Origin of the sequence: Stenotrophomonas acidaminiphila (assembly GCF_001431595.1) — a bacterium.
Lineage (GTDB): Bacteria > Pseudomonadota > Gammaproteobacteria > Xanthomonadales > Xanthomonadaceae > Stenotrophomonas > Stenotrophomonas acidaminiphila.
Genome location: NZ_LDJO01000004.1, coordinates 1 through 57,671 on the forward strand (window position 1 = coordinate 1; position 57,671 = coordinate 57,671).

Genomic DNA, 57,671 nt, shown 5'->3' on the forward strand with positions numbered 1-57,671 from the left:
ACGAGCCCGATCGAGTGAGTCCGGTGCCCCATGGGCTCGAACTCAACCACACCACCAACCAAACGGGAGGAACACCATGCACATTCGACCCCTTCTGGCCGGACTCCTGGTCGGCTCCTTGTTCAGCGGTTGTGCCCGTTCTACCGAGCCCACCTCCAACGACGCGGCGCCGCCGATGCCCAGTAAGGCGCTGACGTACGATTTCGACAGCGCACCGACAGGGCAGATGCCGCCGGGGTTTACCGCCGCGCTGACCGGTGCGGGCGCACCGGGCGAATGGCGTGTCCAGCAAGTGGACGACGCCCCTTCGGGCCGTCAGGTCCTGGCCCAGCTCAGCGACGATCGCACCAATGCCCGCTATCCGCATCTGGTGCGCGACGATGCGAGCGCCCGGGATGCTGATATTTCCGTGCGCTTCAAGACCCTCAGCGGCGCAGTGGACGCATCGGCGGGCATCGTCTTTCGCTACCAGGATCGTGGGAACTACTACGTCGTCCGTGCCAACGCCCTGGAGGACAACGTGGTGGCCTACAAGACGCAGAACGGCAAGCGCAGCAACATCGGGGTCAGCAGCAAGGGCGGCGCGTATGGCGTCGAGGCCGAAGTGCCGCATCAGCAATGGAATACGTTGCGCGTGATCGCGAACGGCCCGGTTTTCGAGGTGTTTCTCAACGGCCGCAAACTGTTCGAGACCGAGGACACGACCTTCACCGCCCCCGGCAAGATCGGCGTGTGGACCAAGGCCGATGCCGTCACGCAGTTCGATGACCTGAGCGTGACCTCGCTGGACAAGAGCGAGTGATGCGGACAGGCGGTGTGCCCGCACGACGCTGCGCCGCGACGGCGATGCCGTTCGCGCTCGTCGCCTCGCTGCCCGTGCATGCCGCCGGACCTCCGCTGATCACCGATGACCCTGGCACACCCGGCGACGGTCGCTGGGAAATCAACCTCCCGATCACCCTGGAACAAACGCGCAGCCAGCGGCTTTTCGAGGCCCCATTGTTCGACATCAACTATGGGCTCGGCGAGCGCACGCAACTCAAGTTCGAGGTGCCATGGTTGGTGCTCGACAGCCGCGACAACGGCACGACGGACGGGCTGGGCAAAGCCAAGATCGGCATCAAGCATCGCTTCCTGGACGAGGATCGCCATGGCCTGTCCCTGTCGATCTATCCGCAGCTTGAGTTCAATAACCCGACATCGTCGGACGAGCGCGGTCTGGTCGATGAGGGAGCGCGCTTCAAGCTGCCGGTCCAGATGGCGCGCTCGGCCGGGCCTTTCGAACTGTATCTGGAGCTGGGTTACGAGTTCGTCGAGGCCGACGAGGACGAATGGCTTTACGGTGTCGCGACCAGCTATCGCGTCAATGAGCAACTTGAACTGTTGGCCGAGGTGGCCGGGGTCGCCAGCCAGGACTTCGATGACGATGTGCTGGTCTTCAATATCGGCACGAAGATCGGCGTCAATGACCATCTCAACCTGCTGTTGTCCGCCGGACGCAGCTTCCGCGGATCGTCCAGTGGAGAACCGGAGTTGCTGGCCTACTGCGGGCTGCAGTTCCTTCTGTGATGGAGAGACTCGACATGACCCGAATGACTACCGCATTCCTGACAGGCATTGCCGCGATGGCGATCCTGATCGGCTGCTCCGAAGACAGCGGGGCGCCCCGGCCATCCGGAGAGGTCGTCATCTACACCTCCGTCGACGAGATCTTCGCGCGCCCCGTCGCCGAGCAGTTCGAGCAGGAAACGGGCATCCGCGTCAGACTCGTCCCGGACACGGAGGAAACCAAGAGCACGGGCCTGCTCAATCGGCTCATCGCCGAGAAGGATCGGCCGGTGGCCGATGTGTTCTGGAGCGGCGACCCGGTCCGCGCGGCGATCCTCAAGGACAAAGGGGTGTCCGCGGCCTATCGGCCGTCCACCGCAGCGGGGCTGCCGGCGCGCTATTCCGATCCCGAGCATCATTGGACCGGCTTTTCCGCCCGTGCGCGCGTGCTCATCTACAACACCCAGTTGGTCAGCGACGATCGCAAGCCGGCTTCGGTCATGGATTTGCTGGACGATCGCTTCAAGGACCGGGCGTGCATCGCCAATCCGCTGTTCGGTACCACCTCGATGCACGCCGCGGCATTGTTCTCCGTGCTGGGCGAGGCGGGCGCGAAGCAATTCTTCGATGGGTTCATCGCCAACGGCGGAAAGATCCTGTCCTCCAACGGCGAGGTGCGCCGGCGCACGGCGACCGGTGAGTGCGCGGTCGGGCTCACCGACACCGACGACTTCAATGTCGCCCGCATCGAGGGCAAGCCCGTGCGCGCGGTCTATCCGGACGCCACCGGCATGGGGACGCTGATCATCCCCAACAGCGCCGTGTTGATTGCGCGGGCGCCGCACGCCGATGCCGGCAAGCGGTTCATCGACTACCTGCTGCGCGAGGAAACCGAGCGGCGGCTGGCCGAAAGCGAGGCCGCCCAGATGCCGATCCGGCCGGGCGTGCCGGTTCCGCCGCATGTGGTGCCGCTGGCGCAACTCTCGCCGATGACCGTGGACTACGCACAGCTCGCCCCCTTGCAGGAATCGCTCTCGCGCGGCTACCTCAAGCAGTGGGTGGACCTCAACCTGCGATGATCTCGCCCCTGCGCCTTGAGCAGGACGGCCACTGGCGCAGTGCGGGGCTGGCGATCTGCTTCCTGCCCGTCTTCGCGGTGGTGACGATGTTGCTCGGCCGTGCGCTGCTGAGCGCATCCGGGGCCTGGCCCGATGCATCGTTCGTATCGGCGTTGGGCGGCAGTCTGCGCATGGCGCTGGCCGTGGGGGCGATCGCCCTGGGCCTCGGCCTGCCGACGGGCGTGATGGCGGCGCTCTATCGTTTTCCAGGTCGAACCTGGCTGCTCACGCTGGTCATGCTGCCTATCCTGGCGCCCTCGTTTCTCTGGGCCATTGGCTGGTCTGCGTTGGCGTCCCGTTGGAGTACGGCGACGGGCCTGTTGGAAGGCATACCGGGGTTGGTCCTCGCCCATGCCGGGGTCGCCACCCCGATCGTGGCGTTGACCACATTCGCTGCCGCCGGCAGCCTCACCGCATCACAGGTGGATGCAGTGCGCGTCAGCAACGGGGAGACGGCGGTGGTGTGGCATGCCGCCCGCCACGTGGCGCCGCCGGCGGCGCTTGCGACCGTGCTGGTCGCAGTGTTGATGCTTTCCGATCCCGGCCCGGGGATGATTTTCGGCGTGCGCACCGTCGCCGGAGACCTGCTCACCAGCTTTTCGTCCCAATACGATTTCCTGCTGGCCGCACGCCAGAGTCTTGGGTTGGCGGCCGTGGTGGTGGTGCTCACCGTCCCGATACTCGCCGTGGCGACACCGCGCCTAGCGGATGCGATCCTGGCCAGACAACTCCGACCGCTGCAGCCCGTGCCGCGGCGGCTGCCGGGCAGCATCGCAGCGGCAATGCTTGCGTTGGTGATCGTGGGCGGGTTGCTGGCGCCGCTGACCGGTCTGTTGCTGCCGCTGCGTCCGGGCGCCAGCCTGCAACTGGCGACCGAAACCCTGGCGCGAACCGGCATGGATACGCTTCTGTATGCCTTCGGTGCCGGAGTACTGGCGACTGCACTCGGATTCGCTGTCGCCCTCTGCGCCGGGCGCACGCCACGCCTGCGCATCGTGACGTTGGTGCTCGCGCTGGTCGTGCTGGTGCAACCGCCCGCGTTGCTCGCGCTGGGCGTCGTCGAACTCGCCGCATCCGCGCCCGCATCCGCCGATCCGGTGCTGCGCGGCCCGCTGGTCGTGTGCGTCACATTGGCGCTGCGTCTGTTTCCGCTCGCGGTGCTGCTCGGCCTGCGGGCCTGGGGCGGATTGGCCCCCTCCTGGGCGCAAGCCGCCGCCGTGCACGGCGTTCCGCTCTCCCGTTATCTGGGCCGCGTCGCCGCGCCCTTGCTGGCGCCCAGCGCGCTGGCCTCGGTGCTGCTGGTGGCATTGCTGGCCAGCGCCGACGTGAGCACCGTGCTGCTCCTGCACCCGCCCGGCCACCCCTCGCTGCCACTGACCATCTTCACCGTCATGGCCAATGCCCCGGAGGCCTGGACCGCAGCGCTGTGCCTGATCTACGTCCTGGCCGTGATGGCGGTGCTGGGGATGGTGCGATTCGGCCTTGGCAGGTGGTCACGATGAACCCAGCGGCGTTCCGCCTCGAAGGGATCGGCAAGGTCTTCGACGACCATGCCGTGCTGGCCGATGTCTCGTTGGATTTCGAGTTCGGGCAGCACACCGCCATCGTCGGCCCTTCCGGCTGCGGCAAGACCACGCTGCTGCGCTTGCTGGCGGGCCTGGATGCGCCGACGGCCGGCAAGGTGCTCCTCGGCGGCCAGCTCCTGTCCGCCCCCGGTCGCATCCTGGTACCAGCGCATTCCCGCCGCATCGGCCTGGTATTCCAGGACCTGGCACTGTGGCCGAATCTGAGCGCTCTGGATAACGTGCTGCTCGGACTACCGGGCTTGAGGCGTGCGCGATCAGGCGCCCGGGCCCAGGCGCTCGATGCACTGGAGCGCTGCGGAATCCAAGATCTGGCCAACGCCCGGCCTGGCCGCTTGTCCGGCGGCCAGCAGCAGCGGGTCGCGATCGCCCGCGCCATTGCGGTGCGACCGCAGTTCCTGTTGCTGGATGAACCGTTTGCCGGATTGGATCTGGTGACGAAAGACGCGCTGTTCGGTCAGATCGCCGAGCTGTGCCGAGCCCTCGGGTCCACGGTCATCCTGGTCACGCACGATCCGGCGGAAGTCGCCCAGCTCTGCGAACGGGTCGTCGTGCTGGAACGCGGCCAGGTCGTCGAGGCCGGTCGCTTCGGGGAGTTGCTGCAGGCTCCCCAGTCCGCGCTTCTGCGCCGATTCAAGGCGCACCAACAGGCGTGACACTCGCAGTACGGCACGATCCCGATTGGGCCACCAACGGCCCTGCCGTACTGAAATTCCCGCCGCCGCACCCGACAAACAAGCTTCAGGCGGGATAAGCCACTATTATCCCGTGTGAAATTACATCAGCATTCTCCGCGATTGTGTAATTTGATTGGTATGTAATTACGTGGTATGTAATACATTACGAAATAATCAGAGGAGGCGGCCATGGCCCGCAGCGGGTTGTACAAGAGCGAGGTGCAGAAGGCTCGCGACGCCCTGCGGGCGCAGGGCAAACACCCGTCGGTGGACGCGGTGCGGGTGGCGCTGGGCAACACCGGCTCCAAGACCACGATCCACCGCTACCTCAAGGAACTGGAGGAGGAAGAAGGGCAAGGCATCGGCGCCAAGGTCGCTGTCAGCGAGGCCCTGCAGGACCTGGTCGGCCGGCTGGCGGCGCGCCTGCATGAGGAGGCCGAGGCGGTGGTGGCCGAAGCACAGCAGCGCTTTGCCGCGCAGTTGCAGGAGCACAGCGAGGCGCTGGAACAGGCGCGGCAGGAAGCGACCGCCTTGAGCAACCAACTGCAGCGCACCGAAGCCGCACTGCACGAGGAGCGGACCGCCCACGCTTCGGCCCAGCAGTCCTTGGCGGAGCGGATCACGGAAATCGCCCAGCTCAGCGAGCGCATCGCCGGCCTGACCGCCCGCGTGACCGAGCACGAAGCCCATGCGAAATCGCTGGAAGAGAAGCATGCCCACGCCCGTGAGGCGCTGGAGCACTACCGGACCTCGGTGAAGGAGCAGCGCGAGCAGGAACAACGCCGCCACGAGCACCAGGTGCAGGAACTGCAGGTGGCACTGCGCCAGGCCAACGAGGCCCTGATGGCAAAGAACCACGAGCTGCTGCAGCTCAACCGCGACAACAGCCAGTGGCTGGAGCGCCATGGACGCGTGGAGCGGGAATTGGCCGAAGCCCGCCGCGGCATCGAGGCGCAGCAGAAGGAACTGGATGTCTTGCGGTTGACGGCCGCGGAGCATCATGCGCTGCAGGGGCGCTGGGCTGAAGACGCACAAGCGCTGGAGGATGCGCGGGCTGAACTGGTCAACTCCCGTACGGAAGCGATAAAGGAAAGGGAGCGTCGCGAGCAGGCCGAAGCCGATGCCTTGCGTGCCGGCGTGCGCCTCGAAACACTGGAGCAGCTACTGGCACAGCTGAAACCCGATCAGGCCGCTGCCGACACGGCGTCAGGCGGAAAGGGCCGGGGGCGTGGGCAGCCCCGATAAGGGGCCATTTTTATCCGGCAACCATATGTTTTCAAAGAAGAAATTAGATTCTGCGAGTCATTTTTACACGTATGTCGGCTGAACCCCGTCTCGATTCAATGCACCTGGACGCCCAGCACGTTGAACACGGCCTCGGCCACGTCATCGATCGTGCCATGCGTCACCGCATCCACCGGCGAGCGACCGCCCAGGCCTTCGAGCGGTTCGGACAGCGCGCGGTAGATCGTCCAGTGGTCGATGCCCTCGACCTCCTGAAGCACGGTTTGGGTCAACTGCTGCTTCACCGGGTCGAGCTGCCAGTCGGGCAGCTTCTGGCCGCGCGGCCCCACGTTCAGCGCCAGCAGACGACGGGCGAGGATGTCCTTGTAGATTTGCTGGCGCGACTTGTCCGCCAGCTTGGCGAACTCGGCGGGCGGCAGGTTGTGCGGCTGGTTGAAGGCTTCCAGCAGCACGGCGCGGCCTCGCTGGACGTCGGTTTCAGTCGGTGCCCAACGCGTGTCGGCGCGCAACGTGGCCGCCTTGCGCTGCAAGGCCTGCGCTACCGTTTCACCTTCCAGGTTGGCGGGCAGCGTCACCGCCTCCACGCGCTCGTGGATGAACGCCTGCAACTCGGCCGCGAAAGCCGGGGCATCCCGGATTTCGACGGTATCGGCGAAGCGGCGCACATCCTCCACCGTGACGCGCGGCAGCCGGTCGGCAATGAATTCGATCGCAGTGGGCATGGTCAGCTCCCAGGTAGGTTTGAGACAGGGTTCACTATAGTCGCCTTTGTCGCTTTTGTCAACTTAGTCGCCTGAGTGGGAGCCTACCTGTGTGGTGTAGCGTCCCGGCAGCATAGGCCGGGGGCCAGCACCAGGTCGCCGTCCAATCCATTCGTGCGGGTTCCACATTGACGCTGGAGCCGCAGCCCAGGCCCCGCTATACCGAAACGGTTAAAGGCCAAAGGGTCGAAACGGCAAGGGAATGGGGTGCAAGGGGAAAGGCCCTACCTCGAAAAGGCCAAAAGGCCTCCCGCCCGGCCCACCATCAGGACATCGACATGCTCTCCCTGTTCCAGCGAAAACGGCCCCCGGTCGCTGCCGCGCCGTCGCCAGCCCCCGCCGTCGATCTCCCGAAAGGGCTGATGCGGCCGGAGTCGGCCGCATCGCTGCTGGCCACCCCGCGCCGGCAGAAGCTGATGGAGCACATCTGGCAGCGCACCTCGCTTTCGCGCCAGCAGTTCGCCACCCTGTACCGCACGCCACTGGAGCGCTACGCCGAGCTGGTCCAGGCTTTCCCGGCCTCCGAAGCGCACCACCACGCATACCTCGGCGGCATGCTCGACCATGGCCTGGAAATCGTCGCCTACAGCCTGAAGCTGCGGCAGTCCCATCTGCTGCCCATCGGGGCCAGCCCCGAAGACCAGGCGGCGCAGGCCGAAGCCTGGACTGCGGCCGTCGCCTATGCCGCCTTGCTCCATGACATCGGCAAGGTGGCGGTCGATCTGCATGTCGAACTGGCCGACGGCAGCGCCTGGCACCCGTGGCACGGCCCCCTGTGTCAGCCGTACCGCTTCCGCTACCGCGAGGATCGCGAGTACCGGCTCCATAGCGCCGCGACAGGCTTGCTCTACCGGCAACTGCTCGACCGCGATCTGCTGGACTGGCTCAGCGGCTATCCGTCCCTGTGGGCGCCGCTGCTCTACGTCTTGGCCGGACAGTACAAGCACGCCGGGGTGCTGGGCGAACTGGTCGTGCAAGCTGACCGCGCCTCCGTCGCTCAGGAATTGGGCGGCGATCCCGCGCGCGCCATGGCTGCACCCAAGCACTCGCTCCAACGCAAGCTGGTCAACGGGCTGCGCTACCTGCTCAAAGAAGAGCTGAAACTGAACCAGCCCGAAGCCTCCGATGGCTGGCTCACGGACGATGCGCTATGGCTGGTGAGCAAGACCGTTTCCGACAAGCTCCGCGCGCACCTGCTGTCCCAGGGCGTCGATGGCATCCCTGCGAACAACACCGCAGTGTTCAACGCGCTCCAAGACCACGGCATGTTGCAGCCGACGCCCGATGGCAAGGCGATCTGGCGCGCCACCGTAACCAGTGCCACCGGCTGGTCCCACTCGTTCACCCTGTTGCGACTTGCGCCGGCGCTCATTTGGGAGCCTGGCGAGCGGCCAACGTCGTTCGCCGGAACGGTGGCGATCGACACGACGCCGGCAGACAAAGATGCCGATGCCTCGGTGCCAACGCCAGCGATCGCGGCGATGCCCCCCTCCGAAGATCAGCAGCCCCCTCCCTGGGAGGACGCCGGCGGCGCTACCCCGGCTCACCCACCCGACGCCCGAGCCGCGCCCGATGTCATGGAAGACATGCTGGCGATGGTGGGAATGGATGATGATTTGCCTGTCGGTCGACTGGATGCAGAAGCCGTCTCGGGCGAGGTGCCTGCCACAGATCCTGAAACACCTGCGCCGCCCCTGGCCAAGCCTTTGCCTCCGTCACCAGCGCCTGCGCCGACGGCTGCGCAGCCGTCTGGCGAGCACTTCATGGCGTGGCTGCAAAATGGCATAACCTCGCGGCGTCTGATCATCAACGACGCAAAGGCCCTTGTACATACCGTCAGCGACACCGCTTACCTGGTCAGCCCAGGCGTGTTCCAGCGGTATGCGCAGGAGCACCCGCAGGTAGGTACGCTGGCCAGGCAGGAGAGCCAGCAGGATTGGCAGTGGGTTCAGAAGCGCTTCGAGAAGCTGGGTTTGCACCGAAAGCACTCCAATGGGCTGAACATTTGGACCTGCGAAGTCACCGGCCCGAGGAAAACGCGGCGCTTGCATGGCTATTTGCTCGAAGAGCCGTCTCGGCTGCTACATGACGTCCCTCCTAACAATCCCTACTTGTCCCTCCACCATTGAAAATGGTCTGCCAGCGCTGTTCCTGAAGGCATCTCGCCCAGGAGTGAAGCGCACGCCTCAAAGCCACCCGAAGAAATCACAGACTGCCTGCCGTTGTGCCAACGTGTCGCGCTCACCCAGCGCCATTACCTCCTGAGTGAAAGGAGCCTCGAACAACAGGTAGCTCGCCAGAGCGGAACCGCTCAGGTCACTGCTCGCGCTGGACGAACCCACGCCGCGCAACAGCGCGCGCACTGTTCGCGGCAGGTGCTTTTGGTGCCGAGCCGCGATGTCGTCAATGCGCTCGCTTGGCGCTATCACCAGCGCCTTCACCGACCGCAGTGAGGTGGCCAGGCGCTGCCCCAGCGTCATCATTTCCAGGGTACGGTTGACGCGCTCCATACGCTCGATGTCCACCGCGAGCGAATCGAGAAAGACATTCGACAGCACGTGCCCACCAACTTGAGCCAGTGTCGGATAACCGCCATCACGCACGATTCGCCCACGCGGTTCATGCAGCCGACCGACACCAACGATGAGCATACGCTGCGCACCGAGATGGATGGCCGGCGAGATCGGTGAGGTTTGCCGCATCGAGCCGTCGCCGTACCAGCCGGCGTGCTCCGCATGCTCGATACGCTGTGCTGGAAATACGAAGGGGATAGCCGCCGAAGCGAGCAGGTGTTCCAGCCCCAGTCGCATGGGTACGGCCAGCCGCTGCGATCGCTCGTAGCCCGTCATGTCGCCGGTGGCCTCAAAGAAAGTGAGGTGTTCGCCGCTGGTGTAGCTGGACGCGCCTAGCGCAAGCGCGTGCAGATGACGCTCGGCCAGCATGCGCGGTAGCAGTTCCAGCGGCGCCCAATGTCGCAGCAGCTCGGCCAAAGGTTCATTGTCCAGCAGCGAACGTGGCCCTTCTTTACGCCAGCGCGCCAACATCCAGCCTACCGAAATCGCGCTCAGCCACTGTGCGCCGCTGCGGGCAATACCAAGCGCATCGGTGCGATACACCTGATCAGCGCGAAAGTTTCGCCAAACTGCGGCGATTGTCTCCACGCCCGCATCAAAGGAGTCTGCTCGGCAGGCCAAAGCGGCGGCATTGATTGCACCTGCCGAAGTGCCGCAGAGAATACCAAATGGGTTGGGCGCCCCGTCGCCCAGACGTTCGCGGCGCAACTTCACCAGGCCCTGCAACACGCCAACTTGGTAGGCAGCGCGCGCGCCGCCTCCGGACAGGACCAGCGCCGTCTTTTCAACGCTAGTGACTGGCTTAATGTGTGCCATCGCAGGCCCCCGTGGACGCTGACTCACTCATAGACGAGCATGATGCTGGCGTAGTTGACCGACGGCGGGTTCGGCATGTCAGGCGTGGAAAACTCGGCACCGCGCCATGCCATCAGATATGTGACCGTCCATCGGCCCATCCCGTAACTGAAGCCTGGGCGCAACTCGCCAACCAGATGCTTGGAACCGACGTGGGAAGCGCCTCGGCGTAGCCGCCCGTCGATCACTTCGTTCGAGGCCAATATCTGACATCGACGCCTATAAAGCCGAAGTAGCGCGCCGCATTGGAGGCGCGCTGACAGGGAACACAGAACCGCCGCCGGAATAACGACGATGGCCCAAGCAACTCGGCGTTGGAGCAAATTCAGGGACATCAGCCTGAACGGATGGGAACCATCGCGTTCACCATGGAAGAGAGAGACGCAAGAACATGAAGTTCTCACCTGGGTTTGGCTTCTTGATGCCGGCATTCGAGAAATGCTGTACACGCAAGGAAACCTCATAGGCCTTTGCCGGCCCAAAGCGGTAGCCCACTGCCAGCACTTCCGTGAATTGGAAGGCCGTGCTGAATCGACGCTGCCCTGAGTTGTAGAGGCCGTCCGAGACGCTCCCTCCCAGGCCTGCCTCCAAGAACCAAGGAGATTGCGGCCCTGCAGGCTGGTAGCGCCAAGCCATCAGGGCTCCGAGCTGGGAATAGCCCCCTGTTGTGCCATCAGCATGGTGCGACCTCCAATGGCCACCCCATAGATCCCAATGCAGGGTCAGCGGACCCGCATCACGACTGATGCCCTTGAAGAGGCCAGAAGGCACCATCACGCCCACGTTCATTGCGTGCGTTGCGTCGCCTTGCAAAGATGTGGCTCCGGCCTGGACATACAGCTTCGCGTCGGCAAAGCGGCCCTGGGCCGCAGAAACAGCCGGCAGAGCACCTATAGCCAAGGCCAAGAGAATGCGCATACCGCGTCCGGCGGCTATGCCGGGATCCACCTCACCGTTGCATGCCCTCAATGTGGCCGACTTTCCTGCCGTGTATGGACAAGGCGTCATCTGGACAAGCGTCCTTTCTTCTCCTTGGTTGCGTGGGCCGCCGAATCATTGGTCGGTCTTGGAACCAGCCTTCAGGTCCTTCACGAACTGATAAAGATGCGGCAGGAATGAAGACAGAAGCGGGTTTTCCTTGTTTGCCAGGATTGCCCCGGCCAACAGCTTCAACCCGACCGCAAATGCCGCCGCGTCATCCTGGCTACTGAAGTCACCTCGGCTGCGAAGCCACGTCACGACGGAAATGATGTCGTCATGATTTCCGGCCTCAAATTGCAGAGGCTTGCGATCGCTGGGGATGCCATGCGAATCAGTCAACTGCTCCACAGTTACGCGATAACGGTATTGCCTCATTTATATGGCTCCTCATGCTGGACGAATGGCGCTATTCACCGATGCGGATCTTCGGCGTCACGGACATACCGACGCGCAAATTCGCGGCATCAGGCTGGTCGGGGTCGATGCGAATGCGCACGGGCAGGCGCTGGACGATCTTGGTGAAGTTACCCGTGGCGTTGTGCGGCGCGACGGCCGAGTAGCTGACGCCACTGGCCGGCCCCAGGCTCTCCACGGTTCCCTTCAGTACGGCACCGGGCAAGGCGTCCACCTTGATGTCCACAGATTGCCCTGGCTGCACACGCGCTAATTGCGTTTCGCGGAAATTGGCCGTGATGTAGACCGCGTCGAGCGGAATCACCGCCACCAACGGCTTGCCGGCATTCACGAATGCGCCGACGCGCACCGATTTCTGGCCAATCACGCCGTCGATGGGCGCCGTGATTTGGGTATAGGAGAGCTTCAACTCCGCTGCGGCCTGCGCCGCCTGCGCCTGGGAAAGTGCAGCCTTGGCCTTTTCAAGATCGGCTTTCAGGATGTCCGTCTGCTGCCGCGCCGCTTGCAGGCCCGCGCGATTCTTGTCCCGGCTGGCCAGCCGAATGGCCAACTGCGCCTCGGCCTGTTGCTGGGCTTGGATCGAGCCTGATCCGTCGGAGGCCAGATTCCGATAACGTCTTTGGTTGGCCTCGGCCAATTTGAGTTCTGCATCGTCCACCGCGACGGCCGCCTGCGCCTGACGTATCGCGGTTTCCTGCTGTGCCACGCGCGCGGCAAGCCCCGCGACGCTGGCCTCGGCAGCGGCGACTTGTGCCTTGGCCGCGTCCACCGCAACGATGAAATCCCTATCGTCGATCGCGGCGAGAAGATCGCCGGCCTTCACTGGCTGGTTTTCCTCGACCAGCACTTTGCCGATCACTCCCGACACCTGGGGGGCGACGAGGGTGAAGTCGGCCTGTACATAGGCGTCGTCCGTGGATTGGGTCGATGCGCTGGATTCGGGGCGATTCAGATAAATGACACAGCCCACTGCCACTGCGAGCAGTAGCAGGGCACTGGTGATCTTGGCTTTCTTCGGCATGGCCATGGTGGAACTATCCTTGGGACGACGATATGGATTGAGGGGCAGCGGGCTGCAAATCGGGGGCGGGAATGTAGGTCAGCCGCAATACGAAGGGGACCATCACCAACGCCAGAACGCCCAGCGCGCGATAGGCATCCGCGACCGATAGCACCAGTGCCTGCTGGCCGATGATTCCCATCAGTTGAGCGGGCTCCGGGACAAGCGGAACGGAGTTGCCTACGGACGCGGCGTGATCCAGCAGCATTTCCGCGTGGAACCGCTGTCTCACGGTCACGAGCTGCCCGACTACCGCGCCCCCGATCAGCGACCCCAGGGCGCGCAGCGTGTTGATGTTCCCCGACACATACGGGCCTTCGCTTGGGTGCACGACACTGGTACACAGGAACAGCAGCGAGACGACAGCCATGGGCTGGCCAAAGGCTTGCAGCGTCTGCGTCAGCACAAACTGGTCGCGGTTCCAGTCAGAAGTCAGTTGCGCGCCAAGGAAGCACGCCAGGGCGATCAGCAGCAAGCCGCCCGCGAACACAAATCGAGCATCGACCCATTTCCGGTACAGAAACAGCGCCACCACGGAACCCAGGACCAGTTGAGGCAGCGCGACGATCAGACCGATCGGTGCCATCTGAAGCGGTCGGTAGCTCTGGAGCGGCCCGAGAAAGGTCATCGGCAACATCACGCCGGAGGTCAGCACGACTAGAAGGCAGATGAACAAGGTGAAGCCCAGCGCCAGGTTGCGGCGGCTGAGCATCTGCAACTTGATGAACGGCGTCGGGTGATACCACTCCGTCAGCAGATAGGCCCCCAGCAGCGTCAGCCCAGCCACCAGCGAGACGACGATGAGGGGTGAATTGAACCAGTCCAGCCGCACGCCCTGATCCAAGGCGACGGTAATCAGGGCGAATGCGGGCACGCCGAAAGCCATACCGGGCCAGTTGGCCTGCGGGAAACGGTCTGTCTGGATGGGGTCTTTGGGCAGACCCCATCCGATCAGCAAGGCGGCAATCGCCGCGAGCGGAAGAATCTGCCAGTACACCCAGCGCCAATCGAACAGGCCATCCGTCCATTGCCCCGCCAGCCAGATCGAAAGGTTGGGCGCGAAGGTGGCCGTCAGTGCATACAGCGCCAATCCGTGCAGCCGGATGTGGGGCGGCAGGAACTTCAATGCCGCCATCATCAGCACGGGGATCATCGTGCCGCTGGCGATGCCTTGCAGGAAGCGCATGACCAGCAGCAGATCGAGGTCATGGATGAAGGGGATGCACACCGCCAACAAAGTGCATGCACCGATCATCCACAGCTCGAATCGGCGCACCGAGAGGGTGATGGCGAACCATGCCGAAAACGGCATGGCGATCACTTCGCCCGCGCTATAGACGGTGGTGAGCCAGGAGGCATCGTCCAAGCCGAAGCCCAGCGCGCCGCGCACGTCCGCCAGGGCCAATGCGCCCACGCGGTTGTTCAGGCCGGCCATCATGGCCGCGATGAGGATGCCGACCAGCCCCGCAATCGCCCGCTTCGGAGGGGCTGCCGCAGCGGCGGGTGCGGGCGGCGCCGCTGTCGGTTGCAACGCTGCGGCACTCATTGCTCAACCTTGGGTTGCGAGGTAGCCGACGACGCGATGGTCGTCAGGGGCGCATCGCCGCCGGCCTGCCGTTCGGATGTGAGTGCGTCGGGGTCCCAGCCGCCGCCCAGCGACTTGTAGAGATTGACCAGGGTGAGCGCAGCGTTGGTGGCGCTGGCATTGAGGCTGGTCTGGCTGGCAAGAACGCCACGCTGCGCGGCCAGAACATTCAGGTAGTCGGCAGCGCCTTCCTGATAGCCGCGCTCGGCAGCATGCAGCGCCTGCTTGTTCTGTTCATACGACACCAGCAGTTCGGTATGGCGGTTCTGCTGAGCTGCCCAGGCATCGAGAGCGTTGTCCACTTCATGCCAGGCTTGCAGCACCGTCTGCCGGTAGGCAATGGCGGCAGCTCTTTGCCGTGCCTCGTTCAGCGCCAGGCGCTGCTTCAGACGCCCGCCCTGAAAGATGGGAAGATAGACCGTCGGGCCGACGGAGAAGAACCGGGAATCCCAACTGTCGAGGTCGTTGAACTCGAAGGCTTCGACGCCGACCCTGCCTTTCAGGCCGATTCGCGGGTAGAAATCGGCTTTGGCAACGCCGATGGCTGCCGTCGCAGCATGGAGTTGAGCTTCGGCGCGCTGTATGTCCGGCCGCCTGTGCGCCAATTCGGAGGGCAGGCCCACCGGCACATTGGAAGGAAGCGACGGCAAGGGCATCGCTTCAAGCAACTGCGTATCGAGGGCGCGCGGCTGCTCCCCCAGCAGCAGTGCCAAGGCGTTCATCAGCGTGTTGCGGCGCTGGACCAGTTCGGGCACCAGCGCCTCGACCGTTGCCAGTTGCGCGCGCGCCGAAGCGGTTTCAAAACGTGTGGCGACACCATTGCGCTCACGGCTCTCGGCAAGGCGGAGGGTGCGATCGGCGACCTCCAAGTTCTGCCGGGTGATATCCAGTTGCGCTTGCGTACCGCGTAACTGGAGATAGGTGCGGGCCACCTCGGCGGACAAGGCCACCCGTGCCGCTTCGCGTTCATATACCGTGGCCTCGAAAGCGGCTGCGGCGCCTTCGCGCGATCGCCGCGCACGGCCCCATAGGTCAAGTTCCCAACTGGCGTCGAATCCCAACTGCCAGAAGTCGCTCGCGCTCGTCGGTGCGCCCAACGCGGCAAACTTGCCGTGCTCACTGATGGCCTCGCGGGAATAGCCCGCCGAAGCGCCCACGCTGGGCAGCAGCAGCGAGGAGGCAATCCCCAACTGCGCCCGGCTTTGCTCGATGCGCTCGGAAGCTATCTGCAGGTTCAGGTTGCCCGCCTGCGCACGGGCTTGCAGATCCGTCAGCACGCCATCGTTGAACAACGTCCACCATGAAGATGGGAAGTTCGCGGCGGATGTTTCCTGAGTCTGCGTGTAGTCCGCCCTGGGCGACAGTTGGACGGCTGCGAGCCTGTCGTCGGGTTTCACGAAGTCAGGACCAACCGCGCAGCCGACCAGTGAGATCGTGAAGAGCGCCGAGCCTGCTTGTCGCAGCAGTTGTGAGAGCAGCGGTTGTGACGTCATGAAGGCTCATCCAATATGCGATTAGTACCGAACCGCTCGGTTTACTATAGAGGCAAAAATTAGGCCACCAGCTCATAGGGGATTTCAGCAACTACTTAAGTGCAGCTACCCGTGAGATGGTTGGCTAAGTTGATTCGTACCGAGCGGTTTGGTACTATACCGAAATCAAGCCACCGTGTCAAAACTTCCAAACCAAGCAGACCAAGCAGATGCCACGCACCAACCAAGTCATGACCGCCCCGCCGCCGAGCAACGGCGAGCTGAACGCCAAGGCGCTCACCGTCCTGCGTGCAGCGCGCAACATCTTCCTGACCCATGGGTTCAGCGCGGCAACCACCGACATGATCCAGCGCGAGGCTGGCGTGTCCAAATCCACGGTGTATGCGCACTACGCGAACAAAGAAGCCCTCTTCACTGCGGTGATCGAGGCCGAATGTGCGGCATTCACGAAAACGGTGCATGGCATCGAATTCCACCCGGGAAAGCTGCGAGAGACGTTGACCCTGTTGGCCAAGGCCTACCTGGACATCGTGCTCTCACCTAGTGGACTGGCTGTCTTCCGCGTCGTGATTGGCGAAGCACCGCGTTTTCCCAAGCTCGCACGGACGTTCTACTTGGCCGGCCCGCAGGTCATGACGACGTTGGTTGCCGAGCAACTCTCCAAGGCGGCAGCATCCGGCGAGGTTGATCTTGGCGAGATCGGCCGCGAGACGGCCGCCAATCTGTTCATCAATCTAGTTCGGGGTGAGCCTCAGCTTCAGTGCCTGACTCATCCGGATGCCGCGCCTTCCTCGGCGCAGATCGACCAGTGGGCAAACGCAGCCGTGGTGACATTCATGCGTGCCTACGGCCGCGGTGAGGAAGCGACCAGTAAACGTTCCCGATCATGATGCCGAATGGGTCAACCGAAACGGGAAAAGCAAGCGATGCCCTTCGGGTGATGGAGCTTTCTACAGCCATCACGCGGCTTTCCACAGCCAGAAATCAAGTGCTGAATCGCGTAGCTGCTCCGTTTGGTTTGACCGCTGTGCAGGTCATGGCACTACACCATGTGTCGGCCACTCCGGCATCTACGCCTAGCACTTTGGCTCGTAGTCTGGAAGTCGATTCAGCCTCGGTGACGAGGCTGTTAGACCGCCTTGAGAAGAAGGGCATGATCCAGAGAGCGGCGCAGGAGCGTGTGGATCGCACGCATGACCGAAGAGTTATCGAAATTGTTCTGACTGAGCGTGGAAACAATGCAATACGTGAATTGAAATCGCATTGGCACTCCGCGCTCTCGCAACTGATGGAGGCGTTCAAACAAAGCGAAATACATGGCTTGTTGCGCTTGCCGGAACTGTGCAACCAGGACGCCCTTCATCTCGCCCTCGATTGCAAACCGTTGTCTGTCACAGAACCACGGCCGTGAAACGGAAATCGGGGGCACTTCATGGAGCTACGTCACCTTCGCTGCTTTGTCGCCCTCGCCGAAGAACTGCATTTCACCCGAGCCGCCGAGCGCCTGCATATCGAGCAGCCACCTTTATCCCGGGCCATCAAGGAACTGGAGGATGAGCTGGGCGTCTTGCTCTTCGACCGGGACCGTAGAGGAACCCGGCTGACCGCAGCAGGTACCGCGTTCCTGCAAGACACTCGCCGACTATTCGCCGTCCTGGAACAAGCACGAGAGAATGCCAAGGCCGTCGCAGCGGGTTCGCGAGGCAGCCTGCGCATCGCAGTGTCCGATGGCGCGATCGATCCTTGGCTATCGGATTTTCTCGCCAGTTGCCGCGCTGAAGAGCCAGACATCGAGATCCGCTTGTCCGAGGTGCCGTTGGCCGAGCAGTTGCGCGGCCTGCGTGCCGGCGACTTCACCATCGGGTTCGCGCACACGGCCGAAGTCGGCGACGACATCGTTGCCGAGCCGATCTGGCAAGACCCGCTGGTGATCGCCGTACCAGTCAGGCATGAGCTGCTCGTCCACAAGGCAGTCCCGCTCCATGAACTCGGCGGCCACCCACTCGTACTGTGCGATCCACAGGTATGCGAAGGTTACTGTCGTGAACTGGCTCGGCTTCTACGGCTTCTGGAACGCGAACCGAATGTGGTCGAACACGTCTCCTCGCTGGAGATGATGCTTACCCTGGTCAGCGCGGGTTTTGGTGTCGGTTTCACGACAGCGACCAGGGTTGCCATCAGTTCACGACCAGATGTGCTTACCCGCCCTCTGGCGGTGGATTCCGCAGTAATCACAACCTATCTGCTCCGGCTCGGCGGCGGCGACGCACCGGCTTCGCTGGAGCGATTCATCGTTCGTCTGCGCGATCTCGTCCGCCTACGTGACAGTCTGGGTAGCTGACAGCGCCATCATCGACGGTCACCCTCAAGAATTGGTGTTGCCGCCGGTGCCAAGGTAGCGCTCCGTTGCAGCCATCAATTCAGCAGCGCTTATTCCGAGCGCCATGGCAATTTTCAATATGAGAGGAAGCGTGGGCACGTGCTCCCCGCGCTCAATCTTGCCCATGTGCGAGCGCGAGATGCCTGCTCTAGATGCAAACTCGTCTTGAGCGATGCTTTGAGCGACGCGCGCAGCGCGCACGGCCTGCCCAAAGGCTAACGCTGGCTCGGATTCATATGTCGATGTGCCAGAGGGGCGGCCTGGCTGAATAGTGGGCTTCTGCATTAGCAGAAGCGTCGAACAATCTTCCGAAATTAACCACGTTAAAGTTATAGACGTTAAAGTTCTCTCTTAACTATCATGTCGGCTTGTTCTCGACCTGCTTAGCCGCCTTTGCGGCGCCATCATGTTCAACGCCACCGGCCAGTTCTCCCGTCTCAGGCTTGCCATAGCGCCAGGCGTACCGTCGTCAAAGCTCTCGGCACTGCTGGCGCTGCAACGCGCGGAAGAGCCGGATGTCACCCTCGCATTCTTCGAGGTTTCAGATGAAGATCTGCGTGAGGGACTCCATGAGAGCCGCTACGACGCAGGGCTATCGGTTCAGGCATCGAACGACGCAGCCTTGAAAATCCAGCCGTTGTGGATCGAAGACATGGCCGTTGCCGTGCCTCCACGGTTCCCTTTGCTTGACCAGGCGACACTCACGATCGCCGATCTGTTGGACTACTCGCTGTATCGCTGGCAGGCGGAAATCTGCTCCAAGTTGGATGAGCAGCTTTCCAACCTCCTGCCGACCGGTCGGCAGAACATCCAGTACGTGACTTCATTTGGCCTTTTGGCCACGTGGGTCGCGGCCGGCTATGGCGTGGGAGTGTCCGCGCAATCGCGCATCGCGCATGCCCATAGATGGGGGATCACGATGCGGCCGCTCATCGATGGCCCCTACGAGATCGTGACGTATTTGCAGCGTCCCCAGGAAGAAACCAGTTCAGTTGTGGACCGGTTCGAGCGTAGAGCGCTGCAAGTTGCCAGGACGGGGGCTGCATAGTTGACGTCCCCTATGGCCGGGGTAACAACCCCGACCATAGGTTCCAGCGCGAAGTTAGGCCCCCTCTAACACCGCTGCGCTATCCACCAGCCGCCGGACGCTCAGCCGCACATCCTCGGGGATGGGCCGCATGGCAATGGCTCCGGGCACATCCTCATGACGCTGGTAGTCGCCCATGATGACCCGGATGATCGCGGGCACGTTGGTCGGCTTGACCGCATCGATAGCCGCACGATCACCCAGGTCGGGATGAGGCTGGGTCAGCATGCGGTACAGGTCCCACGAATCCGCGTGCGGGCACTGGTTCATGAGCATCTGGGCCAGCTTGTGCTTGAGCGGCACCAGTTGCCAGTCGGGAACCCGCTGCCCCCGGTTGCCCAGGCTGATGGACAGCAGCTTGCCGGCTTTCAGCTCGCGGTTGATCTGGTCCTTGGACTTCCCGGCCAGCTTGCCGAACAGCGGGACCGGCAGATTGTTCGGCGACTCGTAGATGGCCAGCATTTCCTCGCGCTCGCGCTGGATGGCGGACACTTCCGGCTCCGGGGCATGCACCGGAGGCGGCGGCACCTGCGACAGCCGCTGGAACGTGATTCCGCCGCTGTTGGGGGTCACGACGATGGGCGTGGCCACCACGGGCGGCACGCCGGGGACAGCGGGCTCGGCCGCCGTGGGGGCCACGCCCACCACTTCCTCCACTTCCGCCATCGCCGGCACCCCGTCGATGCGGATGGTCAGGTGCGCGCTCGCGGCTTCGACTTCGCCCTGTTCGAGCAGGTCGAGACGGTCGGCCCAGTCCTGCATCATGCGGCGCCGAGGCTCCACGTACTTGGCATGGTTGTAGGCCGAGCTGACCTTGTTCGGGTCGGAGTGCGAAAGCTGCGCGTCCACCCAAATCTTCGGGTAGCCGATCTCGTTGAGCGCGGTCGAGATGGTGCCGCGGATGCCGTGGCCGGTCAGGCGCCCCTCGTAGCCCATGAGCTGCACGGCCTTGTTGAGGGTGTTCTCGCTGATGCGCTTCTTGAGTTCGCTGCGATGCGACAGCAGGTACTTCTGCGCCGGCCGCATCACGCCCAGTAGATAGCGCACGATCTCGATGGCCTGCAGGGACAGGGGCACGATGTAGGGCGGCACGTCCTGCGGCCGCTTGCCGGCCTTGCGCATTTCGTCCTGGAGTTGCTTGACGACCTGCGGCGGGATGATCCACAAGCCGCGGTCGAGGTCGAATTGCTCAGGCTCAGCCAGGCGCAACTCGCCCGTGCGCACCCCCGTCAGGAACAGCAGCCGGACGCCAAGCTGGGTCTGCCAGCCCCGGGGGTTGTAGCGCCGGAGCTTCTGAAGGAACTCGGGCAGCTCGGGCAGGTGCAGATAGGGGTTGTGGGCCACCGGGGGCTTGGGCTCGGCCACCACGTCCAGGTCCGCGGCTGGGTTGACTTCCAGCCCCTCGGCGATGACCAGGGCATAGCGGAACATCTGGTTGAACCAGGTGCGGACCTTCTCGGCGGTGGTGAACGCCTTGCGTTTCTCGATCGCCGCCACGACGCCCACGAGCTGGGGCCGACGAATGTCGTAGATCGACATCTTCCCCAGGGTAGGCAGCACGTCCTTGTTGAAGATGCGCAGGATCTGCGAAAGCGTGCTCTGACGACCTTCCTTGAGTTCCTTGCGGCGATGCTCGACCCAGGCATCGAAGACGTTCTTGAAGGTGTATTCGCCCGCCAGCCTGGCTGCGTGCCGGCGCTGATCGCGTTCGATTTGAGGATCGATCCCCCTGGCGAGCAGGACCTGGGCCTTGTCCCGCTCCGCGCGGGCCTCGCGCAGGCTCAGGGCGGGATAGCTGCCCAGGGACATGCGCTTTTGCTTGCCCAGCCAGCAATAACGGAAGATCCACGACTTGCCGCCTGCGGCAGAGACCATCAGGCTCAGGCAGTCGTTGTCGTAGAGGGTGTAGCGTTTGCCGGCGGTCTTGGCCTGCCGGACGATCAGATCAGAGAGTGCCATTTCGAGGCTCCTAAGTGATGACTTAGGCCCTATGCTCGTCATGGTTCCCGCTCAGCCCCAGCAACTATCCGGAAGCCGTCTCACCCGTATTCCTGTGCCTAGATTGGCGCCTAAAAAAGGCTGGCTGTGGGTGGATTTCCGTGGCGCTCGCTGGAATGAAAAAAGGGGCCGAAGCCCCTCTTTTCAACGACTTACAGACGTCAGTAGAAGTCTGTAGATCATAACTTGGAGCGGGAAACGAGACTCGAACTCGCGACCTCAACCTTGGCAAGGTTGCGCTCTACCAACTGAGCTATTCCCGCTTGGGAGGCGAAATTCTACATGCAATCGCCTACCTGTCAACAGCCCTGTTTCATCTTTTTTTTGCCTGCGAGCGCGCGGCGATTTCGTCCTCGCGCAGGCTCGGCCAGGCGGCTCGCAGGTACTGCACCGCCGACACCAGCGTCAGCATCGCGGCGATCGCCAGCATCCAGTCGCCGATGTGGAATATCGGCCCGCCCATCCAGATGTCGGTCACCGGCGTGTTGGGCGATACCGAGTACAGCAGGCACAACAGCGCGATCATCTGCGCGGTGGTCTTGATCTTGCCGATCATCGCCACGCGCACCTTGGCGCGCTGGCCGATCTCGGCCATCCATTCGCGCAACGCGGACACCGCGATCTCGCGGCCGACGATCACCGCGGCCCAGAACGCCATCCATGCGGTCGGATGGCCCTGCACGATCAGGAACAGTGCCACCGCGACCATCAGCTTGTCCGCCACCGGATCGAGGAAGGCGCCGAACGCCGAATGCATCTGGTAGCGGCGCGCGACCCAGCCATCGAGCCAGTCGGTGATCGCCGCCAGCCCGAACACCGCGGCGGAGGCGAAGTTCGTCCACGTGTACGGGAGGTAGAACACCAGCACCAGCACCGGGATCATCACGATCCGCAGCAACGTCAGCCAGGTGGGTACGGTCAGGGTCATTACAGCTTTACTCCGCTGCCGGATCCGGGATCGACAGTCCGTGAAGGTTAGCGTAGATGCGCGTTGCAAGGGCGGCATTGATGCCTTCCACGCGTGCGATCTCGGCCTCACCGGCCGCTTTCAGGCCGGCCAGTCCACCGAAATGCTTGAGCAGGCTGGCGCGGCGTCGCGGACCGATGCCGGGAATATCCTCCAGCCGGCTGGTCATGCGCGTCTTCTGCCGGCGTCCACGGTGCCCGGTGATCGCGAAACGGTGCGCTTCGTCACGCACCTGCTGGATGAACTGCAGCGCCGGCGATGCCGCGCCCGGGCGGATCTCGCGCCCATCGGGCAACACCAGCGCCTCGTGGCCGGCGCGGCGCTCGACGCCCTTGGCGACCCCAACCAGCAGCACGCCCTCGACACCAAGGTCGGCCAGCGCGGCCTGCGCCTGCGCCAGCTGCCCGGCGCCGCCATCGATCAGCAGCACGTCCGGCAATGCCGGCAGGTCGCCGCTGCGCGGCGTGGCGCGGGGACGCCTGCCGTCGCCGGAGTCGGCATCTGCCGCCTGCATCTGCTCCATCTCCAGCGCGCGCCGGAACCTGCGGTCGATGGCCTGGCGCATCGCCGCATAATCGTCGCCGGGCTCGATGCCGCTGATGTTGTAGCGCCGGTACTGCGCGCGCACCGGGCCGGCCGCGTCGAACACCACGCAGGACGCCACCGTGGCCTCGCCCATGGTGTGGCTGATATCGAAACACTCCACGCGCCGGACCGGTTCGGCCAAGCCCAGCATCTGCCGCACCGCCTCGCTGCGCGCATGCTGCGCGCCGCGGCTGTCCAGTTCGCTGACCAGACTGATCTGCGCGTTGCGGCTGGCGAGTTCGATGTAGCCGGCACGCTCGCCGCGCACGTTCCACTTCAGCACGACCTTGCGCTCGGCAGCCGTGGCCAGCGCCGCTTCGATCATTTCGGCATCGGGAATCTCGCGGTCCAGCAGCACTTCCGGCGGCGGCGCATGCTCGGCGTAGTACTGCGACACGAACGCGGCCAGCACTTCCTCGGCGCTGTCCTCGCCGTTGGTACGCGGGAAGAAGGCGCGCGTGCCGAGGTTGCGGCCATCGCGGAAGGCCAGCAGCAGCACGCAGGCGCTTGCGCCCTGCATGGCGCAGGCCAGCACGTCCAGGTCGGCGGCGCGGCCGTCCACGTACTGCCGGTTCTGCATGCTGCGCAGCGACGCGACCAGGTCGCGCAGGCGCGCGGCGCGCTCGAACTCAAGGGCGTCGCTGGCCTGCTGCATCGCCTGCATCAGTTCGTCGGCCAGCTGGTCGCTGCGGCCTTCGAGGAACAACGCCGCGCGCCGCACCGATTCGTCGTACTCGGCCTGCGCCACGAGTTCCACGCAGGGCGCGCTGCAGCGGCCGATCTGGTACTGCAGGCACGGCCGCGAGCGGTTGCGGAACACGCTGTCCTCGCAGCTGCGCAGCTTGAACAGCTTGTGCATCAGGTTCAGGGTCTCGCGCACGGCGCCCACGCCCGGATACGGGCCGTAGTAGCGTCCGGGCATCGAGCGCGGGCCGCGATGCAGCGCGATGCGCGGCCATTGCTCGCGGGTGAGCAGCACCTGCGGATAGGTCTTGTCGTCGCGCAGGGAGACGTTGTAGCGCGGCGCCAGCGACTTGATCAACTGGTTCTCCAGCAGCAGCGCCTCGGCCTCGGTGCGGGTGACGGTCACGTCCATCCGCGCCACCTGCGAGAGCATCATCATGATGCGCCGGCTCTTCGGCGAGCCGTTGAAGTAGCTGCCCACGCGCTTGCGCAGCGCGCCGGCCTTGCCGACGTACAACAGGGTGTCGTCGGCCGCATACATGCGGTAGACGCCCGGCGCCGTGCTCAGCGCCGCCGCATACGCCTTGCCGTCGAACCCGCTTGTCGCCGTGTCGCTCATTCCTCGATCGGCACGTGGCCCAGTTCGCCGCTGACCGGGTCGAAACGCAGGATCGCATGGGCATCGGTCTCGGCGATCCATACCGCGCCCGCGGCCACCGCCAGCGCGGCCGGGCCGTGCAGGCGCCGCGGCAGGTTGACCGTGGTCAGGTCGCCACCGCCCAGGCGCAGCATGCGCAGGCACCCGTTGCCGGCGTCGGCGATCCACAGCAGCGGCGACTCGCTGCCCATCGCGATGGCCTGCGGATACTGCAGGTGCGCGCGGGCGCGCGAGCCGTCGGCATTGCCGAACTCCCACGGCCCCTGCCCTACCAGCGTCTGCACCACATCACCACGCAGCTGCACCGAACGGATCGCCGAACCCAGCGCGTCGCAGACGTACAGCACCTGCTGCACCGCCACCACGCTGCAGGGCTGGGCGAATGCCGCCAGGTGGCCACCGCCGTCGCGCACTTCCACCGCGCCCGCGCCTGCACGCCAGCGCAGCGAGCGGATGCCCAGGTCATAACTCCAGACATGGTTGTCGCCGGCCATGGCGATGTGCAGCTGGTTGTCGGCGATGGCGATGTCCAGCGGGTGGTTCAGCGGGCTGTCCCAGGGCTGCGAGAGCACGCCGGCGACCGGATCACCGGCGCGCCCGGTGCCGCACAGGGTGTCGACCTGCCCGCTCGGCAGGTGGATGCGACGCACGGCGTGGTTGCCGGTGTCCGCGACGTAAAGCACCTCGCGCTCGAGCGCCAGCCCATGCGGCCGGTTGAATGCACAATCGGCTGCCGGCCCGTTCACCAGGTCCGCACTGCCGACGCCGAACTGGCGCAGCACGCGACCGCCGTGGGTGCATTCGAGGATGCGGTGATGGCCGGTATCGGCGACATAAAGCCGGTCGGCGCTGGCCGCCAGGCCTGCGGGAAAGCGCAGCGGCAGGCGCGGTTCCACGTTGGTTTCCGCAACCGGGCGCAGGTCCTCGTCACGTGGCTGCGCCAGCCCTTCGCACAGGGCGTTTAGGCTGCGCTCCAGGTCGCCTGCCGCGCCCACCAGGCGCTCGCGCTCCTGGCCCTGGGCATCGAGCAGCAGCAGGGTCGGCCATGCCTCGATGCCGAAACGTCGCCATGCCTCCCATTGCGCGTCCAGCAGGATCGGCGCGGTGACGCCGTGCCGGCGCAGCAGCTTCAGCGCCGGTTGCGGTTCACGCTCGAAATCGAAGCGCGGCACCTGCACCACCAGCAGCTGCAGGCGCCCGGGGTTGCGGGCCTGCCACTGCAGTACTTCGAGCAGCCGCTGCACGCACCAGACCGAGGCGGCATTGACGAAGGCCAGCACCAGTGGACGGCCGGCGTGGTCCTGCAACGTGGACGGCGCCGCATTGAGCCAGATGCCGGACTTGGGAAGATCCATCGCAGGCTGAGCGTTCATGGGCCGATTATGCCGGAGTCGGGCCGCGCCGACAGGCGCCTGACCACCGCCTCGGCCGCCGCTTCCAGCAGCGACCAGCTGTGCTCGAAATCCGCATCGCCGCCGTAATAGGGGTCCGGCACCGTGCTGGCGTGGGTGATGCCGGCCCAGGGCAGCAGCAACGCGGCCTTGCCGCGCGCCTGCGGGGGCGCCAGCGCCAGGGCCTCGTCCAGGTTGTCCGGGTCCGCGCACAGGATGTGGTCGAACCGCAGGAAGTCGTCGGACTGCAGCTGGCGCGCACGCAGCCCGGAAATATCCACGCCGTGGCGCCGGGCGCAGGCCACCGCCCGTGGGTCCGGTGCCTTGCCACGGTGCCAGCCGGCGGTGCCGGCCGAGTCCACCTCCACCCGCCCGGCCAGCGGCGAGCGCTCGATCCGCGCGCGCAGGGCGCCCTCGCCCATCGGCGAACGGCAGATGTTGCCCAAGCACACCACCAGCAGCTTCAACGCACGGTCTCCAGCAGCACGGCCGCGCGCGCGAGATCTTCCGGGGTATCGATGCCCGGCGGGAACGGCTCGGGCGACAGCGCGACGGCGATGCGGAAGCCGGCCTCCAGCACGCGCAGCTGCTCCAGCGATTCGATCTGCTCCAGCGTGCCCGGCGCCATCGCGGCGAACTGCTGCAGGAAACCGGCGCGGTAGCCGTAGATGCCGATATGGCGCAGCCATTGCGCCTGCGCCAGCTGCGCCGTGGAACGGGCGAAGGCATCGCGGTGCCAGGGGATCGGCGCGCGGCTGAAGTAAAGCGCGTCGCCCTGGGCGTTCCGCACCAGCTTGACCACATTGGGATCGAACAGGGTCGCGGCGTTCTCCACCGGGGTGGCCAGGGTCGCCATCGGCGCACCGCTGGCCGCCAGCGTCGCGGCCACGGCGCGGATGCCCGCTGCCGGCGCGAACGGCTCGTCGCCCTGCAGGTTGACCACGATGGCCTGCTCGTCCCAGCCGGCGTGGCGCGCGCATTCGGCCAGCCGGTCCGTGCCCGAGGCGTGGTCATCGCGGGTCATCGCCACGCATATGCCGTCCAGGCCATCGAGCGCATCGGCGATCCGCCGGTCGTCGGTCGCCACCCACACCTCGCGCGCGCCGGCCGCCAGGGCGCGCCGCGCCACGTGCACCACCATCGGCTGCCCGGCCAGCAAGGCCAGCGGCTTGCCCGGCAGGCGGGTGGACGCATGACGCGCCGGGATCGCCACCACGAACTCAGGAACCACGTTCATCTGCACTCCTTGCCCGCTGCGGGCAACACTTGATGGTCCCTCACCGCGCGATGGCCGCATGGCCACGCAGGGAAGGAAATCCGCGGTGAGGATAAAGGCTGGAACCGTCGCGACGCACGGCCGCGTGGCCAGGTTTCGACCGGGTTCGCATTTGCCCTGCACGCCGGGTCCGCGGCAGCCTCCCACGCACTGCCGGCAGGCACGCCCGCGGCGCGGCCATCACGCCCGCGCCAGCTTGCCCAGCCGGTCCAGCAGCGCGACCCAGAATGCCGCGGGCAACTCGGCCTGCAACGGCACCGCGTAGTGCCAGTCGGTGGCGAACGCCCTGCACTTCACCGCGTCCTTCTCGGTCATCAGTACCGGCAGCTCGCTGCCGAAGGACAGGTCCGATGCCTGGTAGCGATGGTGGTCGGCGAACGCATGCGGGACCACGCCGATGCCGCGCGCGCGCAGCATCTGGAAGAAGCGCTGTGGATGCGCGATGCCGGCAACGGCGTGCACCCGTTGCCCGGAGAATCCATGCAGCGGGCGTTCGCGCCCCCCCCGCAGCGGGCGGGCGCTGTCGATGCGCAGGCGCATCGTCCATTCGCCGAACCCGGACCCTGGCGGCACCTGCCCGGCATCGCTGGCCTGGCCCAGGTTGACCACCCGGAAATCGCAGTCGCGCGCCCGTGCCGCCGGCTCGCGCAGGGGGCCGGCCGGCATCAGCAGGCCATTGCCGTAGCGCCGTTGCGCGTCGACCACTTCGATCTCGATGTCGCGCGCCAGCCGGTAATGCTGCAGGCCGTCGTCGCAGACCACCACGTCGCAGCCAGCCGCGAGCAGTGCCCGTGCCGCGGCGACGCGGTCGCGGTCCACGCGTACCGGTACGCCGGTCTTCCAGGCGATCAGCACCGGTTCGTCGCCCCCCAGGCCGGGCGCCAGGTCCGGGGTGACCCAGCGGGCGGTGCCAGCCTCGTCGCGGCCGTAGCCGCGACTGGCCACGCCCGGCTTCCAGCCGGCCTCGCGCAGGCGCTCAACCAGCGCGATGGTCAACGGTGTCTTGCCGGTGCCGCCGGCGGTGATGTTGCCGACCACGATCACCGGCACCGGCACCTGCCGGCTGCGCAGCCAGCCGCGGCGATAGAGCCCGCGGCGCAGGCCGGCGACGGCGCCGTACAGCGGCGCCAGCAGGCGCGCCGTCCACGGCACCGGGGCGCCGTCATACCACCATGGCGGCGTCTGCGTTCCCTTGCCGGCCATCAGACCTGCCTTTCCCGGAACTGCATCCGGTAGAGGTGCTCGTAAAGCCCACCCAGCGCCAACAGCTCCTGGTGGGTACCGCGTTCGACGATCCGCCCCTGGTCCATCACCAGCACCTGGTCGGCGTGTTCGATGGTGGACAGGCGGTGCGCGATCACCAGCGTGGTGCGGTCGGGCATCAGCCGCTGCAGGGCATCCTGCACCAGCCGTTCGGACTCGTTGTCCAGCGCCGCGGTGGCTTCGTCCAGGATCAGGATCGGCGCATCCTTGAGCATGGCGCGGGCGATCGCCAGGCGCTGGCGCTGTCCGCCGGACAGACGCCCGCCCTTGGCCCCGACCTGGGCGTCCACGCCCTGCGGCAGCTGCTCGACGAACTCACGCGCATTGGCACCGACGATGGCCTGCTGCAGCCGTTCGGCATTGCTGTCCTGCAGTTCGCCGTAGGCGATGTTCTGGGCGATGCTGCCATCGAACAGCACCACCTGCTGGCCGACCAGCGCGATCTGCCGGCGCAGGTCGGCCAGGCGGTATTCCTGTACCGGGTGGCCATCGAGCAGGATCTGCCCGGATTCGGGCTCGTAGAAGCGCGGAATCAGCTTGATCAGGGTGGACTTGCCGCTGCCCGAACGCCCGACGATAGCGGTCACCGTGCCCGGGCGCGCGACGAAACTGACGCCTTCCATCGCCGGCCGCGCCTGCCCCGGGTAGCGCGCGGTGACGTCGCGGAACTCCAGCAGCCCTTCGGCCCGCTGCAGGCCCCGCGTGCCGGTGTCCGGCTCGTCCGCGGCATCGAGCACCACGAACAGGCGCTGCGCCGAGGCGATCCCGCGCTGGGTCATGTTCTGCACGTTGGTCAGCTGTTTTAGCGCGGGGATGATCGTCATCATCGCCAGCATCATCGAGACGAAGTCGCCCACCGACAGGCGCCCTGCGGCGGCCTCGTGCCCGGCGATCAACAACAACGCCGCCAGGCCCACCGCACCGATCAGCTGCACCATGGCCGAGGAGATGCTGCGCGTGGCTTCCACCTTCATCGCCAGCTTCAGGTTGGTATCGGCCAGCGCGCCGTAGCGGTCCAGCTCGCTGCGCTGCGCACCGTAGATCTTCACTTCCTGGTGGCTGGACAGGGTCTGGTCCGCGGCCTGCAGCAGCTCCGCCCCGCTCTCCTGGATGCGGTGGCTGATGCGCCGGTAGCGCTTGGCCACCTTGTTCATCACCCATGCCAGTGGCGGTGCAAGCACGAAGATCGCCAGCGTCACCTGCCAGCTGTACCACAGCATCGCCGCCAGCGAGACCAGCACCTGCAGGGACTGCTGCAGGACCACCTTCATCGCATCGACCGCGGCCTGCGCCACCTGGTCGCTGTCCGAGCCCAGCCGCACCAGCATCGACGGCACCGGCTCGTTGTCGAACTGCAAACCGGGCAGGCGCAGGTACTTGCCCAACACGCGCACGCGCAGGTCGCGGGCGATGCTGCGCGCGGCCTTGCCCATGCCGATGTCGGTCAGGTATCCGGCGACGCCGCGCAGCAGGAACAGGCCGATGATGGCCAGCGGCATCCACCAGTTGATGTCCTTGGGATTCACCAGGTTGTTGGTGATCGGACTCATGAGCATCAGGAAGCCGCCACCGGCGGCCGCTTCGATCAGCATGCCCAGCGCGGCCATCATCAACAGCCCGCGATAGGGCTGTGCGAAAACCAGCAGGCGCCGGTAGGTCTGCCAGGGGGTCTCGTTCGTGCTCATCGCTGCACCTCCGGCGCGGTCGCGATGGCGATGCGGCGGAAGCCGAGCTGCCCCAGCGCATCCTGCACCGTCACCACGGCCTGGTACGGCGTGCGCGCGTCGGCGCGCAGCAGCACGGTCTGCCCGCGGTCATCGCCGGCAACCTGGACGATGGTCCGCTTCACCGATTCCACGTCGGTGCGCAGCACCTCGCGGTCGTTGATGAAATAGCGGCCATCGGCGTTGACCAGCACGCTGAGCGAGCGCGGCGGCTCGGCATTGCGCTGGTCGCTGGCGGTGGGCAGCTGCACCTGCAGGGTGGAGCGCGCGTCGAAGGTGGTGGTGACCACGAAGAAGATGATCAGCACCAGGATCACATCGATCAGCGGCACCAGATCGATATGCGGCTCTTCCTGGGCCCGGTCGTTGCGGATGCGCATGCGGGGTCAGGCCTTGGCCACTGCCGCTGCCTGCGGAGCCGGCTTGGCGGCGGCCATCACCGCCGGGCGGCCGTCGAGGGTATCCAGCAGCGCGCCGGCCTCGTGCTCCATCTCGATCACGTAACCGTCGACGCGCGCGCGGAAATAGCGGTGGAACATCAGCGCCGGGATCGCCACGATCATGCCGGTGGCGGTGCATACCAGCGCCTTGCCGATGCCGCCGGCCAGCTGGTTCACGTCGCCCACGCCATGGTCGAGGATGCCCAGGAACATCTGGATCATGCCGATCACCGTACCCAACAGGCCGAGCAGCGGGCCGGCCGAGGCGATGGTGCCCAGCGCGTTGAGATAGCGGCCCATCCGATGCACCAGGTGGCGACCGGTGTCCTCGATGCGCTCGCGGATCTGGTCGCGCGGACGGTTGCGGGCTTCCAGCGCCGCGGCCAGCAGCGCGCCGAGCGGCGAGTTCGCGCGCAGCGATTCGATGTGGGAAGCATCCAGCTTGCCGCGCGCCGCCCAGTTGCGGACTTCCTGCCCCAGCCCCGGCGGCAGCACCTCGTTACGCCGCAGGCTCCAGAAGCGCTCCAGGACAATCGCCAAAGCCAGTACGCCCAACAGCAGCAGCGGCACCATCGGCCAACCGCCGGCCTTGACCAGTTCCCACACGTTTCAACCCTCCGGCACGACGGCCGTGTTTTCATCCTCCGATAGGATAACAGCCGACCGCGCCCGCCCAGCAGCATCCCACAGGCGACGCCGCCATGGCCGGCGCTCGCGCACCTGCAGGCCCTGCGCCCCCAGCCAGACCCTGACTGCGCCACTGGCGGGCGTCGCCAGCACCTCGGCTCCCGCCGCGCGCCAGCGCTCGACCACCTCCGCCCGGGGATGGCCAAAGCGGTTGCCATGGCCGGCCGACACCAGCACCAGGCGCGCCTGCGTGGCCGATACGAACCCCGGCAGCGACGAGCCGGCGCTGCCATGGTGAGGGGCCACCACCACCTCGGCCCGCAGCGACGGCCGCTGCCGCCGCACCAGTCCGTTCTCGATGACCTCGCCGATGTCGCCCGCCAGCAGCACCGCGCCATGTGCCGACCCGACCCTGAGCACGCAGCTGGACTCGTTGCCCAGGTAGGGAAAGCCGGTGTGCGGATGCAGGTACTCGAACTGTACGCCGTCCCACTGCCAGCGCAGGCCCTTGCCGCAGTGGCGGGCCGCCAGCGCCGGGCGCATGCCCGGGGGAGCATGCCAGTCCATGACCGGTACCGCCCTGCGCACGGCCTCGGCACCGCCGGCATGGTCGTTGTCGCCATGGCTGACCACCACGGCATCGAGCCGGCTCACCCCCAGCGCCCGCAGCGCCGGCACCACCACCCGCTCGCCGGCGTCGAAGCCATCGCGCACCGCCGGCCCGGCGTCATAGAGCAGGCGGTGGTCGCGGGTGCGTACCAGGACCGACAACCCCTGCCCCACGTCGAGCAGCACCAGCTCCACCTCGCCATGCCGTGGAAGCTCGCGTACCGGCCACAGCAATGGCAACCACAGCAGCAGCGCCAGCGCCTTGCCCGGAACCGCGCGCGGGAGCAGCAGCCACGCCGCACCGGCCAGGGCCAGGGGCAGCGCCATGCCGGCGGCCTCGGGCAGCCACCACAACGCGAAGCGGCTGCCCCCCAGCCACGACAGCGCTGGCCAGCTCAGTTCGAAGCACCAGGCCGATGCACGCCACGGCCAGTTGCCGGCACCGGGCACCACCGCCTCCAGTCCCGTTCCAAGCAGGGCCAGTGGCACTACCACCAGGCTCCACCACGGGATCGCCAGCAGATTCGCCAGCGGCCCGGCGAGCGATGCCTGGTCGAACAGCACCGCGGTGAGCGGCAGCAGCCCCACGGTGGCCACCGCCTGGGCGGACAGGAAGCCACGCAACCAGTGCAGGCGCTCGGGCAGGCACCCGGCCAGCCAAGCCACGCCGGCGAAGCTCAACCAGAACCCGGCCGTCAGCATCGCCAGCGGGTCCCAGCCCAGCACCAGCAGGGCGGCCAGCGCCAGCGCACCGGTCACGCTGGCCGGGCGACGCCCCAGCCTGGCCAGCGCGATCACCGCCACCATCAGCACCGTGCGCACCGTCGGCAGGGCGAAACCAGCCACCGCCGCGTAGCCCGCGGCCCCGGCCACCGCGGCGACGGCCGCGGCATGGGAGCGGGGACAGCAACGTCCCAACCATGGCAACAGCCACCACACCGCGGATGCGGCCACGGCGATGAAGCCCGCTACCATGCCGACGTGAAAGCCGGAAATCGCGATCAGGTGGGTCAGGCCGGTGGCACGGAGCATGTGCCAGTCGCCATCGTCCAGCGCCCGGGTATCGCCGACCGCAAGGGCCCGCACATAGCGCGAGGCGGGAGTACCGATGGCCACGTCGATCCGCCCGGCGATGCGTTCGCGCCAGGCATCGATTCCGGCCGGGGGCGCCAGTTGCCGCGCATCGCGCCTCAGCACCCATCCGGTGGCGACGATCCGTCGCGCCAGTGCGTTGCGCTCGGCATCGGCGCCACCGGGATTGGCGAGCCCACGCGGGGCGCGCACCCGCACCTGGAACCGCCAGCGCGAGCCGGCACGCAGGGCCAGCCGCGGCCCGGGCCGCACGCTGCCGAAATCGTCATACCAGGCCAGCTGCAGCAGCCGCCCGCGCACCGCGTCAGGCTGGGCAGCGTCGCCGTCGACCCGGAAGCGGAAACGTGTCCGCCGGGGCTCCACCTCGGGCAGCGACACCACGGTGCCGGCGATGGCAACCACGCCGCGCTCCAGCGCCGGTGGCAACTGCGCCTGCAGCGCCCAGCCGGCCTGCAGCGCGGCCCAGCCGGCACCGGCCAGCAACGCACCACTCCAGGGCACGCGGCTGCCCACCCAGAGCACCAACCCGGCCAGCAGCGCGGCCCAGCGCAACCAGGGAAGCGGCAGCGCCGGCATCCACAGCACCATGCCGATGCCGGCCAGGAAGCAGGCCGCGACGGCCTTGCCCAGCAACGGGCACGCCACCGGTCCGCCCGTCCATCGCCACATCGCGGCCAGGCCGAAGCCGGGTCGTTCCCGCATCGCCCGCCCCTTTCCGTCAACCCGCCTCCATGCTGCCCGGGCGCCGGCAGCATCGCTGTAGGCAGGTCACGCACCCGCGGCGCGGGAAATGCCGCGCCGATGGCCAGCGTCTCCTTCCAGCCACTTCGCGGCAGACGGTGCAGAGAAATGCCAGCGCCGACGATCGCGCAAAAGAAAAGCGGGCCATAGGCCCGCTTTCCGGATGCAGCACAGGTACCCGGGCTTACTCGGCCGGGGTGCCCTCGCCTTCCTCGACAGCCTTCATCGACAGGCGGATGCGGCCCTGCTTGTCCACTTCCAGCACCTTGACCTTGACCACGTCGCCTTCCTTCAGCTTGTCGCCGACCTTCTCGACGCGCTCGCTGGAGATCTGCGAGACGTGCACCAGGCCGTCCTTGCCCGGCAGGATGGTGACGAACGCACCGAAGTCCATGATCTTGGCGACCTTGCCTTCGTAGATGCGGCCCGGCTCGACGTCGGAGGTGATCTGCTCGATGCGGCGCTTGGCTTCCTGCGCGGCGGCGTTGTTCACCGAGGCGATGGTGATGGTGCCGTCGTCCTGGATGTCGATCTGGGTGCCGGTTTCCTTGGTGATCGCCTGGATCACCGAACCACCCTTGCCGATCACTTCGCGGATCTTGTCCGGGTGGATCTTGATGGTCAGCAGGCGCGGCGCATAATCGCTCAGCTCTTCGCGCGGCGCGGTCAGCGCCTTGGCCATCTCGCCGAGGATGTGCAGACGGCCGGCCTTGGCCTGCTCCAGCGCCTGCTTCATGATCTCTTCGGTGATGCCTTCGATCTTGATGTCCATCTGCAGCGCGGACACGCCTTCGGAGGTACCGGCGACCTTGAAGTCCATGTCGCCCAGGTGGTCTTCGTCACCCAGGATGTCGCTCAGCACGACGAAACGGTCGTCTTCCTTCACCAGGCCCATGGCGATGCCCGCCACCGGCGCCTTGACCGGCACGCCGGCATCCATCAGCGCCAGCGAGGAGCCGCACACCGAGGCCATCGACGAGGAGCCATTGGACTCGGTGATCTCCGACACCACGCGGATGGTGTACGGGAATTCCTCGATGGTCGGCATCACCGCCAGCACGCCGCGCTTGGCGAGGCGGCCGTGGCCGATCTCGCGACGCTTCGGCGCGCCGAAACGGCCGCACTCGCCCACCGAGTACGGCGGGAAGTTGTAATGGAACAGGAAGTTTTCCTTGTACTCGCCGGAGACGGCATCGATGATCTGGCCGTCGCGGGCGGTGCCCAGGGTGGTGACCACGATCGCCTGGGTCTCGCCGCGGGTGAACAGCGACGAACCATGGGTGCGCGGCAGCACGCCGGCCTTCACGCTGATCGGACGCACGGTGTCCAGGGCGCGGCCGTCGATGCGGACCTTGGTGTCCAGCACCGAATCACGCATGGTGCGGTACTCGAGCTCGCCGAACTCCTTGGACAGTTCGGCCGGGTTCCAGCCCTCGGCGGCGACGCGGCCGGCCAGCTGCTCGGTCACGTCCTTCTTGATCGCGGCGATGGCGTCGCGGCGCTGCAGCTTGTCGCGCACCTGGAAGGCTTCGGCCAGCTTGCTGCCGACGGCTTCCTTGAGCGCCGAGATCAGCGCTTCGTTCTTGGCCGGGGCGACCCAGTCGCTCGGCTTGGTGCCGGCTTCGACGGTCAGCTCGTTGATCGCGTTGATGACCTTCTGCATCTCGCGGTGACCGAAGGTCACGGCGCCCAGCATCACGTCCTCGGACAGCAGCGCGGCCTCGGACTCGACCATCAGCACGGCATTGGCGGTACCGGCCACGACCAGTTCCAGCTGCGATTCCTTCAGTTCCGACACGGTCGGATTGAGGATGTACTCGCCGTTCTTGTAGCCGACCTTGGCGGCGCCGATCGGGCCCTTGAACGGAGTGCCGGCCAGCGCCAGCGCCGCCGAGGCACCGATCAGGGCCGGGATGTCGCCGTCCACTTCCGGGTTCAGCGACATCACCGTGGCGATGATCTGCACTTCGTTCTTGTAGTCTTCCGGGAACAGCGGACGGATCGGACGGTCGATCAGGCGCGAGATCAGCGTTTCCTTCTCCGTGGCGCGGCCTTCGCGCTTGAAGAAGCCACCCGGGATGCGGCCACCGGCGTAGAACTTTTCCTGGTAATCAACGGTCAGCGGGAAGAAGTCCTGGCCTTCGCGCGCGCTCTTGGCGGCGACGGCAGTGACCAGCAGCACGGTGTCGTCCATCTTGACGATGACGGCGCCGCTGGCCTGGCGGGCGATCTCGCCGGTCTCAAGCGTGACGGTGTGCTTGCCGTACTGGAAGGTTTTGGTGATTTTTGCCACGGAGGGTGTCCTTGGGGATGCTGTCTGCGAATGGACCGTCGGCGACCCTTGTCACCGGCGGGCGGCCGGTTGTTCCGGCCCTGGAAATGCTACTGAACTGCAAAAACAAAACCGCGGCGCATCGCTGCGCCGCGGGGGGATTGTTGCTTAGCGACGCAGGCCAAGCTTTTCGATCAGGCCCTTGTAGCGCTCGACGTCCTTCTTCTTCAGGTAGTCGAGCAGGCTGCGGCGGCGGTTGACCAGTTGCAGCAGGCCGCGGCGGCTGTGGTGATCCTTCTTGTGCTGCTTGAAGTGCTCGGTCAGCTGCTCGATGCGGGCGGTCAGCAGGGCCACCTGGACTTCCGGCGAACCGGTGTCGTTGGCGCCGCGCTTGTTGTCTTCAATAACTTTCTGGGTGTCGATCGACATGATGTTTTCTCTGGATGCGTGGCCGGCAGGAACGTGCTGTTGACGCACCGCGCAGCTCGCCGTTTAAGGAATTCGGCCCGCCGACGGCGGACCGGTGCCCGGCAAAGGGCCGCAGAATTGTAACGATCCGCGCCTGCGGCCACAAGGCGCAACCTGTATCCGACCCCGCCGGGGGCACCCGGTCAGAGATTGAAACGGCGCTGCGGCGCCAGCATGCCGGCCGCGTCCACCTGCCCCAGCCCCAGGGCCTTGCCGTCGTCGGCGAACACCGCCACCAGCCCGCCCGGCCACGCAGGGTCGCGCAGGCGCTGGCCCATGCAGAAGCGCTGCGCGCGCGGGGCATCCAGTTCGACCCGGCCGAAATGGCTCAACCCGGCCTCCAGCGGCAGCAGCCATTGCAGCAGGGCCGCGTCGTCCCCGGCTTCGGCCAGCTCACGCAGCGCGTCCAGGCCGATCATCCGCGGCGTCAGGAACGGCTCCACCCACAACCGGCGCAGTGTGGTGATGTGCGCGCCGCAGCCCAGCGCTTCGCCCAGGTCGCGGGCGATGCTGCGGATATAGGTGCCCGAGCCGCAGGTCACGCGCAGCCGCAGCCATTCAGGTTGCTGTTCCAGGATCTCGATCGACTGCACGTGGACATCGCGCTCCGGCGCCTCGATGGCGTCGCCGCGGCGCGCCTTCACGTACAGCGGCTCGCCGCCCTGCTTCAGCGCCGAGTAGATCGGGGCGCGCTGGCGGATGTGCCCGGTCAGCGGCTCCAGTGCCTGGCGCAGCGCCTGCGCGTCGAGGGCCGGCACCGGACGCTGCCGCAACACGGTGCCGTCGGCATCGTCGGTGTCGGTGGTCGTGCCCAGCGCGATCTGCGCGTCATAGGCCTTGGCCGAGCCCAGCAGCAGGCCGGCGATCTTGGTCGCCTCGCCGAAGCACAATGGCAGCAGCCCGGTGGCCAGCGGATCGAGACTGCCGGTATGCCCGCCCTTCTCCGCACGGAACAGCCGCCGCGCCACCTGCAGCGCGGTGTTGGAGCTCATGCCGGCGGGCTTGTCGAGCAGGACGATGCCGTCCAGGCGGCGGAATTGGATACGGGGACGCATTGGGGTGCCTTGCTCTGCCTTGTTGCTGCGGTTGCAGTTGCCTTTCGGCCTTTGATCTTAGGGCTTCCTTCCGCGGCGACGGAGCCAGCGGGGAAACCGCGGGGCGGGACGCAGGGATGGCGCCGGCTTTCGAAGGGAACCGGGACGTCTCGGCGAAAATCCCATCGGCGGAGTGGGCCCGCGGCGCGCAGCGCGTCGGGCACGCTGGCAGGGCGTGTTTGCCAGCCATCGGCAATTGCGAAGCGCCGCTCTGGATCACATCTTCCTTGCACGGGCAAAGCGAAGTAATCCCGGGCCGGGGAGTGGAATCAGCCGCTTTCGCCTCGGGCGACCCTTGCCGGGAAGCGCTGCGCGGTTCGCCGTCGCCCGCTTCGCCCGCCCCTCCCTCCGGCGAACATTTCCCGCCGGGAGAAGACACGTGCTCGAACGCTCAGGCTTTCTCGCCTTCCTCGTCGCCAGCACCGGACTGCGCGGACTGCACATCCGGCAGGTCGCGCAGCAGGTTGTCGATGCGCTCGCCGCGGTCCACCGAATCATCGTAGTGGAAGTGCAGTTCCGGCACGTGGCGCAGCTTCATCGCCCGGGCCAGGCCCATGCGCAGCTCGCCGGCCAGCTCGCGCAGGCCCTTGACCGCCTCGAGCGAACGCTCCGGCATCAACGCGGTGACGAACACCTTGGCATGGGCCATGTCGCGGGTGACCTCCACATCCGAAACGCTGACCGACGGCAGCCCGTGCTCACGCACGGCGGCATGCACCAGCGTGCCCAGATCACGGCGGATCTGCGCGGAAACTCGGTCGGTACGGTGGAAAGTCTTGGGCACGGAATCTCGCTCGTCTGGTTGTTGCGGGGGAAACGCGGCCGGCCCGCGTCGCGCGGACCGGCCGGTACTGCGTCGTTACAGGGTGCGCGGCACTTCGATGCGCTCGAAGCACTCGATCTGGTCGCCCGCCTTGACGTCGTTGTAGGCCTTCACGCCGATACCGCACTCGGTACCGTTGCGGACCTCGTCCACGTTCTCCTTGAAGCGGCGCAGCGATTCCAGTTCGCCCTCGAACACCACCACGCTGTCGCGCAGCACGCGGATCGGCTTGTTCCGCTTGACCACGCCCTCGACCACCATGCAGCCGGCGACCGCGCCGAACTTGGAGCTGCGGAACACGTCGCGGACCTCGGCGATACCGATGATCTCTTCGCGGATCTCCACGCCCAGCAGGCCCGAAGCCACCTGCTTCACCTGGTCGATCACGTCATAGATGATCGAGAAGTAGCGCAGGTCGACGCCGTTGGATTCGATGATGCGACGGGCCGAAGCATCCGCACGCACGTTGAAGCCGATGACCGTGGCCTTGGAGGCCACCGCCGAGTTGGCGTCGGATTCGGTGATGCCGCCCACGCCGGAGTGGATCACGTTGATCCGGATCTCGTCGTTGGACAGGCCCACCAGCGACTGGCTCAGCGCCTGCACGGAGCCCTGGACGTCGGCCTTGATCAGCAGGTTCAGCACCTGCTGGCCTTCGCCCTTGCCCATCTGCGCCATGATGTCTTCCATGCGGCTGCCGGCACTGGCGACCAGGCGCGATTCGCGGCGCTTGGTCTCGCGCTGCTGCGCCACGTCCTTGGCCAGGCGTTCGTCGTCGACGACCACGAAGTCGTCGCCGGCATCCGGCACGCCGGACAGGCCCAGCACCTGCACCGGGATCGACGGGCCGGCCTCGGCCACCTGGCGACCGGTTTCGTCGAACAGCGCACGCACGCGGCCGTACTGGATGCCGCACACTAGGTAGTCGCCCTTCTTGAGCTGACCCTGCTGCACCAGCACCGTCGCGACCGGGCCACGGCCCTTGTCCAGCGAGGATTCGATGACCACGCCGTTGGCGCGGCCTTCGGCCACGGCCTTCAGTTCCAGCACTTCGGCCTGCAGCGAAATCGCATCCAGCAGGTCGTCGATGCCCTGGCCGGTCTTGGCCGAGATCTCGACCATCTGCGTGTCGCCACCGAAGTCCTCGGCCACGACCTGCTCGGCGAGTAGTTCGTTCTTGACCCGCATCGGATCCGCCGACGACTTGTCGATCTTGTTGATCGCCACCACGATCGGCGCATTGGCCGCACGGGCGTGCTGGATGGCTTCGCGGGTCTGCGGCATGACGCCGTCGTCGGCCGCCACCACCACCACCACCACGTCGGTCAGCTGCGCGCCACGGGCACGCATCGAGGTGAACGCGGCATGGCCGGGGGTGTCGAGGAAGCTGATCACGCCCTTGGGCGTTTCCACGTGGTACGCGCCGATGTGCTGGGTGATGCCGCCGGCCTCGCCGTTGGCGACCTTGGTGCGGCGGATGTAATCCAGCAGCGAGGTCTTGCCGTGGTCGACGTGGCCCATGATGGTGACCACCGGCGGACGCGGCACGGCGTCGCCCTGGTGGGAATCAGTGATGGCCAGCAGCGCGTCCTCGGCATCGTTGTTGCCGGCGCGCACGACCTTGTGGCCGAGCTCTTCGGTCACCAGCGCCGCGGTGTCGTGGTCGATGGACTGGGTGATGGTCGCCATGACGCCCATCTTGAACAGCGCCTTGACCACTTCGCCGCCCTTCAGCGCCAGCTTCTGCGCCAGATCGGCCACGGTGATGGTGTCGCCGATGGCGACCTCGCGCACCACCGGTGCGGTCGGACGCTCGAAGCCGTGGCTGCCGCCACCGCCGCGCGACTGCTCGGCGCCACGACGGCCCTGCGGCGCGCGTGCGCCCGGGCGGCCACGGGAATTGCTGTTGTTGCCGCCGCGGCGGGCGCGGTCGGACGGCGACAGGTGCAGCTGGCCGCCGAAGCGGTTGCCGCCGTTGTCGTCGGACGACTGCGGGCCGCGCGACTTGCTGCCCGGCTTGGCATGCGCGGCACGATCGTCGCGCACGGCGTGCGGACGGCTCGGCGACGGCGCATGGCGCACGTTCTTCACCACCGGCTCCTCGTCTTCGTCCTCGGCGGCGCGGGCCGGCGCCTGGGGGGCCTGCGCGGCCTCCTCGGCTGCCTTGCGCTCGGCCTCGGCACGCAGCCGCTCGGCCTCCTCGGCCGCCTTCTGCCTGGCGATTTCCTCGTCGCGCGCGCGGTCCTTCTCGGCCAGCATGCGCTGCTCGTCGAGGTTGCGCTGGCGCGACTCCTCGAGCTTGCGCAGGATCTCGGCGCGCTCGGCATCGGCATCCATCGGCGCGCCGGCGGCCGGCTTGACGTAGGTGCGCTTCTGGCGCACTTCGACGTTGACCGTGGTCTTGCTGCGGCCGGCGTTGACCGTCACTTCCTGCTGCGTGCGGCGGCTCAGGGTGATCTTCTTCGGCGCGGCGTCAGCCTCGTCGGCGACCTGCTCGTCCTTGCCGTGGGAACGGCGAAGGAAACCGAGCAGCTTCACTTTCTCGGCACTGGTCACGACCTGGTCGGGACCGCTGAACTTCATGCCGGCCTTGGCCAGCTGTTCCAGCAGTTTCTCCACCGGCGTGTTGACCAGTTGGGCGAGCTTGCGGATGGTGGTTTGCTGCGACATTCGGATCCTATGATCTTGTTGGCGCCCCCTCGATACGGACGAAGGCAGCGCGGAGTCTACGCCCTGAGCGGCTCAGGGCCCTGTTCATCGCTGGCTCATTCGCCGCGCTCCAGACGGGCGATCTCCTCGGCGCGGGCTGCCAGGACCAGCGCCGCGGCGCGCTCCAGGTCCATGCCCTCGATGCCGAACTCCAGGACTTCGTCGGCCGCCAGGTCCGACAGGTCCTCGCTGGTGCGCACGCCGTTTCCGGCCAGCGCGTAGGCCGTGGCCTCGTCCATGCCCGGCAGCGCCAGCAGGTCGGCGGTCGGCACGCCTTCCTCGGCGCCCTCCTCCACCGCCAGCGCCTCGTTGAGCAGCGCGTCGCGGGCACGGGCGCGCAGTTCCTCGACGATGTCCTCGTCGAAGCCCTCCACGGCCAGTAGCTCGCCGATCGGCACGTAGGCGATTTCCTCGACGGTGCTGAAACCCTCGCTGACCAGGATGCCGGCGATTTCCTCGTCCACTTCCAGCTTGTCCATGAACAGCTGGCGGGCGACGGCCTGCTCGGCCTCGGACTTGGCGGTGACCTGGTCCTGGGTCATCACGTTGAGCTGCCAGCCGGTCAGGCGGCTGGCCAGGCGCACGTTCTGGCCGCCCTTGCCGATGGCCTGGGCCAGGCGCTCTTCGGCCACGGCCAGGTCCATCGAGTGCTTCTCCTCATCGACGATGATGGACTGCACTTCGGCCGGCGCCATCGCATTGATGACGAAGTTGGCCGGGTTCTCGTTCCACAGCACGATGTCCACGCGCTCGCCGTTGAGCTCGTTGCTCACCGCCTGCACGCGCGAACCGCGCATGCCGATGCAGGCGCCGATCGGATCGGTGCGGCTGTCGTGGGCGATGACCGCGATCTTGGCGCGGTCACCCGGGTCGCGGGCGCAGGCCTTGATCTCGACCAGGCCCTGGCCGACTTCCGGCACTTCCAGCTTGAACAGCTCGATCATGAACTCGGGCGCGGCGCGGCTGATGAACAGCTGCGGGCCACGCGGCTCCGAGCGCACTTCGGCCAGGTAGCCGCGCACGCGGTCGCCGGCGCGCAGCACGTCGCGCGGGATGCCCTTGTCCTTCGGGATGAAGGCCTCGGCGTTGCCGCCCAGGTCGACGTAGATGTTGCCGCGCTCGGCGCGCTTGACCACGCCGGTCACCAGCTCGCCGACGCGATCCTTCCACGCATCCACGACCTGCTGGCGCTCGGCTTCGCGCACGCGCTGCACGATCACCTGCTTGGCGGCCTGCGCGGCGATGCGACCAAAATCCGGGTTCTCGATCTGTTCCTCGATGTAGTCGCCGACCTCGACGCCATCGGCCTCGTCGATCGCGTCCATCAGGCGGATCTGGCGGTCCGGCGATTCCATCACCACGTCGTCGGCCACGACTTCCCAGCGACGGAAAGTCTCGTAGCTGCCGTCCTTGTGGTCGATCGAAACGCGCGCGAGCACGTCCTGGTCCACATAGCGCTTCTTGGCCGCGGAGGCGAGCGCCGCCTCGATCGCATCGAAGATCACTTCGCGCGGCACGCCTTTCTCATTGGCGACCGCGTCGACTACCAGCAGAAGTTCCTTGCTCATCGGCTTACTCCGCGCGCGGCTTTCGGGCCGCGGTTTCGTTATTGGATTTGTTCCTGGCCGCGCTCCCCTGCCTGGGGGCCGGACCGGTCGGTTTGGTCGGAGCCAGGCCAAGCGCGGCCCAGTCCGGAATGATGCGCGCCTTGTCGATGTTGTCGAAGGCCGCCACGAACGGCTTGCCATCGACCACGAAGGTCACGGTGCCGGCATCGGCGTCCACCGCGGCGATCTCGCCCTGCAGGCGGCGCCGGTTCTCCTGCGGCAGCTTCAGGCCGACCTTGGCGGACTCGCCCAGGTGGCGCTCGAACTGCTCCAGCGTGAACAGCGGCCGGTCCACGCCCGGGGAGGACACTTCCAGCGTGTAGTTGCCGCTGATCGGATCCTCGACATCCAGCTGCGCGGAGACCTCGCGACTCACCCGCTCGCAGTCGTCGATGTTGACCACGCGCTCGGGCTGCTCGGCCAGCGGCACGTCGATGTACAGACGCAGCGTGGCGCCGCCCGGCGCCGGCAGATACTCGGCGCCCAGCAGATCCAGGCCCAACGCCTGCACGGTGGGGCCCAGCAGATTCGCGATTTCAGTAGCCTTGTCGCTCACAGCCTGCCTTGATTTGGTAATGGGTAAACGGGAAAAACCGGCCGGACTTTTCGTTTTGCGGAAACAACAAAGGGCCCGACTGGGCCCTTTGTCCGGTATGAATCCGGTGACTGGATTCCGGTTGCAGGAACGGAAGCAATCGTTCCTGCGAGCCCAGATTCAGCCTTCGACAACAGATGTTGAAGAAGGCCGGAACTGGTAGCGGGGGCAGGATTTGAACCTGCGACCTTCGGGTTATGAGCCCGACGAGCTGCCAGACTGCTCCACCCCGCAGCAGAAGCGGAATTATGAAGTAATTGGACCGTTACCGCAAGTCTTTTTTACTTCATTGTTTCAGGAAATCCGGGGATTCCGCTGAAACCCGGAACGTTCCACGTTCCGGCTGGCCATCCCTGGATGGCCTGGCGATACCGGCTTGCCGGCACCGCCATCAACTCAGTGCGCGCATATTACATGAATCGCGCCGTTTTGTATCGCTTTTTATGACAAATGAGCAAATGCATTGCGCATCCAGGCCAGCAGCGGCCCCAGGGCAACCGGCAGCACCAGCAGGGCCACGCAATTCACGCCCAGCACGATGCCCAGGAGACGGTCATTGTTGCGCGGCAGCGGCTCGCCCACCGGCTCGTCGAAGTACATGACCTTGACCACGCGCAGGTAGTAGAAGCAGCCCACCACCGCACTCATGACGCCCAGGATCACCAGCCACAGCAGGCCACCGTTGACCGCGGCGCCCAGCACCGCCAGCTTGGCCCAGAAGCCCAGGAACGGCGGGATGCCGGCCAGCGAGAACATGGCGCACAGCATGAGCCCGGCCATCCACGGATTGCGTGCATTCAGGCCCTTGAAGTCGTCGATGCTCTCGGCCTCGAAGCCGGAGCGCGACAGCGCGACGATCACGCCGAAAGCGGCGGTGGACATGATCGCGTAGGCCACGGCGTAGAACATCGCCGAGGAGTACCCGGCGGCGCCACCGCCGGCCACGCCCATCAGCAGGAAGCCGATGTGCGAGACGGTCGAATAGGCCAGCATGCGCTTGAGGTTGACCTGGGCGATGGCCATCAGGTTGCCCACCACCAGCGACAGCGCGGCAAGGCCGGCGAGCACGTACTGCAGTTCGGCCGACAGCGGGCCGACACCGGCTTCGAGCAGGCGGTAGGCCATGCCGAACGCAGCCAGCTTCGGCGCCGAGCTGATGAACAGCGCGATCGGTGCCGGCGCGCCCTGGTAGACGTCCGGCAGCCACATGTGGAACGGTGCGGCGCCGAGCTTGAAGGCGACGCCGGCGACCATGAACACCGCGCCGGTCAGCAGCAGCACGCGCTCGTCCGAATGCGCGGCGGCGGCGTGGATCACGTCAAGGTGCAGCGAACCGGTGGCACCGTAGACCAGCGACATGCCGTACAGCAGCAGGCCCGAGGCCAGCGAGCCGAGCACGATGTACTTCATGCCCGCTTCGGCGGCCAGCTTGTTGTCGCGGTTGCTGGCCACCAGCGCATACGAGCACAGCGCCAGCAGTTCCAGCCCCAGGTAGACCATCAGCAGGCTGCCGGCGGAGACCAGCAGCATCATGCCCGCGGTGGCGAACAGGACCAGCACCGCGATCTCGCCCTGGTACAGGTTGCGCTCGCGCAGGTAGCTCCACCCATAGATCAGGGTCAGGCCGCTGACCAGCACCACCACCGTCTTCATGACGTCGGCGGCGTTGTCGCGGATGAACATGCCATGGAATACCTCGCCCTGCCCGCCCACGCCGCCAAGCAGCATGGCGAAAGCAACGGCAAGGATCGCGACCGACAGGAAGTGGGTCCAGACCTTGTGGCGGTTGCTGATGAACAGATCGAGGATCAGCAGGGCGAAGGCCCCGCCGATCACCACCAGTTCTGGCAGCAACGGCGGGAGGTCGGCGGCGGTCAACGGCAGTAGCGTCGGCGTTGTCATCATCAAATCCTGGAATCAATACTCTCGACGGGGCCGCTTACAGCAGCTTGCTCGATGCGATCTGCATCGCCAGCTTGGCGATGGAGGGCTCCATCAGTTCGGTCAGCGGCCGCGGGTACAGGCCCAGTGCCAGCGTACCGATGGCGAACACGCCCAGCACCAGCCATTCACGCCCGTTGATGTCCTTCATCCCGGCCACGTGGGCGTTGCCCACCTCGCCGAAGAACACGCGCTTGTACAGCCACAGCGAATACGCCGCGCCGATGATCAGCGTGGTGGCCGCACCCAGCGCCACCAGCGGCTCCCACTGGAAGCTGGCCAGCACCACCATGAACTCGCCCACGAAACCGCTGGTGCCCGGCAGGCCGGAGTTGGCCATGAAGAACAGCAGCGCGAACGCGGCGAACCAGGGCATCACGTTGGCCACGCCGCCGTAGTCGGCGATGCGGCGGGTATGCAGCCGGTCGTAGAGCACGCCGATGCAGGAGAACATCGCGCCCGACACGAAGCCGTGCGAGACCATCTGCACCATCGCGCCCTGCAGGCCCAGGCGGGCGGCGTCGGCGTTGCCCGCCTCGCGCACCAGCCACAGCGCGGTGAACGTACCCAGGGTCACGAAGCCCATGTGCGCGATCGACGAATACGCCACCAGCTTCTTCATGTCGTCCTGCACCAGCGCCACCAGGCCGACGTAGATCACCGCCACCAGCGACAGCGCGATCACCAGCCAGGCCCACTCGTGGCTGGCATCGGGCACGATCGGCAGGTTGAAGCGCAGGAAGCCGTAGCCACCGATCTTCAGCGCGATCGCGGCCAGGATCACCGAGCCGGCGGTCGGCGCTTCCACGTGGGCGTCCGGCAGCCAGGTATGCACCGGGAACATCGGCACCTTGACCGCGAAGGCGATCAGGAACGCGAAGAACACCCAGGTCTGCTCCCTGGCCGACAGCTGCAGCTGGTACAGGTCGGCCAGCTGGAAGCTGCCGCCCTTGATGTACAGGTAGATCAGCGCCACCAGCATCAGCACCGAGCCGAGGAAGGTGTACAGGAAGAACTTCAGCGCGGCATAGATGCGGCGCGGGCCGCCCCAGACACCGATGATCAGGAACATCGGGATCAGCATGGCTTCGAAGAACACGTAGAACAGCATCGCGTCGGTGGCGGCGAAGATGCCCACCGTCACGCCTTCCAGGATCAGGAAGGCGGCCACGTACTGGTTCACGCGCTTGTCGATCACGCCCCAGGCGCCGATCAGCGCCAGCACGCCCACCAGGGTGGTCAGCAGCACCAGCGCGATGGCGATGCCGTCCACCGCCAGGTTGTAGCCGATGCCGTAGGCGGGAATCCACGGATGCTGCTCGACGAACTGCATCACGTCGGCTGCGGTGCGGTCATAGCCGCTGAGCAGGCCGAGGCTCAACAGGAAGGTGAGCAGTGCCACCGCCAGGGATGCCCAACGGGCAGCCTGGGCGTTGCGCACGGCAAGAATCAACGCACCGCCGAGGATCGGCAGCCAGATGAGGATACTGAGTAGGGGCCAGTTCGACACGTCTTCTTATTCCGTACAGGTCAACGCGAGAAATGCATCAGCAGGCCCAGCAGGGCGATCAGGCCGATGATCATCACGAAGGCGTAGTGGTAGAGGAAACCGGATTGGGTGCGGCGCAGCAGGTTGGCGGCAAGCTCGACCACGCGGGCCGCACCGTTCACCACCCCATCCACCACGTTGCTGTCCACGGCACGGGCGGCCTTGCCAAGCTTGACGCTGCCACCGGCGAAACCATCGATCCACAGCTTGTCGAAACCGTACTTGTTCTCCAGCACCGATACGACCGGCGCCAGGGCCTTGCGGGACTTGCCTGCCAGCTCGGGCTTCCAGATGTAGAACACCCAGGCCAGGATGAAACCGGCCACCGTCAGCCAGAACGCAGGCATCTTCATGCCGTGCAGCGCATAGCCGACCGAACCATGCCAGAACTCCCTGCCGACGGCGGCGATGGTGTCGCGGGCCGGATCGTAGAAGTCGACGATACCGGTGAAGAACGACAGGGTCTGGCCCGGCACGCCGGTTGCCGCGGCATGGCCGTCCCAGCCGGTGCCGAACAGCATCGGGCCGATGGTGAAGAAACCGATCAGGATGGACGGGATCGCCAGCAGGATCAGCGGCAGGGTCACCACCCACGGCGACTCGTGCGGCTCGTGCGCGCCATGTCCATGATGGTCGTCATGGTGGTGGGCGTCGTGGCCGTGGTCATCGTGCGCGTCGCGGAAGCGTTCCTTGCCGAAGAACGTCAGGAACAGCAGGCGGAAGCTGTAGAAGCTGGTGACGATCACGCCGCCCAGCACCGCCCAGTAGCCGTAGGTCGCCACCCAGTTGTCCGCGGTGTGGGCATGCAGCGCGGCGGCCTCGATGATGGTGTCCTTCGAATAGAAACCGGCGAAGAACGGGGTACCGACCAGCGCCAGGGTACCGATCCACATGGTGATGTGGGTGATCGGCATGTACTTGCGCAGGCCGCCCATCTTCATCATGTTCTGCTCGTGGTGCATGCCGATGATGACCGAGCCGGCGCCCAGGAACAGCAGCGCCTTGAAGAAGGCGTGGGTCATCAGGTGGAACACCGCGCCCGAGTAGGCCGACACGCCCAGGGCCACGGTCATGTAGCCCAGCTGCGACAGGGTCGAGTAGGCGACCACGCGCTTGATGTCGTTCTGCACGATGCCGATCAGGCCGGTGAAGAAGGCCGTGGTGGCACCGATGAACAGCACGAAGTTCAGCGCGGTCTGCGACAGCTCGAACAGCGGCGACATGCGGGTCACCATGAAGATGCCGGCGGTGACCATGGTGGCGGCGTGGATCAGCGCCGAGATCGGGGTCGGGCCTTCCATCGAATCGGGCAGCCACACGTGCAGCGGCACCTGCGCCGACTTGCCCATCGCGCCGATGAAAAGGCAGATGCAGATCAGGGTGGCGATCGACCAGATCACCGGCTCGCTCAGCACCTGCACCGGATGGCCGAACAGGTTGATCGAGCCCGACCACACCTGGACCAGCGCGTTGGGGTCGTTCAGCAGCGGCGCGTTGGCGAACACCGTCGCGTAGTCCAGGGTGCCGAACACCCACAGCACGGCGGCGATGCCCAGCAGGAAGCCGAAGTCGCCGACGCGGTTGACCAGGAACGCCTTCATGTTGGCGAAGATCGCGCTGGGCTTCTTGAAGTAGAAGCCGATCAGCAGGTACGACACCAGGCCCACCGCTTCCCAGCCGAAGAACAGCTGCAGGAAGTTGTTGCTCATCACCAGGGTGAGCATCGAGAAGGTGAACAGCGAGATGTAGCTGAAGAAGCGCTGGTAGCCGTCGTCATCGGCCATGTAGCCGATCGAGTAGACGTGCACCAGCAGCGACACGAACGTCACCACCACCATCATCATCGCGGTCAGGCGGTCGACCATGAAACCGACGTGCGCCGCGTACTGGCCGACTTCGAAGAAGGTGTAGATGTTCTGGTTGAACGGCTGCGCCCCGCCCCACAGCAACTGGTAGAGGGTGTGCATCGACAGCGCGCAGCTGACCGCGACGCCGAGGATGGTGGCGTACTGGGCACCCTTGCGCCCCACCTGGCGACCGAACAGGCCGGCGATGATGCTGCCGAGCAGCGGTGCCAGCACCACTGCGATCAACAGACTCTTGGAGAGAGTGATTTCCATCTGTGGGTCAGCCCTTCAACGAATCGACTTCGCCAACGTTGATGGTGTGGCGGGTACGGAACAGGGTCACCAGGATCGCGAGGCCGATGGCGGCTTCCGCCGCGGCCACGGTCAGGATGAAGAACACGAACAGCTGGCCGGCGGTATCGCCGAGCTGCCGCGAGAAGGCGACGAAGTTGATGTTCACCGACAGCAGCATCAACTCGATCGACATCAGCAGCACGATGATGTTCTTGCGGTTGAGGAAGATGCCGGCGACGGAGATGCAGAACATCACCGCGCCCAGCGCGAGCATGTGGCCCAGGGAAATCATGGCTTGGCCTCCTCGCCGCCTTCGTTGTGCGTGGTGTCGGTCAGCGGCACCGGCTTCTCGGCCGCCATCTTCACGATGCGCAGGCGGTCGCTGGCGCGGACACGGGTCTGCTCCGACGGGTTCTGCGACTTCACGCCGGTGCGGCGGCGCAGGGTCAGCATCACCGCGGCGATCACCGCCACGGTCAGGATCACCGCGGCGAATTCGAACGGCAGCAGGTATTCGGTGAACAGGCTGCGTGCCAGCCAGGTGATGTTGGAGCTGTCGGCGGCGACCGCGGCGGCATTGTCCGCCGGGAACGGCGCGGCCATGCGGGCCTTGATGCCGATCAGGGTCAGCATCTGCAGCAGCATCACCACAGCGACCACCAGCCCGACCGGCAGGTAGCGCACCCAGCCTTCGCGCAGGCTGTCGGTCTCGACGTCCAGCATCATCACCACGAACAGGAACAGCACCATCACCGCGCCCACGTACACCAGCACCAGGGTGACACCCAGGAACTCGGCGCCGACCAGCAGCCAGACGCAGGCGATGGAGAAGAAGGTCAGGATCAGGCACAGCACGGCATACACCGGGTTGCGCACGCTGATCACCGACAGGGCCGAGAGCCCCGCCACGATCGAGAAGAACCAGAAAGCGATATTTACCCAATCCATCTTTCGGTCCTCAACGGAAGGCGGCGTCGGCGGCGCGGCGCTCGGCGATCTCGGCTTCCAGCCGATCACCGATGGCCAGCAGCTGCGGCTTGGTGACGATATTCTCGCCACGGTTCTCGAAGTGGTACTCCAGGATATGGGTTTCCACGATCGAGTCCACCGGGCAGCTCTCCTCGCAGAAACCGCAGAAGATGCACTTGAACAGGTCGATCTCGTAGCGCGTGGTGCGGCGGGTGCCGTCCTCGCGCTTGGCCGAGTCGATGGTGATGGCCAGCGCCGGGCATACCGCCTCGCACAGCTTGCAGGCGATGCAGCGTTCCTCGCCGTTCGGATAACGGCGCAGCGCGTGCAGGCCGCGGAAACGCGGCGACTGCGGGAACTTCTCCATCGGGTACAGCACGGTGTACTTGGGCTTGAATGCGTACTTCAGCGTCAGCCACATGCCGGAGACGAGCTCCAGCAGCAGCAGGCTCTTGAAATAGTGGGTGATCTTTTTCATGAATCAAACGCCTCTCTGGATCACGCCGTAGAACACGAGCAGTGCGGTCACCGCGATCCACGCGATGGTCAGCGGGATGAACACCTTCCAGCCCAGACGCATGATCTGGTCGTAGCGGAAGCGCGGGAACGTGGCACGGAACCAGATGTAGGAACTGGCGAAGAAGAAGACCTTGGCCAGCAGCCACGGCCAACCGCCGTTCCAGATCCAGTTGACCCAGGGCGACACGTCCGCCGTGACCCAGCCCTGGATCGGGCTCAGCCAGCCGCCCATGAAGAAGATCGAGATCAGGAAGCTGATCAGGATCATGTTGGCGTACTCGGCCAGGAAGAACAGCGCGAACGCACCGCCGGAGTACTCGACCATGTGGCCGGCGACGATTTCGGACTCGCCTTCGACCACGTCGAACGGAGCGCGGTTGGTCTCGGCCACGCCGGACACCCAGTACACGACGAACAGCGGCAGCAGCGGCAGCAGGAACCAGTCGAACAGGCCGGAACTGCCCTGCTGCGCCAGCACGATCTCGCTCAGGTTGAGGCTGCCGGCGGCGATCATCACGCCGACCAGCGCGAAGCCCATCGCGATCTCGTAGCTGACCATCTGCGCGGCCGAACGCATCGCGCCGAGGAAGGCGTACTTGGAGTTCGACGCCCAGCCGGCCAGGATCACGCCGTAGATGCCCAGTGAGGTCATCGCCAGCAGGTACAGCAGGCCGACGTTGGCGTTGGACAGCACCAGCTTGTAGTCGAACGGGACCACCGACCAGGCCGCGAACGACGGTGCCAGCACGATCAGCGGCGCCAGCACGTACATCGCCTTGTGCGCGTTGGCCGGGCGCACGATTTCCTTGAACAGCAGCTTGGTGACGTCGGCGAAGGCCTGCAGCAGGCCGCCGAGGCCGACGTACATCGGCCCGTGGCGCACGTGCATCCAGCCGATCAGCTTGCGCTCCCACAGCACGTAGAACGCCACCGATATGATGATCGGCATGGCGATGACCAGGATCTTCAGCACCGTCCACAGCACGATGCCGATGTCGCCCAGCGCCAGCAACCACTGGTGCAGCGGGTCGACCGCGTTCAACAGCAACTCGTTCATGCAGCCACCACCGTTACCCGAGCGGCGCCCAGCGGCGCGGTGGCGCCGTGGCCCGATTCAATCCAGACCGTACCGGCGGCGACGCGCGCGTCGACCACGACCGGCAGGGTCGCCTTGCCGGCATCGGTGCCGACCTTGGCCATCTGCCCTTCCACCAGCTGCAGGCGCGCGGCGTCATCGGCGTTGAGCACGATGCGCGGCGCGTTGTTCAGCGGATGCGCCTGCAGCGCCTCGGCACGGCGGACCACCGCATCGGTGCGGTAGATCGCGGCGGTCGAAGCCACTTCCAGGCCCTCGCCCGTCACCTGCGGCTGCGCCGAGGCGGCCACGTCGACCTGCACCGGCTGCAGGCCGGCACGCAGGCCTGCCAGGTCGGTGAAGCCGAAACCGGCCAGCTGCAGGTCGCCGCCCAGGGCGCGCAGCACGCGCCAGCCCTCGCGGGCCTCGCCCGGCAGCTTGCCACCGGCACGGGCCTGCTGCTCGCGGCCGTCGAGGTTGGTCAGGGTCGCGTCGATTTCCGGCAGCGCGCCGATCGGCAGGATCACGTCGGCCACGTCACGGGTCGAGGCGCAGGCGAACTGGCTGAACGCCACCACCTTGGCGCCGGCCAGCGCCTTGCGCGCGGCGGCGCTGTCGGCGAAGTCCAGGCCCGGCTCGATGCCGTACAGCACGTAGGCCTTGCGCGGCTGCGCAAGCATCGTGGCGACGTCCTTGCCGGCCGGCAACACGCCGGCGCGGGACAGGCCGACGGCGTTGGCACCCTGCGGGATGCGGCACAGCCTGGCGCCGGTGGCGGCGGCGAAATCGCGCGCGGCGGCGCGGATCGCGGCGGCCTGCGGGTGGTTCTCGGCGATGCCACCGACGATCAGAACGGTGTTGCCACCGCCCTGCACCGCCGAATGCAGCTCGGCGCTGGCCAGGGCTTCGGCGAACCTGGACGGGGCGACGATCTGCTTGCCGGCCAGGCTGAACGCGAAGTCAAAATCGACCGGGTTGACCGCGAAGATCCGCGCGCCGTTCTTGGTCTGCGCCTTGCGCAGGCGGGCGTGCAGCAGCGGCAGCTCGTGGCGGACGTTGCTGCCCAGCAGGACGATGCGGTCGGCCGCTTCGATCTCGGCCAGCGGGGCCGCGAACACTTCGGCCGTGGCCGCGTCCGAGAAATCGCGGTTGTCGATGCGGTGGTCGATGTTGCCACTGCCCAGGCCGGTGGCCAGGCGGGCCAGCAGCGCGCCCTCCTCGTTGGAGGTGGACGGATGCACCAGCACGCCGAGGTCGTCGCCGCGGTTGCCGTCCAGGATCTCGCGGGCGGCGGCCAGGCCTTCGGCCCAGCTCACTTCCTTCCACTCGCCGTTGACCTTCTGCAGCGGCTTGACCGCGCGGTCGGCGGCATACAGGCCCTGGTGCGAATAACGGTCGCGGTCGGACAGCCAGCACTCGTTGACCAGTTCGTTGTCGCGCGGCACCGCGCGCAGCACTTCGCCGCGCCGCACGTGCAGGAACAGGTTCGAGCCCATCGCGTCGTGGTAGCCGAGCGACTCACGCGCGGTGAGTTCCCACGGACGCGCCTTGAACTGGAACACCTTGTTGGTCAGCGCGCCGACCGGGCACACGTCGATCACGTTGCCGGACAGCTCGGTGGTCAGCGGCTTGCCGTCGTAGGTGCCGATCTGCAGGTTCTCGCCGCGGTACATGCCGCCCAGCTCGTAGGTACCGGCGATCTCGGCGGTGAAGCGCACGCAGCGGGTGCACTGGATGCAGCGGGTCATCTCGGTGGCGACCAGCGGCCCCATGTCCTCGTCGGCCACCACGCGCTTGCGCTCGTTGAAGCGGCTGACCGAACGGCCGTAGCCCAGCGACACGTCCTGCAGCTCGCACTCGCCGCCCTGGTCGCAGATCGGGCAGTCCAGCGGGTGGTTGATCAGCAGGAACTCCATGACCGAGCGCTGGTACTTCAGCGCCTTTTCGTTGCGGGTCTGGATCTTCATGCCGTCCATGACCGGCGTAGCGCACGCCGGCGACGGCTTGGGCGACTTCTCGACATCGACCAGGCACATGCGGCAGTTGGCCGCGATCGGCAGCTTCTCGTGGTAGCAGAAGCGCGGAATCGAAATGCCGGCCTTGTCGGCGGCCTGGATGATCATCGACCCCTTGGGCGCGAACAGCGTCTGCCCATCGATCTCGATGGTGACGTGTCCTTCCGGCACCACGGGTGCCTCGCTCGGGTTTCCGCTCGGATTTACAGGTTGCGCGCTCATGCGGCAGCAGCCTCCACCTTCTTGCCGTCAACCATCGAATAACCGTTGACGATGTAGTACTCGAATTCGTCCCAGAACTGGCGCAGGAACCCCTGGATCGGCCAGGCCGCCGCTTCGCCGAAGGCGCAGATGGTGTGGCCTTCGATCTGACCGGCGACGGTGCGCAGCTGGTGCAGGTCTTCCATCGTGGCCTTGCCGGCGACGATGCGCTCCAGCACGCGGTGCATCCAGCCGGTGCCCTCGCGGCACGGGGTGCACTGGCCGCAGGATTCCTTGTGGAAGAACTGGCTGATGCGGCACGCGAACTTGACGCAGCACACGCTGTCGTCCAGCACCACGATGGCCCCGGAGCCCAGGCCCGAGCCCAGCGCGCGGATGGTGTCGTAGTCCATCGGCAGCCCCTTGAGCTGCTCGGCGGTCAGCACCGGCATCGACACGCCGCCCGGGATCGCCGCCTTCAGCTTGCGGCCCGGACGCAGGCCACCGGCCATTTCCAGCAGTTCGTCGAAGGTGGTGCCCAGCGGCACTTCGAAGTTGCCGCCCTTCTGCACGCAGCCGGAGACGGAGAAGCACTTCGGGCCGCCGTTGGCGGTCTTGCTCAGGCCCTTGAACCACTCCGGGCCGTTGCGGATGATCGCCGGCACCGAGCCGTAGGTTTCGGTGTTGTTGATCGTCGACGGCTTGCCGTACAGGCCGAAATTGGCCGGGAACGGCGGCTTGTAGCGCGGCTGGCCCTTCTTGCCTTCCAGCGACTCCATCAGCGCGGTTTCTTCGCCGCAGATGTAGGCACCGGCGCCCAGCGCCGCGTAGATGTCGATGTCCACGCCGCTGCCCAGCACGTTCTTGCCCAGCCAGCCATGCTTGTAGGCATCGGCCAGGGCCTGCTCGAAGTGCTCGAACGGCTCGTGGTGGAACTCGCCGCGCAGGTAGTTGTAGCCAACGGTCGAGCCGGTGGCGTAGCAGGCGATCGCCATGCCCTCCACCACCGAATGCGGGTTGTAGCGCAGGATGTCGCGGTCCTTGCAGGTACCCGGCTCGGACTCGTCCGAGTTGCACAGGATGTACTTCTGCGGCGCGTCCTTGGGCATGAACGACCACTTCAGGCCGGTCGGGAAGCCTGCACCGCCGCGGCCGCGCAGGCCGGACTGCTTGACCATCTCGATCACGTCGGCCGGCGCGATCTTCTCCTCGAGGATCTTGCGCAGCGCGGCGTAGCCACCGGTCTTGAGGTAGTTCTCGTACGACCACGGGGTGTCGTAGTGCAGCGTGGTGTAGACCACGTTGTGCGGAAGCGGCGCCGGACCGACCGGGCCCCTGGATTCGTGGTGTGCCATGCCTTACTCCAGCCCGTCCAGCAGCGCGTCGACCTGGTCCAGCGTCAGGCGCTCGTGGTAGTGACCGTTGATGACCATCATCGGCGCGCCCGCGCAGCCGGCCAGGCACTCTTCCTCGCGCTTGAGGTAGACGCGGCCGTCCGGGGTCGATTCGCCGTGCTTGATGCCCAGCTTCTTCTCGCAATGGCGCACGATGTCCTCGGCGCCATTGAGCCAGCAGCTGATGTTGGTGCAGATGGCGACGTTGTTGCGGCCGACCTTCTCGGTCTCGAACATCGAGTAGAAGCTGGCGACCTCGTAGGCCCACACGAACGGCAGGTCCAGGTACTTGGCCACCGCGGCGATCAACTCGTCGCTCAGCCAGCCCTGGTTCTGCTCCTGCGCGGCATGCAGGCCCTGCAGCACCGCCGAGCGCTTGCGTTCCGGCGGGAACTTCGTCAGCCAGTGATCGATGTGAGCACGGGTCTTGTCGCTCAAAACCACCATCGGGTCGACGTCACGCGCCGCCTCGAAATTACCTGTCGCCTTCATCGGCCGACCTCAACCAATAGCAGATCCTGGGAAACCGGTGCCTGCAGCAGCATGGCCGCGCTGGCACCGGGCGTTGTACGCATGCCCGGCATTACCGGTCGACCTCGCCGAACACGAGGTCGTAGGTGCCGATCATCGCCACCACGTCGGCCAGCATGTGGCCGCGCACGATCGAATCGATCGAGGACAGGTGGGCGAAGCCCGGCGCACGCAGGTGCACGCGGAACGGCTTGTTGGCGCCGTCCGAGACCAGGTAGCAGCCGAATTCGCCCTTCGGCGCCTCGACCGCGGCGTAGGTCTCGCCGGCCGGCACGCAGTAGCCTTCGCTGAACAGCTTGAAGTGGTGGATCAGCGCTTCCATGTCGTCCTTCATCTCCGCACGCGACGGAGGGGCGACCTTGAAGTTGCGGACCATGACCGGGCCGGGGTTGGCCTTCAGCCAGCGCACGCACTGCTGGATGATGCGGTTGGACTGGCGCATTTCGGCGACGCGGACCAGGTAACGGTCGTAGCAGTCGCCATTGGTGCCCAGCGGGATGTCGAAGTCGACCGCGTCGTACTTGGCGTACGGCTGCTTCTTGCGCAGGTCCCAGGCGATGCCCGAGCCGCGCAGCATGGCGCCGGTCATGCCCCACGCCAGGGCGTGCTCCGGGGTGACCACGCCGATGCCGACGGTACGCTGCTTCCAGATGCGGTTGTCGGTGAGCAGGGTTTCGTACTCGTCGACGCGCTTGGGGAATTCGCTGGTGAAGTTCTCCAGGAAGTCCAGCAGCGAGCCCTCGCGGGCCGCGTTCAGGCGCTTGAGCGCGTTGCCCTTGTGCCAGCGCGATTCCTTGTACTTCGGCATCGTGTCCGGCAGGTCGCGGTAGACGCCGCCCGGGCGGTAATAGGCCGCGTGCATGCGCGCGCCGGAGACCGCCTCGTAGCAGTCCATCAGCTCCTCGCGCTCGCGGAACGCATACAGCATCACCGCCATCGCGCCGAGGTCGAGCCCGTTCGAACCCAGCCACATCAGGTGGTTGAGGATGCGGGTGATCTCGTCGAACATCGTGCGGATGTACTGCGCGCGCTCCGGCACCTCGATGCCCGCCAGGGTCTCGATGGCGCGGACGTAGGCGTGCTCGTTGCACATCATCGAGCAGTAATCCAGGCGATCCATGTAGCCGATCGACTGGTTGAACGGCTTGGACTCGGCCAGCTTCTCGGTGGCGCGATGCAGCAGGCCAACGTGCGGGTCGGCGCGCATGATGGTCTCGCCGTCCATCTCCAGGATCAGGCGCAGCACGCCATGCGCGGCCGGGTGCTGCGGGCCGAAGTTCATGGTGTAGTTGCGGATCTCCTGCCGGGCTTCGGCGGGATTGCTGGCGAAGGCCCCGGTGGCCTGGTGGAACTCGCTCACTTGCTTGCCTCCCTCTGCGCGCGCTCGCCTTCGGCGGTCTCGAAGCGGGCGTCGTCGCGGATCACGCGCGGTACGCCCACGCGCGGTTCGACCGAAGTCACCGGCTCGTAGACCACGCGCTTCTTTTCTTCGTCGTAACGCACTTCGACGTTGCCGATCAGCGGGAAATCCTTGCGGAACGGATGGCCGACGAAACCGTAGTCGGTCAGGATGCGGCGCAGGTCCGGGTGGCCTTCGAAGATCACGCCGTACAGGTCGAACGCCTCGCGCTCGAACCAGTTCAGGCCCGGCCAGACGCTGGTCAGCGACGCCACCACCGGCAGCGACTCGCTCGGGGCGAAGCAGCGCATGCGCAGGAGCTGGTTGTGCTGGTAGGAACGCAGCTGCACGACGACCGCAAAACGCTGCCTGGGCAGCGCGTCGGGCTGCGCGCCATCGGCGGTTTCATGGTTGGGGAACTCGCCCCAGGCGAAGCGGCCGGCGCCCTTGCCTTCCACGCCACGGCTGAAGCCCTGCGAGGAAACGTCGGAAGTGTCCCACTCGTCGCTGCCGTAGCCGAGGTAATCGACGCCGCACAGGTCGGTGGCGTGCTCGAAGCCGAACTCGTCGCGCAGTGCGACGGCGACGGCATGCCAGTCGGCCGACGGAACCTCCAGCGTCACTTCGCCGCGCGGTTCGACCACGGAGACCTGCGCACCGGCGAAACGCGCGCGAAGTCGGTCGATGAGTGAAGGTGCTTGCTGGGCCATGGGGGCTGGCGTGCTCTTGACTTGAAAGGGAATCAGCGGGCGATGGTCTGGGTGCGCCAGATCTTCTTCTGCAGCTGCAGGATGCCGTACACCAGCGCCTCGGCGGTTGGCGGGCAGCCCGGGACGTACACGTCCACCGGCACCACGCGGTCGCAGCCGCGCACCACCGCGTACGAATAGTGGTAATAGCCGCCACCGTTGGCGCAGCTGCCCATCGAAATGACCCACTTGGGGTCGGGCATCT

The 57,671-nt window shown here is 66.2% G+C and carries 50 protein-coding genes, 2 tRNA genes and 1 pseudogene (1 of these 53 running past the window's edge); 11 read left to right on the forward strand and 42 right to left on the reverse strand.

Translation table 11 applies throughout. The annotated features are described in order from the left end of the window. The first annotated feature begins 76 nt into the window (after positions 1-76). From ABB33_RS00450 to ABB33_RS00475, 6 genes are all read left to right on the forward strand, one after another. The gene (locus ABB33_RS00450; RefSeq protein WP_082594917.1) at positions 77-802 is read left to right on the forward strand and encodes a 3-keto-alpha-glucoside-1,2-lyase-like domain-containing protein; all 726 of its coding nucleotides are present in this window, start codon (positions 77-79) and stop codon (positions 800-802) included. A 44-nt stretch (positions 803-846) separates the two neighbouring features. Further along, positions 847-1,569 (forward strand): transporter, encoded by a 723-nt coding sequence (locus ABB33_RS00455; protein WP_056930775.1) that lies wholly within the window; start codon positions 847-849, stop codon positions 1,567-1,569. Positions 1,570-1,583: 14 nt separating this feature from the next. Beyond that, positions 1,584-2,627, forward strand: coding sequence for an extracellular solute-binding protein (locus tag ABB33_RS00460; RefSeq protein ID WP_211260851.1), 1,044 nt, complete (start codon positions 1,584-1,586; stop codon positions 2,625-2,627). After that, on the forward strand, positions 2,624-4,168 hold the full coding sequence (locus ABB33_RS00465) for an ABC transporter permease (RefSeq protein WP_056930777.1): 1,545 nt from the start codon (positions 2,624-2,626) through the stop codon (positions 4,166-4,168). Before ABB33_RS00460 ends, ABB33_RS00465 begins: the two co-directional genes overlap by 4 nt. Further along, positions 4,165-4,905 carry an ABC transporter ATP-binding protein gene (locus ABB33_RS00470; protein WP_056930778.1) on the forward strand — a complete coding sequence of 247 codons (741 nt, stop codon included), beginning with the start codon at positions 4,165-4,167 and terminating at the stop codon, positions 4,903-4,905. The genes ABB33_RS00465 and ABB33_RS00470 overlap by 4 nt, the downstream gene beginning before the upstream one ends. 210 nt (positions 4,906-5,115) lie before the next feature. Then, the gene (locus ABB33_RS00475; RefSeq protein ID WP_056930779.1) at positions 5,116-6,171 is read left to right on the forward strand and encodes a DNA-binding protein; all 1,056 of its coding nucleotides are present in this window, start codon (positions 5,116-5,118) and stop codon (positions 6,169-6,171) included. 95 nt (positions 6,172-6,266) lie between these two features. Here the strand turns inward: ABB33_RS00475 and ABB33_RS00480 are convergent, their stop codons facing one another. After that, positions 6,267-6,893: a hypothetical protein gene (locus ABB33_RS00480; RefSeq protein ID WP_033448759.1), complete on the reverse strand. Its 627-nt coding sequence runs from the start codon at positions 6,891-6,893 to the stop codon at positions 6,267-6,269. 317 nt (positions 6,894-7,210) lie between these two features. Here ABB33_RS00480 and mobH point away from each other — a divergent pair, with 317 nt between their 5' ends. Next, positions 7,211-9,061, forward strand: coding sequence for a MobH family relaxase (mobH, locus tag ABB33_RS00485; protein ID WP_033448757.1), 1,851 nt, complete (start codon positions 7,211-7,213; stop codon positions 9,059-9,061). A 57-nt stretch (positions 9,062-9,118) separates the two neighbouring features. Here the strand turns inward: mobH and ABB33_RS00490 are convergent, their stop codons facing one another. The 7 genes from ABB33_RS00490 to ABB33_RS00510 all read right to left on the reverse strand — a co-directional run bounded on the left by ABB33_RS00490 (position 9,119) and on the right by ABB33_RS00510 (position 15,893). Further along, on the reverse strand, positions 9,119-10,321 hold the full coding sequence (locus tag ABB33_RS00490) for a patatin-like phospholipase family protein (RefSeq protein ID WP_033448754.1): 1,203 nt from the start codon (positions 10,319-10,321) through the stop codon (positions 9,119-9,121). A 23-nt stretch (positions 10,322-10,344) separates the two neighbouring features. Continuing rightward, the gene (locus ABB33_RS18740) at positions 10,345-10,563 is read right to left on the reverse strand and encodes a lipid A-modifier LpxR family protein (protein WP_158386243.1); all 219 of its coding nucleotides are present in this window, start codon (positions 10,561-10,563) and stop codon (positions 10,345-10,347) included. A 160-nt stretch (positions 10,564-10,723) separates the two neighbouring features. Further along, entirely contained in the window at positions 10,724-11,278 is a 555-nt protein-coding gene (locus tag ABB33_RS17985) for an acyloxyacyl hydrolase (protein WP_158386241.1), read from the reverse strand. Between the two features lie 135 nt (positions 11,279-11,413). Further along, positions 11,414-11,716: a DUF3861 domain-containing protein gene (locus ABB33_RS00495; protein ID WP_033448753.1), complete on the reverse strand. Its 303-nt coding sequence runs from the start codon at positions 11,714-11,716 to the stop codon at positions 11,414-11,416. Positions 11,717-11,747: 31 nt separating this feature from the next. After that, entirely contained in the window at positions 11,748-12,782 is a 1,035-nt protein-coding gene (locus ABB33_RS00500) for an HlyD family secretion protein (RefSeq protein WP_033448750.1), read from the reverse strand. A 7-nt stretch (positions 12,783-12,789) separates the two neighbouring features. Next, complete coding sequence (locus tag ABB33_RS00505; protein WP_033448748.1) at positions 12,790-14,361, reverse strand: MFS transporter; 1,572 nt, start codon at positions 14,359-14,361, stop codon at positions 12,790-12,792. Continuing rightward, entirely contained in the window at positions 14,358-15,893 is a 1,536-nt protein-coding gene (locus ABB33_RS00510) for an efflux transporter outer membrane subunit (protein ID WP_033448747.1), read from the reverse strand. Before ABB33_RS00510 ends, ABB33_RS00505 begins: the two co-directional genes overlap by 4 nt. Before the next feature lie 230 nt (positions 15,894-16,123). On the opposite strand from ABB33_RS00510, the gene ABB33_RS00515 reads away from it, so the two are divergent. From ABB33_RS00515 to ABB33_RS00525, 3 genes are read left to right on the forward strand one after another with little or no spacing between them, the layout of a single operon-like run. Further along, positions 16,124-16,783 (forward strand): TetR/AcrR family transcriptional regulator, encoded by a 660-nt coding sequence (locus ABB33_RS00515; protein ID WP_050450503.1) that lies wholly within the window; start codon positions 16,124-16,126, stop codon positions 16,781-16,783. Continuing rightward, on the forward strand, positions 16,780-17,304 hold the full coding sequence (locus ABB33_RS17990; protein ID WP_060433537.1) for a MarR family winged helix-turn-helix transcriptional regulator: 525 nt from the start codon (positions 16,780-16,782) through the stop codon (positions 17,302-17,304). Before ABB33_RS00515 ends, ABB33_RS17990 begins: the two co-directional genes overlap by 4 nt. Before the next feature lie 21 nt (positions 17,305-17,325). Next, positions 17,326-18,234 (forward strand): LysR family transcriptional regulator, encoded by a 909-nt coding sequence (locus ABB33_RS00525; protein WP_033448743.1) that lies wholly within the window; start codon positions 17,326-17,328, stop codon positions 18,232-18,234. A gap of 24 nt (positions 18,235-18,258) precedes the next feature. Here the strand turns inward: ABB33_RS00525 and ABB33_RS17995 are convergent, their stop codons facing one another. Beyond that, a complete protein-coding gene (locus tag ABB33_RS17995) occupies positions 18,259-18,558 on the reverse strand; it encodes a helix-turn-helix domain-containing protein (RefSeq protein WP_060433536.1) in 300 nt (99 codons plus the stop codon). Positions 18,559-18,679: 121 nt separating this feature from the next. Here ABB33_RS17995 and ABB33_RS00530 point away from each other — a divergent pair, with 121 nt between their 5' ends. Beyond that, positions 18,680-19,321: a substrate-binding domain-containing protein gene (locus tag ABB33_RS00530; protein ID WP_033448741.1), complete on the forward strand. Its 642-nt coding sequence runs from the start codon at positions 18,680-18,682 to the stop codon at positions 19,319-19,321. A 54-nt stretch (positions 19,322-19,375) separates the two neighbouring features. On the opposite strand, the gene ABB33_RS00535 is transcribed toward ABB33_RS00530, so the two are convergent. From ABB33_RS00535 to ABB33_RS00695, 33 genes and pseudogenes are all read right to left on the reverse strand, one after another. Then, a complete protein-coding gene (locus ABB33_RS00535) occupies positions 19,376-21,319 on the reverse strand; it encodes a tyrosine-type recombinase/integrase (protein ID WP_033448740.1) in 1,944 nt (647 codons plus the stop codon). Between the two features lie 226 nt (positions 21,320-21,545). Continuing rightward, positions 21,546-21,621: transfer RNA gene (locus ABB33_RS00540), tRNA-Gly, on the reverse strand. Between the two features lie 50 nt (positions 21,622-21,671). Continuing rightward, entirely contained in the window at positions 21,672-22,286 is a 615-nt protein-coding gene (pgsA, locus tag ABB33_RS00545; RefSeq protein ID WP_054664925.1) for a CDP-diacylglycerol--glycerol-3-phosphate 3-phosphatidyltransferase, read from the reverse strand. Positions 22,287-22,293: 7 nt separating this feature from the next. Beyond that, positions 22,294-24,213 (reverse strand): excinuclease ABC subunit UvrC, encoded by a 1,920-nt coding sequence (uvrC, locus tag ABB33_RS00550; protein WP_056930780.1) that lies wholly within the window; start codon positions 24,211-24,213, stop codon positions 22,294-22,296. After that, on the reverse strand, positions 24,210-25,625 hold the full coding sequence (locus tag ABB33_RS00555) for a hypothetical protein (RefSeq protein WP_056930781.1): 1,416 nt from the start codon (positions 25,623-25,625) through the stop codon (positions 24,210-24,212). Before ABB33_RS00555 ends, uvrC begins: the two co-directional genes overlap by 4 nt. Then, entirely contained in the window at positions 25,622-26,110 is a 489-nt protein-coding gene (locus tag ABB33_RS00560) for a low molecular weight protein-tyrosine-phosphatase (protein WP_054664917.1), read from the reverse strand. The genes ABB33_RS00555 and ABB33_RS00560 overlap by 4 nt, the downstream gene beginning before the upstream one ends. After that, complete coding sequence (gene kdsB, locus ABB33_RS00565) at positions 26,107-26,880, reverse strand: 3-deoxy-manno-octulosonate cytidylyltransferase (protein WP_056930782.1); 774 nt, start codon at positions 26,878-26,880, stop codon at positions 26,107-26,109. The genes ABB33_RS00560 and kdsB overlap by 4 nt, the downstream gene beginning before the upstream one ends. A 219-nt stretch (positions 26,881-27,099) precedes the next feature. Beyond that, positions 27,100-28,122: a tetraacyldisaccharide 4'-kinase gene (gene lpxK, locus ABB33_RS00570; RefSeq protein WP_056930783.1), complete on the reverse strand. Its 1,023-nt coding sequence runs from the start codon at positions 28,120-28,122 to the stop codon at positions 27,100-27,102. After that, positions 28,122-29,867, reverse strand: a complete 1,746-nt coding sequence (msbA, locus tag ABB33_RS00575) for a lipid A export permease/ATP-binding protein MsbA (protein WP_056930784.1) — start codon at positions 29,865-29,867, stop codon at positions 28,122-28,124. The genes lpxK and msbA overlap by 1 nt, the downstream gene beginning before the upstream one ends. Then, entirely contained in the window at positions 29,864-30,286 is a 423-nt protein-coding gene (locus ABB33_RS00580; protein ID WP_054664904.1) for an ExbD/TolR family protein, read from the reverse strand. The genes msbA and ABB33_RS00580 overlap by 4 nt, the downstream gene beginning before the upstream one ends. Before the next feature lie 6 nt (positions 30,287-30,292). Further along, on the reverse strand, positions 30,293-30,952 hold the full coding sequence (locus ABB33_RS00585; RefSeq protein ID WP_056930785.1) for a MotA/TolQ/ExbB proton channel family protein: 660 nt from the start codon (positions 30,950-30,952) through the stop codon (positions 30,293-30,295). Further along, a pseudogene (locus tag ABB33_RS00590) lies at positions 30,846-33,343 on the reverse strand (DNA internalization-related competence protein ComEC/Rec2). Before ABB33_RS00590 ends, ABB33_RS00585 begins: the two are co-directional and overlap by 107 nt. 256 nt (positions 33,344-33,599) lie before the next feature. Then, a complete protein-coding gene (pnp, locus tag ABB33_RS00595; RefSeq protein WP_056930786.1) occupies positions 33,600-35,708 on the reverse strand; it encodes a polyribonucleotide nucleotidyltransferase in 2,109 nt (702 codons plus the stop codon). Positions 35,709-35,855: 147 nt separating this feature from the next. Next, a complete protein-coding gene (gene rpsO / locus ABB33_RS00600; protein WP_054664895.1) occupies positions 35,856-36,116 on the reverse strand; it encodes a 30S ribosomal protein S15 in 261 nt (86 codons plus the stop codon). Positions 36,117-36,298: 182 nt separating this feature from the next. Beyond that, entirely contained in the window at positions 36,299-37,210 is a 912-nt protein-coding gene (truB, locus tag ABB33_RS00605) for a tRNA pseudouridine(55) synthase TruB (RefSeq protein ID WP_056930787.1), read from the reverse strand. A 430-nt stretch (positions 37,211-37,640) separates the two neighbouring features. After that, a complete protein-coding gene (gene rbfA, locus ABB33_RS00610; protein ID WP_054664889.1) occupies positions 37,641-38,033 on the reverse strand; it encodes a 30S ribosome-binding factor RbfA in 393 nt (130 codons plus the stop codon). Positions 38,034-38,108: 75 nt separating this feature from the next. Then, positions 38,109-40,742: a translation initiation factor IF-2 gene (gene infB, locus ABB33_RS00615; RefSeq protein WP_056930788.1), complete on the reverse strand. Its 2,634-nt coding sequence runs from the start codon at positions 40,740-40,742 to the stop codon at positions 38,109-38,111. A 95-nt stretch (positions 40,743-40,837) separates the two neighbouring features. Continuing rightward, positions 40,838-42,349, reverse strand: a complete 1,512-nt coding sequence (nusA, locus tag ABB33_RS00620) for a transcription termination factor NusA (protein ID WP_054664885.1) — start codon at positions 42,347-42,349, stop codon at positions 40,838-40,840. Positions 42,350-42,353: 4 nt separating this feature from the next. Beyond that, positions 42,354-42,944 carry a ribosome maturation factor RimP gene (gene rimP, locus ABB33_RS00625; protein ID WP_054664883.1) on the reverse strand — a complete coding sequence of 197 codons (591 nt, stop codon included), beginning with the start codon at positions 42,942-42,944 and terminating at the stop codon, positions 42,354-42,356. A gap of 196 nt (positions 42,945-43,140) precedes the next feature. Then, positions 43,141-43,217, reverse strand: a tRNA-Met gene (locus ABB33_RS00630). A gap of 207 nt (positions 43,218-43,424) precedes the next feature. Then, positions 43,425-44,885, reverse strand: a complete 1,461-nt coding sequence (nuoN, locus tag ABB33_RS00635) for an NADH-quinone oxidoreductase subunit NuoN (RefSeq protein WP_054668646.1) — start codon at positions 44,883-44,885, stop codon at positions 43,425-43,427. Positions 44,886-44,922: 37 nt separating this feature from the next. Continuing rightward, on the reverse strand, positions 44,923-46,434 hold the full coding sequence (locus tag ABB33_RS00640; protein ID WP_054664880.1) for an NADH-quinone oxidoreductase subunit M: 1,512 nt from the start codon (positions 46,432-46,434) through the stop codon (positions 44,923-44,925). 20 nt (positions 46,435-46,454) lie between these two features. Next, a complete protein-coding gene (nuoL, locus tag ABB33_RS00645; protein WP_056930789.1) occupies positions 46,455-48,593 on the reverse strand; it encodes an NADH-quinone oxidoreductase subunit L in 2,139 nt (712 codons plus the stop codon). 7 nt (positions 48,594-48,600) lie between these two features. After that, complete coding sequence (nuoK, locus tag ABB33_RS00650) at positions 48,601-48,906, reverse strand: NADH-quinone oxidoreductase subunit NuoK (protein WP_054664875.1); 306 nt, start codon at positions 48,904-48,906, stop codon at positions 48,601-48,603. Continuing rightward, complete coding sequence (locus ABB33_RS00655) at positions 48,903-49,562, reverse strand: NADH-quinone oxidoreductase subunit J (RefSeq protein ID WP_056930790.1); 660 nt, start codon at positions 49,560-49,562, stop codon at positions 48,903-48,905. The genes nuoK and ABB33_RS00655 overlap by 4 nt, the downstream gene beginning before the upstream one ends. A 10-nt stretch (positions 49,563-49,572) precedes the next feature. Then, a complete protein-coding gene (gene nuoI / locus ABB33_RS00660; RefSeq protein WP_054664867.1) occupies positions 49,573-50,061 on the reverse strand; it encodes an NADH-quinone oxidoreductase subunit NuoI in 489 nt (162 codons plus the stop codon). Between the two features lie 3 nt (positions 50,062-50,064). Next, entirely contained in the window at positions 50,065-51,159 is a 1,095-nt protein-coding gene (gene nuoH / locus ABB33_RS00665) for an NADH-quinone oxidoreductase subunit NuoH (RefSeq protein WP_054664865.1), read from the reverse strand. Beyond that, positions 51,156-53,414: an NADH-quinone oxidoreductase subunit NuoG gene (gene nuoG / locus ABB33_RS00670; protein ID WP_056930791.1), complete on the reverse strand. Its 2,259-nt coding sequence runs from the start codon at positions 53,412-53,414 to the stop codon at positions 51,156-51,158. Before nuoG ends, nuoH begins: the two co-directional genes overlap by 4 nt. Then, positions 53,411-54,748, reverse strand: coding sequence for an NADH-quinone oxidoreductase subunit NuoF (gene nuoF / locus ABB33_RS00675; protein ID WP_056930792.1), 1,338 nt, complete (start codon positions 54,746-54,748; stop codon positions 53,411-53,413). The genes nuoG and nuoF overlap by 4 nt, the downstream gene beginning before the upstream one ends. Before the next feature lie 3 nt (positions 54,749-54,751). Continuing rightward, the gene (gene nuoE, locus ABB33_RS00680; protein WP_054664857.1) at positions 54,752-55,279 is read right to left on the reverse strand and encodes an NADH-quinone oxidoreductase subunit NuoE; all 528 of its coding nucleotides are present in this window, start codon (positions 55,277-55,279) and stop codon (positions 54,752-54,754) included. 91 nt (positions 55,280-55,370) lie between these two features. Further along, positions 55,371-56,678 carry an NADH-quinone oxidoreductase subunit D gene (locus ABB33_RS00685; RefSeq protein ID WP_056930793.1) on the reverse strand — a complete coding sequence of 436 codons (1,308 nt, stop codon included), beginning with the start codon at positions 56,676-56,678 and terminating at the stop codon, positions 55,371-55,373. Then, the gene (locus ABB33_RS00690; protein ID WP_056930794.1) at positions 56,675-57,427 is read right to left on the reverse strand and encodes an NADH-quinone oxidoreductase subunit C; all 753 of its coding nucleotides are present in this window, start codon (positions 57,425-57,427) and stop codon (positions 56,675-56,677) included. Before ABB33_RS00690 ends, ABB33_RS00685 begins: the two co-directional genes overlap by 4 nt. Before the next feature lie 32 nt (positions 57,428-57,459). Beyond that, positions 57,460-57,671, reverse strand: partial view of a NuoB/complex I 20 kDa subunit family protein gene (locus ABB33_RS00695; protein WP_054664850.1) — the 3' end only. It continues 343 nt past the right edge of the window; only the last 212 of its 555 coding nucleotides appear in the window; its start codon lies off the right edge, out of view; the stop codon is at positions 57,460-57,462.

Excerpts from the sequence above, each read along its gene's own strand:
- ABB33_RS00505 (WP_033448748.1), bottom strand. The coding sequence starts at position 14,361 with ATGAGTGCCGCAGCGTTGCAACCGACAGCGGCGCCGCCCGCACCCGCC.
- nusA (WP_054664885.1), bottom strand. The coding sequence starts at position 42,349 with ATGAGCAAGGAACTTCTGCTGGTAGTCGACGCGGTCGCCAATGAGAAA.
- ABB33_RS00690 (WP_056930794.1), bottom strand. The coding sequence starts at position 57,427 with ATGGCCCAGCAAGCACCTTCACTCATCGACCGACTTCGCGCGCGTTTC.
- ABB33_RS00450 (WP_082594917.1), top strand. The coding sequence starts at position 77 with ATGCACATTCGACCCCTTCTGGCCGGACTCCTGGTCGGCTCCTTGTTC.
- ABB33_RS00655 (WP_056930790.1), bottom strand. The coding sequence starts at position 49,562 with ATGGATTGGGTAAATATCGCTTTCTGGTTCTTCTCGATCGTGGCGGGG.
- ABB33_RS00515 (WP_050450503.1), top strand. The coding sequence starts at position 16,124 with ATGACCGCCCCGCCGCCGAGCAACGGCGAGCTGAACGCCAAGGCGCTC.
- truB (WP_056930787.1), bottom strand. The coding sequence starts at position 37,210 with ATGCGTCCCCGTATCCAATTCCGCCGCCTGGACGGCATCGTCCTGCTC.
- kdsB (WP_056930782.1), bottom strand. The coding sequence starts at position 26,880 with ATGAACGTGGTTCCTGAGTTCGTGGTGGCGATCCCGGCGCGTCATGCG.
- nuoH (WP_054664865.1), bottom strand. The coding sequence starts at position 51,159 with ATGAACGAGTTGCTGTTGAACGCGGTCGACCCGCTGCACCAGTGGTTG.
- ABB33_RS00495 (WP_033448753.1), bottom strand. The coding sequence starts at position 11,716 with ATGAGGCAATACCGTTATCGCGTAACTGTGGAGCAGTTGACTGATTCG.
- nuoI (WP_054664867.1), bottom strand. The coding sequence starts at position 50,061 with ATGAAAAAGATCACCCACTATTTCAAGAGCCTGCTGCTGCTGGAGCTC.
- ABB33_RS17985 (WP_158386241.1), bottom strand. The coding sequence starts at position 11,278 with ATGCGCATTCTCTTGGCCTTGGCTATAGGTGCTCTGCCGGCTGTTTCT.
- ABB33_RS00500 (WP_033448750.1), bottom strand. The coding sequence starts at position 12,782 with ATGGCCATGCCGAAGAAAGCCAAGATCACCAGTGCCCTGCTACTGCTC.
- rpsO (WP_054664895.1), bottom strand. The coding sequence starts at position 36,116 with ATGTCGATCGACACCCAGAAAGTTATTGAAGACAACAAGCGCGGCGCC.
- uvrC (WP_056930780.1), bottom strand. The coding sequence starts at position 24,213 with ATGAGCGACACGGCGACAAGCGGGTTCGACGGCAAGGCGTATGCGGCG.
- mobH (WP_033448757.1), top strand. The coding sequence starts at position 7,211 with ATGCTCTCCCTGTTCCAGCGAAAACGGCCCCCGGTCGCTGCCGCGCCG.
- nuoF (WP_056930792.1), bottom strand. The coding sequence starts at position 54,748 with ATGGCACACCACGAATCCAGGGGCCCGGTCGGTCCGGCGCCGCTTCCG.
- ABB33_RS00530 (WP_033448741.1), top strand. The coding sequence starts at position 18,680 with ATGTTCAACGCCACCGGCCAGTTCTCCCGTCTCAGGCTTGCCATAGCG.
- ABB33_RS00470 (WP_056930778.1), top strand. The coding sequence starts at position 4,165 with ATGAACCCAGCGGCGTTCCGCCTCGAAGGGATCGGCAAGGTCTTCGAC.
- ABB33_RS00490 (WP_033448754.1), bottom strand. The coding sequence starts at position 10,321 with ATGGCACACATTAAGCCAGTCACTAGCGTTGAAAAGACGGCGCTGGTC.
- ABB33_RS00460 (WP_211260851.1), top strand. The coding sequence starts at position 1,584 with ATGACCCGAATGACTACCGCATTCCTGACAGGCATTGCCGCGATGGCG.
- ABB33_RS17995 (WP_060433536.1), bottom strand. The coding sequence starts at position 18,558 with ATGCAGAAGCCCACTATTCAGCCAGGCCGCCCCTCTGGCACATCGACA.
- msbA (WP_056930784.1), bottom strand. The coding sequence starts at position 29,867 with ATGAGCACGAACGAGACCCCCTGGCAGACCTACCGGCGCCTGCTGGTT.
- ABB33_RS00510 (WP_033448747.1), bottom strand. The coding sequence starts at position 15,893 with ATGACGTCACAACCGCTGCTCTCACAACTGCTGCGACAAGCAGGCTCG.
- ABB33_RS00480 (WP_033448759.1), bottom strand. The coding sequence starts at position 6,893 with ATGCCCACTGCGATCGAATTCATTGCCGACCGGCTGCCGCGCGTCACG.
- ABB33_RS00455 (WP_056930775.1), top strand. The coding sequence starts at position 847 with ATGCCGTTCGCGCTCGTCGCCTCGCTGCCCGTGCATGCCGCCGGACCT.
- lpxK (WP_056930783.1), bottom strand. The coding sequence starts at position 28,122 with ATGGCCGGCAAGGGAACGCAGACGCCGCCATGGTGGTATGACGGCGCC.
- infB (WP_056930788.1), bottom strand. The coding sequence starts at position 40,742 with ATGTCGCAGCAAACCACCATCCGCAAGCTCGCCCAACTGGTCAACACG.
- ABB33_RS00525 (WP_033448743.1), top strand. The coding sequence starts at position 17,326 with ATGGAGCTACGTCACCTTCGCTGCTTTGTCGCCCTCGCCGAAGAACTG.
- ABB33_RS00475 (WP_056930779.1), top strand. The coding sequence starts at position 5,116 with ATGGCCCGCAGCGGGTTGTACAAGAGCGAGGTGCAGAAGGCTCGCGAC.
- nuoN (WP_054668646.1), bottom strand. The coding sequence starts at position 44,885 with ATGACAACGCCGACGCTACTGCCGTTGACCGCCGCCGACCTCCCGCCG.
- nuoG (WP_056930791.1), bottom strand. The coding sequence starts at position 53,414 with ATGAGCGCGCAACCTGTAAATCCGAGCGGAAACCCGAGCGAGGCACCC.
- ABB33_RS00465 (WP_056930777.1), top strand. The coding sequence starts at position 2,624 with ATGATCTCGCCCCTGCGCCTTGAGCAGGACGGCCACTGGCGCAGTGCG.
- nuoL (WP_056930789.1), bottom strand. The coding sequence starts at position 48,593 with ATGGAAATCACTCTCTCCAAGAGTCTGTTGATCGCAGTGGTGCTGGCA.
- pgsA (WP_054664925.1), bottom strand. The coding sequence starts at position 22,286 with ATGACCCTGACCGTACCCACCTGGCTGACGTTGCTGCGGATCGTGATG.
- ABB33_RS00580 (WP_054664904.1), bottom strand. The coding sequence starts at position 30,286 with ATGCGCATCCGCAACGACCGGGCCCAGGAAGAGCCGCATATCGATCTG.
- ABB33_RS00535 (WP_033448740.1), bottom strand. The coding sequence starts at position 21,319 with ATGGCACTCTCTGATCTGATCGTCCGGCAGGCCAAGACCGCCGGCAAA.
- nuoK (WP_054664875.1), bottom strand. The coding sequence starts at position 48,906 with ATGATTTCCCTGGGCCACATGCTCGCGCTGGGCGCGGTGATGTTCTGC.
- ABB33_RS17990 (WP_060433537.1), top strand. The coding sequence starts at position 16,780 with ATGATGCCGAATGGGTCAACCGAAACGGGAAAAGCAAGCGATGCCCTT.
- ABB33_RS00555 (WP_056930781.1), bottom strand. The coding sequence starts at position 25,625 with ATGAACGCTCAGCCTGCGATGGATCTTCCCAAGTCCGGCATCTGGCTC.
- nuoE (WP_054664857.1), bottom strand. The coding sequence starts at position 55,279 with ATGAAGGCGACAGGTAATTTCGAGGCGGCGCGTGACGTCGACCCGATG.